At 26.5% G+C, this 47,331-nt stretch carries 40 protein-coding genes and 2 pseudogenes; 7 read left to right on the top strand and 35 right to left on the bottom strand.

What is annotated here, in order from left to right; all coding sequences use genetic code 11:
• Window positions 1-2: 2 nt before the first annotated feature.
• Both AVBRAN12640_RS06610 and AVBRAN12640_RS06605 read right to left on the bottom strand, forming a co-directional pair.
• A complete protein-coding gene (locus AVBRAN12640_RS06610) occupies window positions 3-938 on the bottom strand; it encodes a hypothetical protein (RefSeq protein ID WP_336612977.1) in 936 nt (311 codons plus the stop codon).
• Window positions 939-1,097: 159 nt separating this feature from the next.
• Window positions 1,098-1,835 carry a hypothetical protein gene (locus AVBRAN12640_RS06605; RefSeq protein ID WP_336608753.1) on the bottom strand — a complete coding sequence of 246 codons (738 nt, stop codon included), beginning with the start codon at window positions 1,833-1,835 and terminating at the stop codon, window positions 1,098-1,100.
• 157 nt (window positions 1,836-1,992) lie between these two features.
• On the opposite strand from AVBRAN12640_RS06605, the gene tatB reads away from it, so the two are divergent.
• Genes tatB through AVBRAN12640_RS06585 form a run of 4 tightly spaced genes read left to right on the top strand, consistent with a single transcriptional unit; the run spans window position 1,993 to window position 5,351 of the window.
• Window positions 1,993-2,436, top strand: coding sequence for a Sec-independent protein translocase protein TatB (tatB, locus tag AVBRAN12640_RS06600; RefSeq protein ID WP_214118044.1), 444 nt, complete (start codon window positions 1,993-1,995; stop codon window positions 2,434-2,436).
• The gene (gene tatC, locus AVBRAN12640_RS06595) at window positions 2,429-3,193 is read left to right on the top strand and encodes a twin-arginine translocase subunit TatC (RefSeq protein WP_214118042.1); all 765 of its coding nucleotides are present in this window, start codon (window positions 2,429-2,431) and stop codon (window positions 3,191-3,193) included. The genes tatB and tatC overlap by 8 nt, the downstream gene beginning before the upstream one ends.
• Window positions 3,186-4,199 (top strand): tRNA preQ1(34) S-adenosylmethionine ribosyltransferase-isomerase QueA, encoded by a 1,014-nt coding sequence (queA, locus tag AVBRAN12640_RS06590; protein ID WP_336608754.1) that lies wholly within the window; start codon window positions 3,186-3,188, stop codon window positions 4,197-4,199. Before tatC ends, queA begins: the two co-directional genes overlap by 8 nt.
• Before the next feature lie 9 nt (window positions 4,200-4,208).
• Window positions 4,209-5,351, top strand: coding sequence for a hypothetical protein (locus tag AVBRAN12640_RS06585; protein ID WP_336608755.1), 1,143 nt, complete (start codon window positions 4,209-4,211; stop codon window positions 5,349-5,351).
• Between the two features lie 8 nt (window positions 5,352-5,359).
• On the opposite strand, the gene AVBRAN12640_RS06580 is transcribed toward AVBRAN12640_RS06585, so the two are convergent.
• Genes AVBRAN12640_RS06580 through AVBRAN12640_RS06570 form a run of 3 tightly spaced genes read right to left on the bottom strand, consistent with a single transcriptional unit; the run spans window position 5,360 to window position 7,477 of the window.
• Window positions 5,360-5,899 (bottom strand): DapH/DapD/GlmU-related protein, encoded by a 540-nt coding sequence (locus AVBRAN12640_RS06580; protein ID WP_336608756.1) that lies wholly within the window; start codon window positions 5,897-5,899, stop codon window positions 5,360-5,362.
• 2 nt (window positions 5,900-5,901) lie between these two features.
• On the bottom strand, window positions 5,902-6,348 hold the full coding sequence (locus AVBRAN12640_RS06575; RefSeq protein ID WP_214118032.1) for a cyclophilin-like fold protein: 447 nt from the start codon (window positions 6,346-6,348) through the stop codon (window positions 5,902-5,904).
• Window positions 6,314-7,477: an iron-containing alcohol dehydrogenase gene (locus AVBRAN12640_RS06570; RefSeq protein ID WP_336608757.1), complete on the bottom strand. Its 1,164-nt coding sequence runs from the start codon at window positions 7,475-7,477 to the stop codon at window positions 6,314-6,316. The genes AVBRAN12640_RS06575 and AVBRAN12640_RS06570 overlap by 35 nt, the downstream gene beginning before the upstream one ends.
• A 111-nt stretch (window positions 7,478-7,588) precedes the next feature.
• On the opposite strand from AVBRAN12640_RS06570, the gene AVBRAN12640_RS06565 reads away from it, so the two are divergent.
• The gene (locus AVBRAN12640_RS06565) at window positions 7,589-8,452 is read left to right on the top strand and encodes a LysR family transcriptional regulator (protein ID WP_336608758.1); all 864 of its coding nucleotides are present in this window, start codon (window positions 7,589-7,591) and stop codon (window positions 8,450-8,452) included.
• 30 nt (window positions 8,453-8,482) lie between these two features.
• On the opposite strand, the pseudogene cetZ reads toward AVBRAN12640_RS06565, so the two are convergent.
• The 23 genes and pseudogenes from cetZ to AVBRAN12640_RS06455 all read right to left on the bottom strand — a co-directional run.
• Window positions 8,483-8,911, bottom strand: a pseudogene (gene cetZ / locus AVBRAN12640_RS10035) (energy taxis response protein CetZ); the annotation flags it as partial.
• A gap of 105 nt (window positions 8,912-9,016) precedes the next feature.
• Window positions 9,017-9,775: pseudogene (locus AVBRAN12640_RS10030) on the bottom strand (PAS domain-containing protein); the annotation flags it as partial.
• 142 nt (window positions 9,776-9,917) lie between these two features.
• Window positions 9,918-11,864 carry an HD domain-containing phosphohydrolase gene (locus tag AVBRAN12640_RS06555; protein ID WP_214118019.1) on the bottom strand — a complete coding sequence of 649 codons (1,947 nt, stop codon included), beginning with the start codon at window positions 11,862-11,864 and terminating at the stop codon, window positions 9,918-9,920.
• Between the two features lies 1 nt (window position 11,865).
• On the bottom strand, window positions 11,866-12,597 hold the full coding sequence (locus AVBRAN12640_RS06550; protein ID WP_336607457.1) for a 3'(2'),5'-bisphosphate nucleotidase CysQ: 732 nt from the start codon (window positions 12,595-12,597) through the stop codon (window positions 11,866-11,868).
• Window positions 12,597-13,031 (bottom strand): DUF2147 domain-containing protein, encoded by a 435-nt coding sequence (locus tag AVBRAN12640_RS06545; protein ID WP_214118015.1) that lies wholly within the window; start codon window positions 13,029-13,031, stop codon window positions 12,597-12,599. Before AVBRAN12640_RS06545 ends, AVBRAN12640_RS06550 begins: the two co-directional genes overlap by 1 nt.
• A 4-nt stretch (window positions 13,032-13,035) precedes the next feature.
• On the bottom strand, window positions 13,036-14,046 hold the full coding sequence (gene tsaD / locus AVBRAN12640_RS06540; RefSeq protein ID WP_214119851.1) for a tRNA (adenosine(37)-N6)-threonylcarbamoyltransferase complex transferase subunit TsaD: 1,011 nt from the start codon (window positions 14,044-14,046) through the stop codon (window positions 13,036-13,038).
• Window positions 14,043-15,431: a class II fumarate hydratase gene (gene fumC / locus AVBRAN12640_RS06535; RefSeq protein WP_214118005.1), complete on the bottom strand. Its 1,389-nt coding sequence runs from the start codon at window positions 15,429-15,431 to the stop codon at window positions 14,043-14,045. Before fumC ends, tsaD begins: the two co-directional genes overlap by 4 nt.
• An 11-nt stretch (window positions 15,432-15,442) precedes the next feature.
• Complete coding sequence (locus tag AVBRAN12640_RS06530; RefSeq protein ID WP_336608760.1) at window positions 15,443-16,702, bottom strand: aminoacyl-histidine dipeptidase; 1,260 nt, start codon at window positions 16,700-16,702, stop codon at window positions 15,443-15,445.
• Between the two features lie 152 nt (window positions 16,703-16,854).
• Window positions 16,855-17,967, bottom strand: coding sequence for an NAD(P)/FAD-dependent oxidoreductase (locus AVBRAN12640_RS06525; RefSeq protein WP_336608761.1), 1,113 nt, complete (start codon window positions 17,965-17,967; stop codon window positions 16,855-16,857).
• A gap of 11 nt (window positions 17,968-17,978) precedes the next feature.
• Window positions 17,979-18,737, bottom strand: a complete 759-nt coding sequence (locus AVBRAN12640_RS06520; RefSeq protein WP_336608762.1) for an AMIN domain-containing protein — start codon at window positions 18,735-18,737, stop codon at window positions 17,979-17,981.
• Window positions 18,737-19,987 carry a coproporphyrinogen III oxidase family protein gene (locus AVBRAN12640_RS06515; RefSeq protein WP_239802643.1) on the bottom strand — a complete coding sequence of 417 codons (1,251 nt, stop codon included), beginning with the start codon at window positions 19,985-19,987 and terminating at the stop codon, window positions 18,737-18,739. The genes AVBRAN12640_RS06520 and AVBRAN12640_RS06515 overlap by 1 nt, the downstream gene beginning before the upstream one ends.
• A gap of 71 nt (window positions 19,988-20,058) precedes the next feature.
• Window positions 20,059-21,033, bottom strand: coding sequence for a putative transporter (locus tag AVBRAN12640_RS06510; protein WP_214117998.1), 975 nt, complete (start codon window positions 21,031-21,033; stop codon window positions 20,059-20,061).
• A gap of 67 nt (window positions 21,034-21,100) precedes the next feature.
• On the bottom strand, window positions 21,101-22,912 hold the full coding sequence (gene mrdA, locus AVBRAN12640_RS06505; protein ID WP_336608763.1) for a penicillin-binding protein 2: 1,812 nt from the start codon (window positions 22,910-22,912) through the stop codon (window positions 21,101-21,103).
• Between the two features lie 451 nt (window positions 22,913-23,363).
• Window positions 23,364-23,942, bottom strand: coding sequence for a ribosome biogenesis GTP-binding protein YihA/YsxC (yihA, locus tag AVBRAN12640_RS06500; protein WP_214117994.1), 579 nt, complete (start codon window positions 23,940-23,942; stop codon window positions 23,364-23,366).
• Window positions 23,939-24,391, bottom strand: a complete 453-nt coding sequence (gene lptA / locus AVBRAN12640_RS06495; protein WP_214119845.1) for a lipopolysaccharide transport periplasmic protein LptA — start codon at window positions 24,389-24,391, stop codon at window positions 23,939-23,941. Before lptA ends, yihA begins: the two co-directional genes overlap by 4 nt.
• On the bottom strand, window positions 24,376-24,873 hold the full coding sequence (gene lptC, locus AVBRAN12640_RS06490) for an LPS export ABC transporter periplasmic protein LptC (RefSeq protein ID WP_336607462.1): 498 nt from the start codon (window positions 24,871-24,873) through the stop codon (window positions 24,376-24,378). Before lptC ends, lptA begins: the two co-directional genes overlap by 16 nt.
• A complete protein-coding gene (locus AVBRAN12640_RS06485; protein ID WP_214117989.1) occupies window positions 24,867-25,343 on the bottom strand; it encodes a KdsC family phosphatase in 477 nt (158 codons plus the stop codon). Before AVBRAN12640_RS06485 ends, lptC begins: the two co-directional genes overlap by 7 nt.
• A 2-nt stretch (window positions 25,344-25,345) precedes the next feature.
• Window positions 25,346-26,101 (bottom strand): septal ring lytic transglycosylase RlpA family protein, encoded by a 756-nt coding sequence (locus AVBRAN12640_RS06480; protein ID WP_284444073.1) that lies wholly within the window; start codon window positions 26,099-26,101, stop codon window positions 25,346-25,348.
• Window positions 26,098-27,180: a lytic transglycosylase domain-containing protein gene (locus tag AVBRAN12640_RS06475; protein WP_214117987.1), complete on the bottom strand. Its 1,083-nt coding sequence runs from the start codon at window positions 27,178-27,180 to the stop codon at window positions 26,098-26,100. The genes AVBRAN12640_RS06480 and AVBRAN12640_RS06475 overlap by 4 nt, the downstream gene beginning before the upstream one ends.
• A complete protein-coding gene (locus AVBRAN12640_RS06470; protein WP_214119844.1) occupies window positions 27,177-27,932 on the bottom strand; it encodes a TatD family hydrolase in 756 nt (251 codons plus the stop codon). The genes AVBRAN12640_RS06475 and AVBRAN12640_RS06470 overlap by 4 nt, the downstream gene beginning before the upstream one ends.
• A 2-nt stretch (window positions 27,933-27,934) precedes the next feature.
• A complete protein-coding gene (locus tag AVBRAN12640_RS06465; protein ID WP_214117982.1) occupies window positions 27,935-29,182 on the bottom strand; it encodes a GGDEF domain-containing response regulator in 1,248 nt (415 codons plus the stop codon).
• Entirely contained in the window at window positions 29,179-30,699 is a 1,521-nt protein-coding gene (locus tag AVBRAN12640_RS06460; protein ID WP_336608764.1) for an AAA family ATPase, read from the bottom strand. The genes AVBRAN12640_RS06465 and AVBRAN12640_RS06460 overlap by 4 nt, the downstream gene beginning before the upstream one ends.
• On the bottom strand, window positions 30,696-31,532 hold the full coding sequence (locus tag AVBRAN12640_RS06455; RefSeq protein ID WP_336608765.1) for an NAD(+)/NADH kinase: 837 nt from the start codon (window positions 31,530-31,532) through the stop codon (window positions 30,696-30,698). The genes AVBRAN12640_RS06460 and AVBRAN12640_RS06455 overlap by 4 nt, the downstream gene beginning before the upstream one ends.
• A gap of 87 nt (window positions 31,533-31,619) precedes the next feature.
• On the opposite strand from AVBRAN12640_RS06455, the gene aspS reads away from it, so the two are divergent.
• A complete protein-coding gene (gene aspS / locus AVBRAN12640_RS06450; protein ID WP_336608766.1) occupies window positions 31,620-33,377 on the top strand; it encodes an aspartate--tRNA ligase in 1,758 nt (585 codons plus the stop codon).
• Between the two features lie 13 nt (window positions 33,378-33,390).
• On the opposite strand, the gene AVBRAN12640_RS06445 is transcribed toward aspS, so the two are convergent.
• Window positions 33,391-34,125 carry a hypothetical protein gene (locus AVBRAN12640_RS06445; protein WP_336608767.1) on the bottom strand — a complete coding sequence of 245 codons (735 nt, stop codon included), beginning with the start codon at window positions 34,123-34,125 and terminating at the stop codon, window positions 33,391-33,393.
• A gap of 111 nt (window positions 34,126-34,236) precedes the next feature.
• On the opposite strand from AVBRAN12640_RS06445, the gene AVBRAN12640_RS06440 reads away from it, so the two are divergent.
• Complete coding sequence (locus AVBRAN12640_RS06440; protein ID WP_336608768.1) at window positions 34,237-36,159, top strand: capsular polysaccharide biosynthesis protein; 1,923 nt, start codon at window positions 34,237-34,239, stop codon at window positions 36,157-36,159.
• A 269-nt stretch (window positions 36,160-36,428) separates the two neighbouring features.
• On the opposite strand, the gene AVBRAN12640_RS06435 is transcribed toward AVBRAN12640_RS06440, so the two are convergent.
• From AVBRAN12640_RS06435 to AVBRAN12640_RS06410, 6 genes are all read right to left on the bottom strand, one after another.
• Window positions 36,429-37,640 (bottom strand): aromatic amino acid transport family protein, encoded by a 1,212-nt coding sequence (locus AVBRAN12640_RS06435; protein WP_336608769.1) that lies wholly within the window; start codon window positions 37,638-37,640, stop codon window positions 36,429-36,431.
• 421 nt (window positions 37,641-38,061) lie between these two features.
• Entirely contained in the window at window positions 38,062-38,508 is a 447-nt protein-coding gene (locus AVBRAN12640_RS06430) for a hypothetical protein (protein WP_336608770.1), read from the bottom strand.
• Between the two features lie 14 nt (window positions 38,509-38,522).
• Entirely contained in the window at window positions 38,523-43,493 is a 4,971-nt protein-coding gene (locus tag AVBRAN12640_RS06425; RefSeq protein ID WP_336608771.1) for a glycosyltransferase, read from the bottom strand.
• Window positions 43,490-44,629: a UDP-galactopyranose mutase gene (glf, locus tag AVBRAN12640_RS06420; protein WP_336608772.1), complete on the bottom strand. Its 1,140-nt coding sequence runs from the start codon at window positions 44,627-44,629 to the stop codon at window positions 43,490-43,492. The genes AVBRAN12640_RS06425 and glf overlap by 4 nt, the downstream gene beginning before the upstream one ends.
• Window positions 44,630-46,021 carry a glycosyltransferase family 2 protein gene (locus AVBRAN12640_RS06415; RefSeq protein WP_336608773.1) on the bottom strand — a complete coding sequence of 464 codons (1,392 nt, stop codon included), beginning with the start codon at window positions 46,019-46,021 and terminating at the stop codon, window positions 44,630-44,632.
• The coding region (locus AVBRAN12640_RS06410; RefSeq protein ID WP_336608774.1) for a UDP-glucose dehydrogenase family protein at window positions 46,018-47,331 on the bottom strand (1,314 nt) is incomplete at its 5' end. The genes AVBRAN12640_RS06410 and AVBRAN12640_RS06415, both read right to left, overlap by 4 nt.

The raw sequence follows: 47,331 nt of genomic DNA, 5'->3' as shown, positions 1-47,331 counted from the left end.
TTTTAAATTCTTTTATCATATAAATTCTTGCTATCTTTATATGCCATTAAAATAGCTAATAAATCTCTTTCATCTTTTACTTTGCGTGGGTCAATCTTACTTAAAATCTCTTCCATACTTTCACGAGTGCTAGAGCCTTTTACTTCTATGGGTTTTCTTTTTATATTCTCATCTTTTTCGGAATTTTCTTGTGAATATTTCTCTCCAAAATGTTTTTCATAACCATTTTGCTCTTTGTATAAATCAACTTCTATTTTTAAAGCCAAATAACCGATTTTAAATTCATCTAAATCATCAAGAGCAAATAAATCCATAAGCCTATCCATAAAGCCACCACTCCCACAAAAGACATCTCCTAGCTTTATATTGCCTTGAGAAAATCTGCTTAGATAAAACTCAGGCACGCTAGTATCTCCAAAATTTGTATCATTAGTAGCAAATCTAACGCCCACAATCTCGTTTTGCTTTAAAAACTCTAAAAGTTTTAAATCGTTTTTAATAAATGCTTGATTATAAATATTATTAGCTTTTGTATTTATTTGTAAAGCGTCTAGCTTAGAAAGAGCCTTTTTGTCATCGTTTTCGTTGAAAAATGCAGGGTGTAAAGAATTAATCACTTTTACCATTTCTTCAGCTCCGACACTCTTGCCCGTTTCTATCCAGTATTCTCGCTCTTTTTTACTCATTCCATAAAAAAGCATACCTTCCATAAACTCGCTTTCAAGCATAGCGTGAAGCTCTGGATACTTAGATTTATTTACACTCAAAAGTATTCTTTGCGTATTATTTGGCTCATAAGTTCCACATTCATCTTGTGGAACATCTTTTAATAAATTCATAACTTGTTCTTTTAGATTATCTTTAGGAGTTTGAGTGGTTGGAATTTGATTTTTAATATTTGTTTGATAATTTATATAATTGTTATTTGTTATTTGCATTTTAAACCCCCGTTATTTTTCTATATCGGTAGGTTTAAAAAAATATTAATAGATATTTATTTATATCTAAACTCTTTTATAAAATTTTTAGCTTTAATTCTTATCTATATAAAATATTAATCTTTATTCATTTTAACAATTTTATAAATTTCCTTTACTCTAAACTCTTTTATCATATAAATTCTCGCTATCTTTATACGCCATTAAAATAGCTAATAAATCTCTTTCATCTTTGATATTTTGAATATCAAGTTTGCTTAAAATATCTTCCATACTCTCACGAGTGCTAGAGCCTTTTATTTCTATGGCTTCGTAAGGTTTTTTATCTTCAGTTTTGTCTTTTTTATCTTCAGCTTTTTCATCATTTTTATTTATTGTTGATATTTCATCACTTGGTTTTGTATTTTCACTATTTTGGATACTTTCATGCTCTTTGCCTTGCTTTATCTCATCAATTCTTGCTAGATACCTTTGTTTGAACTCATCTTCGCTAATATTTCTTGCATTAAATAGCTTTGCTATTATTACATCTTGATTCCATTTATAATCTCCTAAGCTATCAGAATGCTCCTTTAAAAAATCTTTTAAATCTTTTTGCACATCTTGATTTGCTTCAGAACTAAAGGCTCTTTCATAAATTGTATTCGTATACATATCGCCATATAAAGCATCTTGATGTTCAAGTAACATATAAATAACCATACTTTGGATTTTTGCTTCATTGCTATTAGTTGGGTAATTAAAATCCAAGCTATCGTGAGTATCGGGGTAAAACATTTTAATAAAATCATCATATCTTTTTGCATTTTCTTTATTTTCAAGTCTTCCTTGAACTAATGCTTGATTATTATTTGGCTTTTGTAATGGTAAGTTATAATTATTTGAACTAATTTTCATATTTTACCCCTTTAAAATAATTTAATAATTAGTAAATATATTAATTAAATATAACTAAATATAACTTTAAAAAGATTAAGTAGCAAAACTTAATTTAAACTAACGATTAAAAAAAATTAGATAAATTCAGCAAAAAATTATCTAAAAGAGTTTTATTATGAGTTTTATGGAAATTGTTATTATTTTAATAGTTGCTGTTTTGGTTTTAGGACCTGAAAAACTACCTGGCACTATAGTTGAAATCGCAAAATTATTAAAGGCTGTTAAAAAACAAATTAACGAAGCTAAATCAAGTATAGAAAACGAAATCAATATTAGCGAATTAAAAGATGAAGCTAGAAAATATAAAGAAGAAATCACAAAAGCAAATGATAGTATCAGAAAAAAACTAAGCTTTGAAGAATTTGATGAGATTAAAAATACTTTAAGTGATTTTGAAAAAGACGCACAAAATGCTTTAAATAGCACTATTGATAGTGTAAAAAATACAGAAAACTCAAATCAAAATTCAAATTCTACAGAAGAAAAAAATATAAATACAGAAGAAAAGCAACTTAGCAAAAGAGAACAATTTTTAAAAGAAAAGAGCGAAAATGTTTGAAGAATTAAAACCACATTTAGTTGAACTTAGAAAAAGATTATTTATTAGTGTAGTTGCTTTGATTTTAGCTTTTTTTGTATGTTTTGTATTTTGGAAACCAATACTACATTTTATTTGTGTTCCACTTATGAATGTATTGCCTGAAGGCTCTGAAATTATATTTTATAAACCACAAGAGAATTTCTTCACTGCTATGCAAGTTTCTTTATTTGCAGCATTTCTTGTAGCATTGCCTATAATTTTGTGGCAAGCTTGGAAATTTGTTGAACCAGGTTTATATGAGAATGAAAAAAGATTTGTAGTGCCTTTTGTATTTAGCGCTACTATTATGTTTTTGATTGGTGCGGCGTTTTGCTATTATTTAGTAGTTCCTATTGCTTTTGATTTTTTAATCAATTTTAGCGGTGGAGAATATAAGGCTATGCCTTCAATTTCTGAATATGTGAGCTTTTTTACAAAATTAGTAATTGCATTTGGATTAGGATATGAATTACCTGTTGCTATATTTTTCTTAGCAAAAATTGGTCTTGTAACTGAAAAAACTCTTATTAGAAATTTTAGAGTTGCTATATTAGTTATTTTTATATTCGCAGCAATTATGACCCCGCCTGATGTATTTTCGCAATTTTTAATGGCAATTCCTTTAATTGGGCTTTATGCTATTTCAATTTATATTGCTAAAGTAGTAAATCCAGCTGACCCTGATATAGATAGCGAAGATGATGAAAAAGAATTATTAGAAGATAAAAATGCTTGATAATTTACTAAGTTCTTATGATTATGATTTGCCAGAAGAATTAATAGCAAAATACCCTGCAAATCCTGCTGATAGTGCAAAACTATTAGTATATGAAAAAAATAGTGGAAAAATTACTCATAGTGTATTTTATGAATTAGCTAATTTTTTGCCTGAATGTGCTTTGATTTTTAATGATACTAAAGTATTTAAAGCTAGATTTTATGGCAATAAAATTAGTGGTGCAAAATGTGAATTATTTATAAATAAAATTCTAGCAAATGATGAGTTTTTAGTGCAAGTTAGGGGTAAAGTTAAAGAAGATGATATTTTAATTTTTCAAGATAATTTAAACGCAAAAATATTAAAGCTAAACGCAGATGGTACTAGAATTGTGAAATTTTATAAAAACAATGAAGTTTTAAAAACCGATAAGGTTTTAAAAATTAGCGAAAAAATCGGACATATTCCACTACCACCATATCTTAAAAGAATGGATAATTTAGATGATGAGATAAATTATCAAAGCGTATTTGCTAAAAATATTGGAGCTGTTGCAGCACCTACTGCGTCATTGCATTTTACGAATAGAGTTTTAGATAGTCTAAAAGATAAAAAAAGTGCTTATATTACTTTACATGTTGGTGCAGGAACTTTTGCTAGTGTAGAATGTGAAAACATACAAGAACATAAAATGCATAGCGAATACTTTAATCTAAGCGATGAAGCAATAAAATTAATTAATAGCGATATACCTATTTTAGGGGTTGGCACAACTGCTACAAGAACAATAGAGTATTATGCAAGGACAAAAAAAAGTAGTGGTGAATGTGATTTGTTTTTAAACCCATCTAATAGGCCAATTAGACAAAATTATTTATTAACAAATTTTCATTTGCCAAAATCAACTTTAATTATGTTAGTAGCTAGTTTTATAGGTAGGCAAAATACTTTAAAACTTTACGAAGAAGCTATTAAAAATAAATATAAATTTTACTCATACGGCGATGCAATGCTTATTATTTGAAAGGAAAATATGAAAAAATTATTATTAATTTTAATCTCAACCTATCTATTTGCAGATTCTAAAATAGATTTTTCTGATAAAGATACAATACTTTTATTTGTAGTTTTAGGTGGCTTAATAGTTTTATTATTAGCTTATATTTACAAGCTAAAAATGAAATTAAAAACTAAAAAAGTAAAAATGTTTAGTGTTAGCGATGAAGCAGAATTTGAAAGTGAAAGTTTTGAAAAATCATCTTTATATTTTGATTTACAAGAAGTGTTTTTATATTTTTTCAAAACGCTAAATTACGAAGCTAGTGTTAAAAATAACATATTTTTAGTTAGACAAGATATGCTATATCTAAACGATAACAATGAAAAATGTATGCCAAATAGGTATTTTTATGGAGATTATACAAATATTATCAATGCTATTTGGGCTGCTGCTGATTTGATTAATCAAAATGTAGAAAATGAAACCATATTTATTGATATTGGAATTATTAATAATATGCAAAATAGAACTCTTTTATGCGTTGATATTGGAGTTTGTGGTGTTGTTGATGATAAAAAAACTGAATTATTTAAAAGCTTTACTAATCCTAAAAAACTATCTATTTCAGAACAATTACATAAATTTAGTGGATATATGAAAAAAATTGATGGTTCTAGTTATGCCTTTAAGGATACAAATGAAAGAATTAATCACGCAATCTGTCTTAGTATCCCAATACTAATCAATGATAAAGAAAATAATTTACCAGATGTAACTCCAAAAGATAGATTAAGTGTTTTAATAGTTCATAACAATATTGATATATCAAAAACAATCACTGCAAATCTTGAAAGCTATGAAATTAACTGCGTTCAAAACCAATCAAGTAATGGTCTTTTAGAGAAAATTGAAGATGGGGTAAATTGCGCTTATAGAGCTGTTTTATTAGACGCAAATCTAATCAATACTTTTAATGAATATGATTTAAATCGTTTAGTAAAAGCACAAGATGAGTATTGCTTTAAATTAATTCTCATATTAAACAACCACAAAATAACACCTAATATTGAAAAGATTATTCAAGAAGTAGATTTCCTACCATTACCATATACAATTGATAATATTCGCTCAATTGTAAATATCATAAAAACTCAACAAGAAAAATTATTAAGCTAATTTATTAATTAGCTTAATTTTATAGTTTTAATTAATTTAGCTGGAACTCCTGCTACTATTTGAAATTCCTCAACATCTTTAGTAACCACCGCACCAGCTGCTATTATTGAGCCTTTTTTAATTTTTACTCCGCTAAGTATTGTGGCATTTGACCCAATCCAAACATTATCTTCTATTGTTATTGGCTTTAATACCATATCAGAGCGTTTAAATGGATTTATATCATGATTTATAGTAGCTAATACTACATTATGCCCTATTAAAACATTATTTCCTATATAAATTCCTCCTTGGTCTTGAAATTTACAACCGCTATTTATAAATACATTTTTGCCTACTGAAATATTTTTACCACAATCCGTATTAAAAGGCGGAAATAAAGTAAAACTTTTATCTACTTCTTTACCAATTAATTGAGAAAATAATTTATTTAATTCTTCTGGCTCATTATAAGTATTGTTAATTTTAAAAGTTATTTTCATAGCTTCCTTAGCTTGTTTAAGCATAAGTTTATACTCAATAGAATTTGCTTTTACATACTTAATCATAATTAATCCTTATTTTTAACATAAAACCTAGCATTAATTTTGCCATTACCTAAAAGCTTTTTTAACTCATCTTTACTAATGCCATAAATTGTTCCTAATTTAGTAAAACTCCAAGAATTATTATCATAATAAATTACTATATTATTAGCATTATATAAAATCAAATCAAGTGCTTTAGCTTGAAAATATTTATCATTAGTAGGAAGATTTTTATCAATTCTTCCTACCTTTTCAAACCCACCATAATCATTCATTAAAACATTCAAATCAGACTTTTGTAATACTTCATAAAGAGCAGTTGATGATGAATTACTTTCTAATTTTATTCTTAATTCTTGATTATTTATTTCAACATATATTTCATCATTGCTAAATCCATTTAACATACAAAAAGCTCCTAAACCAATAAAAATGCTAAAAACTTTTCTTAAGTATATGAATAATTTCATCTTTATTAAGCTCCTTATAACCACCATTTAAAATGAATACATTATTAGCAATATCTTCAATCAAGCTTTCATCTACTGATAAATCTTTTATATTCATACAAAGACCTAGCTCACTCATCCAATCTCTCATAGCAAATAGTCCTAATTTAGCTATTTCTTCATCGCTTTTATTATCTTTTATACCCCAGACATTAATAGCAAACCTTTTAAATTTCTCAATATTATAAGGCATTATATATTCATAATACGCCAAACTAATAGCACTTAAAGTAGCTCCGTGCGTTGCATTGGTAAAGCCACCAATTGCCTGACCTATCATATGAACCATCCAATCTCCATTTTTACCACAATGAAGCATAGTATTTAATGCTAGAGTACTTGCCCACATAATATCACTTCTAGCCTTATAATCATTAGGATTTTTGTTTGCAATTTTGCTTGATGAGATTATTGAACGCATAAGCCCTTCTGCTAAATAATCGCTCACATTATCATCTTCTTTTGAAAAATATTGCTCTAAAATATGATTAAACGCATCATAAATTCCATTTATCATTTGATATTTGCTAAGACTTAAAGTGTATTTAGGATTTAATATAGAAAACTTAGGAAATACTCTTTTATCATTAAACACTTTTCCTATTTTTTGATGAGTTTTTTCATTTGTAATTACACTACCACCATTCATTTCAGAGCCTGTCCCACACATTGTCAAAATACAACCTAGCGAAACTACATCACAATTTGGCTCAAGTTGATTTATAAAATACCTATCCCAATAATCATCGCTTGAGTTTATACTAACTGCTAAAGCTTTTGTATAATCACAAACAGAACCGCCACCTAAAGCTAATAAAAAATCAGCTTTATGCTCTCTTGCTATCTTTACACCTGAGTTTAATTTTTCTAAAGTAGGATTTGGCATAACACCATCAATATATGCTACATTTTTGCCTAATTTATCTAGTATTTTTACAATTTGGTTAAAAATACCATTTTTATGCACCGAGCCGCAACCATAAACCAAAACAATATTTTTACCATATTTACTTAATTCAAATTCTAAAGATTGCTCTACTTCATCAGTAAAATAAATCTTAGTTGGATTGTGAAAAATAAAATTATTCATAAAAAATCTCCTTGTTTTAAAAGTAAAATAATTTTATTTATTTTTAGTAGAAATATCAAATACTTATAATATATAATTAATTATAAAAATTAATTATTTCTAAGGAATATTATGGAAATTAGAGTTTTAAAATATTTTATAGAATCTGCAAAATTACAAAATATAACTAAAGCAGCTAATAAATTAAATCTTTCTCAACCAAATCTATCAAGACAATTAAAAGATTTAGAAGTAAAATTAGGGCAAAAACTTTTTATTAGGACAAATTATAAAATCATTCTCACAAAAGAAGGAGAAATGCTTTATAAAAGAGCTTGTGATATTTTAGATTTAGTTGATAAAACCAAGCAAGAATTTAAAAATTTAAAAGATTTTAATGGTGGAGATGTTTATATAGGCTGTGCTGAATCAATTGGAATAGTCAAAATAGCAAGAACTGCTAAAAAGCTACAAAATAAAAATATTAAGTTTCATATATTTAGTGGAAACTATGAAAATGTGGTAAATAAATTACAAAATTCTTTAATAGACTTTGCCGTTGTGGTTCAAGAATTTGATATTAGCAATTTTAGTTATTTAGATTTAAATCATAGTGATACTTGGGGGATTATTATGAAAAATACTTCAAAATACGCTAAGCAAAAAGATATAAGCATAAATGATTTATTTCAAATGCCACTTATAGTATCAAGACAAGGTTTTACGCAAGAAATGCCAAATGTTTTAAGGCAAAATCAAGATAAGCTAAATATAGTAGCTACTTATGATTTATTATACAATGCTGCAATTTTTGTTAAAGAAGATATTGGATACGCATTATCTCTTGATAAATTAATTAACACTAATGATGATTTATGTTTTAAGCCTATAAACCCATTAATTACTTCTAATTTAAGGTTAATTTGGATTGATGATAAATTAAGTGATGTTGCGAGAATTTTTTTAAAAGAATTGCAAAAAGACTTAAAAAACTAATTTGAAATTCCTAAGAATTTCAAATTATATTTATTTATTTTCTTCCATAGCTCTTGCTACTTCTTCTGAACTTTGTTTGATTTTATTCATACATTCATTTGCAGTATTTGCTAACACAACACTATCATTTACTTGAGCTATGCTTTTATTTATACTCTCAACAACATTAGCACTAACATTTCTAATAGAATTAATTGTTAAAGTAATTTCATTAATTGATGTTGCAGTCCTTTCAGCAAGTTTTCTAACCTCATCAGCAACCACAGCAAAACCACGACCATGCTCGCCAGCACGAGCGGCTTCAATAGCAGCATTTAATGCTAATAAATTAGTTTGCTCTGCAATATCTTTAATAGTTTGAATAACAGATACAATCTCATCTGATTGAGTATTTAATGAATTAACCAATTCACTACTTTCATTCATAATTTCTGCTATTTCTTGGACATTTTGCACGGTTTTAGCAATAACTTTACTACCTTCATTTGTGCTTTCATCATTTTTTTGTGCTAACTCGCTTACGATTTTATTTTTATTCAAATCTCTTATTACTTGCTCGCTAACATCGCTTGCGAATTTAATTACCTTATAAACCTTACCTTCAACATTATAAACAGGATTGTAACTTGCTTCTAAATATACAGGATTATTATCTTTTGTATATCTTATAAATTGACCTGATTGAAAATGTCCGCTTCTTAAATCTTCCCAAAATTTTCTATAATCACTGCTTTTTACATATTCACTATCACAAAACATAGAATGATGTTTGCCTATAATTTCGCTTTTTCTGTAATTTAATGTATTTAAAAAATTATCATTTGCATCAAGTATTTCCCCGTTTGGAGTGAATTCAATTAAAGCCATAGACTTACTTGCCGCATTAATTGTATTTTTTAAATCCAACAATTCATTTTCGTGTTCTGTAACATCAGCAGCAAACTTAATTACTTTATAAACTTGATTTTGTTCATCTACTATTGGTAAATAATTTGCTTCTAAATAAACTACTTGACCATCTTTTGCAAATCTTTTAAACTGACCACTTTGCGGAATATTTCTTGATAATTCTTGCCAAAAGATTGAATAATCACTTGAATTAACATAATGTTTATCACAAAATATTCTATGATGCTTACCTTTTATCTCTGATAGTGTATATTTTGTAGCTTTTAAAAAATGCTCATTTGCATCAACAATATTTCCTTTAGTATCAAATTCTATAATCGCCATTTCTTTATAAATAGCTTTTAAAATAGCTTCTTTATCTTTTAACTCGTTAATAATCTTGTCTTGTATTTCTTTATTATTTTTAAAAAACATTAAACTACTCCTAATTTTAAAAAAGGAGCGATTATAGATAATTTTATTTAAAAAAGTATTAATAGTTTAAATTAAAGCAAATAATTAATCCAAATCAATGAAAAATTAATTTGGATTAATCTAAAAAATCAACAAATTACAATCACATTAAATTATCATCAATATATTTATCAACATATTTTTCTTTTATTGCAAATATTTCTTCTTTGCAAGCAAAAAATGCTTCAACCACTTTAGGGTCAAATTGAAAACCTGAATTATCACTAATATATTTGCAAACTTCATCAAGTGGCCAAGCTTTTTTATAGCATCTATCACTTGCAAGCGCATCAAAAACATCAGCTAAAGAAACAATTCTTGCATAAATATGAATATCATCACCTTTTTTACCCATTGGATAGCCACCACCCGCATATTTTTCGTGGTGTTCGTGAGCGATGATTGCTGCTGCTTCCATAATTTTACCTTTAAATCTATGCAACATTTCATAGCCTATTTGTGCGTGTTTTTGCATGGTTTTAAATTCTTTTTCATCAAGTCTTCCAGGTTTATTTAAAATAGCATCAGGAATTCCAATCTTACCAATATCGTGAGTTGGAGCACCATAACTAATTAGCGTTACTTCTTCTTCACTTAATCCCATTTGTCTTGCTATGGCTTCGCTTATTTTACCTACTCTTTTTACATGATTTCCTGTTTCTTCACTCTTACTCTCAACCATTTCAGCTATTGAATAAATTAAATCTTTTTGAGCGTTTAAAATATCTTCTTGGAATTTCATTCCTTCATAAATCTTACCTGAATAATCAGCTGCAATTCTTAGATAATCTAAATCATCTTTATCAAAATTATTATTAATATCTGTAAGTTTATTTAAAGCTTGGAATACCCCAATAACTTCGTGCTCACTATTTAAAATAGGCATAGCTAAAATTGATTTAGTGCTATATTTTGTTCTCTCATCATTTGAGCTATCAAAATACGGATTGCTTTTTGGATTATTTTCTAAAATAGCTTCTTTTGTCTCAATTGCACGACCTACTATTCCTTTACCAAAAGGAACTCTAATCTCACCTACTCCATCAGCGTGTAAGGTATAATATTCTTTTCTTTCATTATCAATAAACCACACACTACATCTATCAGCTTGAATGTTTTGTTTAACCATTTCGCCTAAGGTATTTAGGTTGGCTTTAGAATCAGAGTTTTTAGAAATTTGAGAAAAGCATTCAAGTATGGTTTCTAGTTTTTGTTCTTGGTCTAAATTATGTCTTTTCAATACATTTATCATATCACTTTGATAATTTGTATTAAATTGCATAAATGAACCATTTTTAATAATCATTCCATAATCTTTTAAGATATTAAATTCTCTTAATTCTTCTTCTATTTTATCTTTAAAGCAATATTTAATGTGATATACATGGAAAATCACATCATCTCTTACTTGCTCTTGTATTTTTTTTAATAATTTTGGAGTTAAGTGTTTTGAATCTTGTGCTAGTTTTTCTAAACTTGAATCAAAACTAACATCAGCAATTACTTGTCTTATATCAGTTCTTTTATTGATTAATTCCACTATATCATCGTGATAATAAGTATCTGAAGTAAAATATATACTATCTTTATCATAGCTTAAAATAAAGCCAAAACTACCTTCAGTGTGATAGCTCTTAACTGGCTCTATTGTTATATCATCTATTAATAATTTATCTCCTACATTAATTTCTTTATAAACTATAGCAGGACTTCCATTTGGCAATTTTATCTTTGCAAAATCAGGCCAAATTTTATTGTTAAAAAAATGCTCTTTGAGATTATCTATACTTTCTTTACTAGCATATATACAAATACTATCTTGAAGTTTTAAAAAATAATTATCAACATATAAAGCAATAGCACAAATATGGTCTAAATGAGTGTGAGAAATAAAAACATGCTTTATAAAATTATCATCAGTTGGTTTTGGTAAAAATCCAGCATCAATTACACCATTTAAACTAAATTGAATGCAAGTTAAATTATCACTTAAATATTTGCTAACCGAAGAACCTTCAAAAACTATTCTATGTGTGTTAAAAATATTCATATTAATCCTTATTAAATACACTTGAAAACGCTATAAAAGGTTTGCAAGAAAAATTGGGCGTATTATAATTCAATTTTTGTTTATCAAGCCCTAACATTAATCCACCACTTTGATTTATTAAAAAATCCCCAGCAGCTAAATCCCAAGAATTGAGCCTTTCGTATCTTAAATATACATCAGCATCACCTTCTAATAAAGCACAAAACTTTAATGCAGAGCCTATATTTAATGCTGAATATCCGTAGCTAAATGGAATTTTACTATTATTTATATCTTGTTCTTTTCTTAAAGATACTAAAGCTTTATTTGATTCTTTTTTAACTTTATTTAGGATTTCTTGATTTTTATAAACTGGCATATTTTTAGCTGAATAATACAAATTCTTATTGCAAACATCATAAATTACACCTAAAATTGGTCTTGTATTTTCAATCAAACTAATACAAACGCAAAAATTTTTTCTATTTTTTAAATAGTTATTAGTGCCATCAAGTGGGTCAATTAGCCAAAATAAAGATTTTTTTCTTTTTTCATAATCTAAAATCTGTTCTTCAGAACATATATTAATTTTACTTTTTCCTAAAATATCAAATATGATTTCATTAGCTTTTAAATCAGCTGAACTAACTAAAGTTCCATCTGGTTTTGTATTAATTAAAGGGTGTTTTATATCAATTATTTCATCTCCAGCAATTCTTGCTGCTCTTTTAGCAAGAGTTAATAACTCTTGCATTATTTTTCCTTAATCCAAGTCTGACTTCTTCCTATTAAAGAAAATCCAACATATCCTCTTAAAATTAATTTATCATCTTTAAAAGTTGCATTTGCTCTATATAATTTACCACTTTCTGGGTCAATTATATAACCACTTTTATAAGAATTTTCACCATCTTTTTTTAATTTATAAAGCAATGGCGCACCTACTATTTTCATCTTTCTAGCATCTTCTGCATAAGTAAAATAATCATAAGTTTTTTCACAAGATTTACAAAGTTCATCATCGCCATATTCAAACAATTTAACAACTTTGCCAAATAATTCATTATTTTCTTCATAAATATGCCATCTAGCAGTTTTTTTACCATTTTCATCAATACTTATATAATTACCATAATCCTTAGCTAATAAACTACCTAATAATCCTAAACATAAAAATATTTTTTTCATTAAATTAAAGCCTTTTAAAATTTTTTGATTTTGGGTTTATTATATCATCACTTATATTTACAAAATCTTTATTTTTGTATGCAATAACCCCTGCTCTTGCTATCATTAAAGCATTATCAGAACAATATTTAAGTGGAGCTAACAATAATTGCATATTGTTTTTTTTACAAATTTCATCTAATTTAGACCTAAGCAATAAATTAGCACTTGCACCACCAACTACGCCTAATGCTTTATAATTTTTATTATGCAAAACTATGTTTAATTTATTAATTATATGCTTACAAGCAATTCTTTGAAATGCTGCTGCTATATTTGCTTTTTGAGTATCTAAAGTATTATTTGCTATACAATCATTAATAGCTAATCTAACTTGATTTTTAATACCCGAAAATGAATACTCAAGCCTACTTTTACTTGGGATTGGTAAAGAAAACTCATAAGTATTATTGCTTTCATTTTTTGCTAATTCTTCAATAAATACCCCACCAGGATAACCAAGTCCTAGCATTTTTGCAACTTTATCAAAACTTTCTCCAAAACTATCATCACTTGTAGTTGCTATTAAATTTATATCATATTCTTTAGTAATCTCAAGTATCATAGTATGACCGCCACTTACAAGCAAAACTAAAAAATCATTCATTATTTCTTTATCTAAAAATAAAGAACAAATATGACCTTTTAAATGATTTATCGCAATTAATGGTATATTTAAAGCCACACTTAAAGCCTTAGCCATTGCAACTCCGCTTTGAAGCGATACTGATAATCCTGGCTCATTAGTAACTGCAATTGCCTTTAATTCGTTTAAAAAAGGCTTGGTTTTAGCTAATATTTTAGGTAAAGCTTCAGTATGTAGCCTTGATGCAAGTTCTGGCACAACTCCACCAAATTCATTATGCTCATCTTGAGATATTTTTTCATAAAATAAACATTCATAAGTATTTACATTAATAACTGCGATGCTTGAATCATCGCAGCTACTTTCTATTGCTAAAAGTAATTCTCTCATTTTGGCTTAATCATATTTGCAGGAACTACAAATTTATCAAAATCTTCTTCACTAACTAAGCCTAATTCTAAGCAAGATTCTTTTAGACTAATTCCTTTTTTGTGAGCATTTTTTGCAACTTTTGCTGCATTTTCATAGCCAATATGTGGATTTAGTGCAGTTACTAGCATTAAAGAATTATTTAAATTATGAGTAATTTTATCAATATTTGGAGTAATTCCTATAGCACAATTATCATTAAAGCTAATCATACCATCAGCTAATAATCTTAAACTTTGTAAGAAATTATAAATAATCACAGGCTTAAATACATTTAGCTCAAAATTACCTTGAGAAGCTGCAAAACCAATTGCCGCATCATTTCCCATTACTTGAACGCTAAGCATTGTTAAAGCTTCACTTTGAGTAGGATTTACTTTACCTGGCATAATTGAGCTACCTGGCTCATTTTCAGGAATACTAAGCTCTCCTAAACCACATCTAGGACCACTTGCAAGCCATCTAATATCGTTTGCTATTTTCATTAAATTTGCTGCAAGAGCTTTAAATGCTCCGTGTAAAAATACTAAAGCATCGTGGCTTGTAAGTCCATGGAATTTGTTTGGGCTACTTATAAATTTAGTGCCTAAAAGTTCGCTTAATTTTGCTGATACTTTTTCACTAAGTTCTGGATGAGCATTAATTCCAGTTCCAACAGCTGTTCCGCCAATTGTTAGCTCTCTTACATCTTCAAGTGCTTTTAAAATATGTCTTTTTGAGCTTTGCAACATATATACATATCCACTGAATTCTTGACCTAAAGTAAGTGGGGTTGCATCTTGCAAGTGAGTTCTTCCGATTTTAATTATATTTTCAAATTCTTTTGCTTTTTTATCTAGTGTTTTTTCTAGAATTTCTAATGCAGGAATTAAAGTCCTTTCAGTTTCTAAAACTGCAACTATATGCATTGCAGTTGGGAATGTATCATTTGAACTTTGGCTCATATTTACATGGTCGTTTGGATGGACTATTTTTTCTTTAGTAAAATCCATTCCACTAAGTTTAGTAGCAAGATTTGCTATAACTTCATTTAGGTTCATATTTGTTTGTGTTCCTGAACCTGTTTGCCATATAGCAAGTGGAAATTCATCATTATGTTTATTAGCTAAAATCTCATCACAAGCTTTAATAATTGCATCTTTTTTTACATTGTCTAATTTACCTAAATCATTATTTACTAAAGCTAAAGACTTCTTAAGATGCGCAAAAGCGTGGATTAATTCTACAGGCATTTTTTCTGTGCCGATTTTGAAATTCTCTAAACTTCTTTGTGTTTGTGCTGCCCACAATTTATCTGCAGGAACTTTAACTTCACCCATTGTATCGTGTTCTATACGAAAACTCATTTTATCTCCTTTTATTTATAGTTTTTAATTAAATCAAATGTTGTGTTTTTAATAATATCTATTGTGCTAATCTCACATCTTTCATAAATACTATGTGGGCTTAAGATATTTGGACCTATTGAAGCACATAATAATTCATTTTGCTTAGTTTTTAACACTCCGCACTCAAGTCCTGCGTGAATACTACTCATACTAGCTTTTGGATTATATTTTTGTAAAGAATTAAGCACTGCATAAGTAAAATCATTTGGTATAGGCTCCCAAGGCTCATCTTTAGCAAGTAGTTTTGCTTCGTAATTATTAAAATGTGCTTTGGTTTTATAAAAGACTTCATCTAAATCTGCTGAATTATCGCTTCTTGCAAATAATTCAAGCTTTAATTCATCATTATTTTGACTAATAATTGCTAGATTTACGCTAGTTTTTACTATATTTAAATCCCTTGAATAAGACCAAACTCCGTGTTTATAACTAGCAATTAGACTTAAAATATCTTCTTGAATTACTTTTTCACCTTTACTCTCAAGCCTAATTATTTCAATATTTTCACTAGATTTAAGTTCAGTGTCACTATAAAAAATAGCCTTAGCATTTACACTTATACTATTAGTTCTTTCCCCACCACTAAAGCTTACTAATTCAGCATCGTTTTTATATAAAAATAAAGCTAAATCACTAATAGCACTAGGAATGTTTTTAATAATATCAATCCCACTATGACCGCCTTTATAGCCTTTAGTATGAGCTTCATATAAATATTTTTTACTAGGGTTTTTATAATTTAGCTTAATATTTACATTCATCATTAAACTCGCCGCACAACCAATTATTACTCTATCTACACACTCGCTATCAAGATTTAATAAGTGTTTTGAACTAATTTTTAGCTCTAAATTATTTGCACCTATAAGCCCTACTTCTTCATTAGCGGTAAATAAACATTCAAGGTCGCTAAACTCATTCATAGCTTCCATCATAATGGCAATTCCTATACCATTATCAGCACCTAAGGTTGAATTATTTGCCTTAATAAATCCATCACTTTCTATTATATTTATATTAGGTGCATCTCCAACACAAACCATATCATAATGACTTTGCAAGCATATATTAGGATTTCCCTTTTTACATAAAATATTTTCAGCCTTATCAACTAATACTTCAAAACCTTTTGATTTTGCATAATTAATTAAAAAATCTTTTAATTTAACTGCATCAAAACTACAATGCGGAATTGCTGCAATTTGTTTAAAGTTTTCTAAAACTCCCATTCTTTCTCCTTATTTTTAAGCAAACATTAGATTTTAAAGTTTAATAAAGAGTAAGATTTGTGTGTAATTTTGTAATTTATTTTAAAGTGTGTAAATTCGTAATGTTTTTGTAGAATTTAATTCAAATTCTAAAAAGAATTTGAATTAAAAATTTATAGACCTTTAAATCCAAATAATTTATATTGCCATTTTAATTCTGTGATTTTTTTAAGAACTTTTGCTAAAAATCCACTAAAATCTTTGCCTTGAATACTTGCAACGGCATATTTTTCACTAAGAGAACAAACACTTCCTTGGTCTTTATAAATAAATGTTTCTTTAAATTCTTCATTATTTAACCTAGCACTTAAACTTCTTGCTAAATAATTACCTTGCTTGCAAGCTATTTGAGCTGTTGGAGCAAATGGTCTATCATTATTCATAATTAAAGAACAATCTCCTAAAATATAGCAATTTGAATAATTTGGCGCTTGTAAAAACTCATTAACTAATATTCTATTATTTTTGTTTTCAAATACACTATTTTTAATAACTTCATTTCCCTTAACACCAGCTGTAAAGATTATATTTTTTGAATCTATATAAGTATCTTCATTGTTTAAATACAATCTATCCCCAACTTTTTTAATAATTTTATGAGATGTTAAAACTTTTACGCCTAATTTTTCAAGATAATTTCTTGCTACTTTTGCTAAATCTTTGTTATACATAGGCAAAATCTCATCCATAGCTTCAACTATGCTAATTTTTGCATCAATTCCTTTGCTTTTGCAAACTTGAGCTATAGAAGCACATAATTCAACACCACTAAATCCAGCTCCACAAATTACAATATTTTTATAAATACTTTCAGATTTTTCTAAATTAGAATAAATAATTTCTTTGGTTTTTAAAGCGTCTTCATAAGTTCCGATTTCATAAGCTTCATCAAGCCCTTCTATACCAAAAGTATTTTTATTAGCACCTAAACCTACATAAATCTCATCAAAATCATAATCAGTATTTTTGCAATATAATTTATTTCCTTCAATTTTAATAGCACTATCTTGAATAATTACAATTTCACTAGGAATTATATCTTTTAAAGGAATTTTGATATTTTTTTCACTCTCATTTGCTGCAATTTTATGTAATTCTGTAGTTTTATAATGATATGAATTATTATTAATTAGTAAAAATTCAGCCTTTGTTAAATCTTCCTTGCTTAGACTTTTAATTAAAGATAAGTTTGCATATCCAGCACCTAAAAAAATTATTTTTTTCATAACACCCCTTTTTATTGTAATTTAATTAAATATTCTTTAGATTTTTTTTCAATATTATAATTATATATACCATCAAGTTTTATTACAAGACGATAAAAATTTCTATGAACTCCAGTATAAATTTCATCAAAATAATTAGCTTTTATTTCAAATGATTTATTTTTTAAACTTGGATTAATTTTAAAATCCATAACAATTCTATTTGGTTTTTTTAAACTAAATTCCCTAATTAATTCGCTATTTGTTTTAATTGAAATATTTTTTTTGTCTATAACTATTTTAAAATTATTTGATATGTCTAATGATAAAGGTGTATATTCTGTGGTTTTACTAATTTGATTTTCTTTGTTTTCTTCTTTCTTAACTTCAGTAATTTTAGTAGTATTTTGCTCTACATTAGAATTGTCATCATTAGCATTTTCTTGATTTTTTAATGCAAGTTTTATTTTATCAACTTCTTTTAATTCAGTTTTTGCTTCTTCTTTATCTTGGTTTGTAAGCTCTTGGGCGTCAAGTAGCATATAAACTTTATGCCAATCAAGAGCTTCATTAATATCTAATTCAAATTCTTTCAATGTCCCATCTACATTTGTATAAATAAGTTTCATTTTATTTAAAATTCTAGCATCGCTTGGAACACTAAAAGCTGTTTTTTTAAATTCCTTTATCTCTTCAATAGGACTTGGATTATTGATTTTTACAATAGGCACAAATGGATTTTCTCTAGCAAAAAGCATTGAGCTTATTAGTAAAAATAAATATTTTTTCATTATAAATCCTTTCTAAAATAAGCCCTTACTAAATCCATATTTATATAAAATTCTTTCATCAAGGTAAGTGCTAGATATTTACCAAAAAAAGTATTATTAATAATACCATTATTTATGTTAATTGCTCCAATAGTCTGCATTGCTTTTAGTTTTAGCCCTAAGTGTTTTTCTAAATCACAATTATAATTAGAATTAAAATTATTAATATTCAAATTATCCTTAAAAAACTCTGTTAGAAAAATATAATTAATTCTATCTTCAGGACTAAAATCTATGTGAGCTAATTTTTGATTTTTACCAGCTAAAACCTTAGCTTTATAATCATCTAATTTAAAAGCATTTACTAAAAGCTTATTATTTGTAAAAGAAAAAGCCCCACTACCAGCACCAATGTATTCGTGATGTGTGCTTACATATTCATCATTAAAACTAGTTCTATCCTTAGAAAAACTCCAAGAGTTATTTTGCTCATAATCACTAAAGTATTCGCAAATTATCTTATAAAATTCATATTCATTATCTTGTTTATCTATGCCTAATTTAGCTGCAATTATTTCTTTAGTAAGATTAGATTTCATCAGTGGATATAAAGTAATTTGTGATGGAGCAATATTTTTAGCTAATTCAATATCTTTTATTAACATTTGTTTTGTTTGTGATGGAAAATTAAAAATCAAATCAATACTAAAAGTTGGCAAAATACCATTAGCTAATTCTAATTTTTTTACTAATTCTTTTTGATTTCCAAACTTTTCTAAACGATTAACTTTTCTTAAAATTTCATCATCAAAACTCTGCACCCCACAACTAAGCCTATCAATAAGCCCTTTAAAGTCTTTTAAAGCTTCAGGCTTTATATGATTTGGGTCACTCTCACAAGAAATCTCTTCAATACTAAATAAATCCTTACATAAACTAAGTGTTTTTATAAGTTCTGCTTCATTGATTAAAGTAGTTCCGCCACCAACATAAAGTGTATTAAAATCGTATCCTAAATCCTTAAATTGCTGTAATTCAATTCTTAAAGTTTTAAAATATTCTTTACATAATTCTTCATCATAAGCAAATTTGTGAAAGCTACAATAAGGACAAAAAGTATGGCAAAACGGAACATGAATATATAACATTACCTTTTTACCATCTTTAGATTTTTCTAAATTAACTTCATTTTTAAAATTAAACTTAGACTTAAGCTCTTTGTTAAGAAAATTGCAAGTATATTTTAAAGCTTGATTTTGTAAAAAATTCATTAATAACCTTTATTAAAAATTAAAAAATGCCATTAGTTTATACAAATAAAATTAATTCAAAATAACATAAATTAAGAATTAATTTTAAAATTAATATGCTCTTCAAATTCTTTTAAACGCTTGTGAATACTTCTTAATTCTGTAATAGTTGTCCAGTTTTTAGTAAGAACACTAAAACTTGAGCGAACACTACTAAAAGCATTATTGATTTGAACTAAAACACCTAGGGCAATTATTCCTAAGAATAAATTTTGCCCTACTATCAAATAAGCAAAAATCACCATAAATTGCTCGTATAAATATAGCCAAACATCAAAATATCCATAGTGCAAAAACAATCTTTTGTAATTAAACTTAAGCCCTGTAAAAAGCTCAAACATTTGCTCTGGTAATGCGTGATTGGTTCTATCATTTTCTGCATAAACTAGTTCTTTTCTAAAAGCAGCTTCGGCTTTTTGATTGTTATATTCAAGATTAGGAAGTTTAATTCCAACAAACCAAGATATAATAAGACCACCAACGCTTGTTAATAAAGCCCACATAATTAAACCTGATTGAAAATTAAAAATAGGTAAAACCAAATTAGCCCCTAAAGTATATAAAATAGGCAAAAAAGCAATCAAGGTCATAAAAGCCTTTATAATATCAACACCCAAGCTCTCAACGATTTTTGCAAATCTATATATATCTTCTTGGATACGCTGTGATGAGCCTTCTATATAATCATTATTCTTACGCCAAGCCTTAAGATAAGCAAATGTAATAGCTTCTCTCCAAGCAAAAGCAAAATGCCTAGAAAAAAACGCTGTTAATGTAGCTATTAAAATATAAGGTAAAGCTATAAATAAAAAATCACTCAAGCCACTTAAAAACTGCTCGTAGGTGCTATTTTGTGGTGCTGCTTGTAAGAGATTATAAAAATCTTTATACCAATTATTGATTTGTACATTAAGTAAGGTTTGAGAAAAAATTGCAAGTAAAATAAGCAAACTCCCGCCCCAAGACCATAAAAACCATTTTTTAGATAAATAAAATGCTCTAAACATATAAATCCTTGCAAAAAAATAGGCTAATCATAATAATTTATCTTTAATACATTTAGAATTTGAAATATCATTTATGTTTTTTAAATCCCTTTTGATATTGCTCATCAATATAGCCTAATTCTAATAATTTATTAAATATTTTTGCAACAATTGGCCCAGAAGTAGCACCTCCATGCATTCCATGCTCAACTAGAACAACCACGGCATATTTTGGCTCTTCATAAGGTCCATAAGCATTCATCCAAGCGTGACTTCTTGTATAATATTCCATATTTTCTTCTTTCATACGCTTTTTTTCACTTTGAGAAATCCCTACAACTTGCGCTGTGCCTGTTTTGGCTGCTAATGTGATTTTACTCTCTAATAAAGGTTTATATCCTGTGCCTTTAGGTGTATTTGCTACATCATACATAGCTGCTCTAATATATTTTAAATCTTGTTGTTCGCTTTGAGTAAAAATATCTTTTTTAACAATTTCAACTTTTTCTTTATTTATTTCATCTACAAAATGTGGCTTTATTTCATATCCACTAGCTAATTTTGCTGTATAGACTGCTACTTGCATTGGAGTTGCTAGGAAATTACCTTGCCCTATGCTAGTAATTAAAGTTTCACCTTGATACCAAGGCTGGTTATATCTTGAACTTTTCCATACTTTATTTGGTAATATACCAACACTCTCAAGTGGTAAATCAATATCTGTTTTTCTACCAAATCCAAGCTTATATAAACTTGCACTTATATCAGCTATTCCAACTTTTAAGCTGCCTTTATAAAAATAATCATCACAACTTGACCTAATAGCAGTTCTTAAATCCATAACCCCATGCCCATATACATTATGACATCTAAATTTTCTACCACCAAAATCAAAAGAACCAGAACAAGTAAAAGTAGTATTAGTATCTATTTTACCACTTTGTAAAAACGATAAGCCTACGCCCATTTTTACAACCGAACCTGGTGGATAACGACCATTTATAATCTTATTTGTAAATGGGTGGTCTAAATCTTGTATCATCATATCCCATTCATTTTGTGAAATTCCAGTAACAAAAGGATTTAAATCATACTCTGGATAAGAACCTGCTGCAATAATTGAGCCATCTTCAATATTTAAAACAACTGCTGAACCACTAATATTTTTAAACAATTCATCTAAGTATTGCTGCATTCTTATATCAATAGTGAGTTTTATGTCATTTTCCATAATTGGTTTTTGAAACTCAATTTCTTCTACTTCTTGATTGATGGAATTTACTTTTGTAACTTTTTTACCAGGCGTGCCTTGTAATATATCATCATAATATTTTTCTATGCCTGTTTTTCCAATTTTTTTTGTAACTTTTACAACATCATTATTTACCATATCTTCAGCATTTGCCCTTGCCACATAGCCTATTATATGACTTGCTAAAGAATTAAATGGATATAGTCTTTTAACACTTGGTTTTATTAATATATTATCATCTAAATTCAGCTCAAAATAACAAGGATTTATCTTCTCATACTCTATAAAATCTATAATTTCTATTTCATCTTGATTGTAATAGCTATTTTCTCTTTTATATATTTTAATAATTTTATCAATATCTAAATCACTAAAGCATTTTAGAATTTTATTAGTTGTTACATCTAATAAATTACTACTTAAATGTGGTTTTAAAGATATTGAAAATCCGAGCTGATTAACAGCTAATGGGGTATTATTTCTATCTAATATTATCCCTCTAATAGGCGGAATTAATTCTTCTTTGGTTGAATTCTTTTGTGCTAGTTCTTCATAATAATCATTGCTATAAATACTAAGCCAATATACCCTAGAAAGTAGCATTATAAAAAATGACAATATTACAAAAATTACAAATTTTAATCTCACACAATACCTCTAAACAAAATAATTGATAATAAAGATTCAAGGCATATATAATAAATAAAAATATTGCTTAATTTAAGCACTTCTAGTTCAAATAAATAAGAAAATAATAAATTTAAAAATATATCTATAAAATATACAAATATTATAAAAATAATTATCAAAATATCTCTATTTTTAAGTTTGTAAATCAACTTATCATAAAAATAATAAAAAAATATTAAAAACGCTATTGTAGTGCTAAACAGCACTAATCCGTGGGTTATTTCAATAAGACATAGATATAAAATAATAAGCAAGCTAGTTTTATCAAAACCACTTTTTTTAAAATGTATAATCAAAAATACAAAAAAAACCCCGAGTAAAGGTGGTAAAAAAAATGTAATAGAGCATAGTAATTGGTAAAAAAATAAAACAAATATTGTTATATAATAGCTTAACCCAACTCGTTCTTTCATTTAATAAACTCATATATTTTTTCCTGCAATTTATCTATACCTTTTTTACTAGCACTTGATACATAAATTGCATCTTTATATTTTGATTTTAGTTTTGAAAATTCACTCTGATTTAATTTATCAATTTTTGTAAAAACCTTTATATAAATTTGATTTTCATTCATAAAATCTTGTAAATATTCATAAACACCTTCATCTATATCTAAATCATCGTGTCTTGAGTCTATTAAATGAATAAAGCATTTTATTTCTTTTCTTTTTTGTAAAAATTCATTTAAATTCTTGTTCCAAGCAGCTTTTTTATCCTTAGAAACCCTTGCATATCCAAAACCTGGTAAATCTATTAAAATCAATTTGTTCTTATCCGCAAATGTAACTTCAAAAAAATTAATTAATTGAGTTTTGCCTGGAGTTGAAGATGATTTTGCAAGACCTTTGTGATTTGCTAAAGCATTTATTAAAGAGCTTTTACCTACATTAGAACGACCTAAAAAAGCAATTTCACCTAAATTATATTCTTGTGTTTGAAAATATTTTTCACAAGATATTAAAAATTTTGCACTTACTATATTCATTTTGCTATCTCAAAAATTAATTTAACTGGCTTATTAGCTTTATCACTTTTTACTTTATATGTTCCATCATTTTGGTTTATATAAATATAATCTGCTGATAATTCTTTGTTATTTTCTGTAATTTTAACATTCCCTATAAGCTCATAAGTATTTTTATTTACATCATAAACAATCTTATCTGCTTTACCTTTGAAATTATCTTTATTTAAACTTATAGAAAAACTTGTTACATATTGTGCTTCATAGCTAGCAATTTTATTATCCTTATTTGTTCTTATTGTCAATACTTGACAATTTAAATAATCTTTACCTTGCCTTATACTAACATCTTTGCTAAATACCCCAGTTTGATTATCTTTATTACCTTCAAAAATTTTTGCATTAATCTCAATTTTTTCAGCATATAAACTACATAAAGATAATAATAAAATAACTATTTTTCTATACATAAATCAACCTCTTTTAATAATAAATCTGAAGAATTTAAATTATAACTAAAAGAATTAGCATTAATTAAACTATTATTATAAGTTACTTTAGTTTTACTCAAAGAGCTTAAGATTTTTTCATTTATTGAATAATTTAATACATCGCTTTCAAGCTTAATTAGATTATCTTTATATTTGACATCGCCATTTAATACTATAATATTATTTTCTTTAGTTGCTTTATTACTACTTAAATGCTTTTCTAAATCATTTATACTTAAATTAATCAAATTATCTTGATTATTTATTTTGTAATATTGCTTAGCATAAGCTATTTTTTCAAGCTTATTACTAAGCTCATAACCGATAATATCATTAGCTTCAAGGCTTTTAAAATCAAGTTGATAATTCATCTTATCAATATCATAAGGCTTTTGTATTATTATAAAAAAAAGCATAGATAGCATAGAAACTAAAATAATATTAAAAGTTTTTATTAACACTTAATCCACTGCTTTAATTGATTATTTTCTTTTACAATAATTTCAAGCATTTCATGCACACAACCATATCCACCTTTTGTATTTAAAATTCTTCCAAAAATTTTTGCCCCATCTTTAGGAATAAAAGGTAGTTTAACAGATTTTAAAAGGTCTAAATCGTTATAATAGTCCCCTATTGCAGCAACTTCATCAAAAGTAATATTTAAATCTTTCAGTAGTGTTTTAGCACAACTTAGCTTATCTTTAATACCACAATATACATATTCAATGCCTAAATCTCTTGCCCTATTTAAAACAACTTCAGAACTTCTTCCTGTAATAATTGCAAATTTTATACCCAATTCTTTAGCTTTTAAAATAGCAGCTCCATCTTTTACATTAAATTCTTTAATCAAATCAGCATTAGGAGAATAAATAATTTTACCATCACTTAAACATCCATCAATATCTAAAATAACTAATTTAATCATTCTTACTCCCTAAATATAAATGAACCTAGAAAATTAGCTAAGTTTATAAAATCCTTTGCTTCTTCTTCACTTCTAAAGCCTTTTAAAAACACTCTATAAAATCCATCGCTAGAATTTAATACTTTACTTGTATAACCTTTATAATTTGCATATCTTTTTGCTAAATTATAAGCATTTGCAGAGCTTTTAAACGCTCCTATTTGTATCATAAAATCTCCACCCATAATACTATTTACACTATTTTGAATGTTGGAATTTGTATTAGATATTTGAGGTTTAATATTGTCTTGATTAAAACCTAATATAGTTAATTTTACCCTTGCAGTGCCTTTTTTAGTCATATCTATTTCATGCGCTGCACGATTTGATAAATCAATAATTCTTCCAGCAACAAATGGCCCTCTATCATTAACTCTTACTACAACACTTTTTCCATTTTCTAAATTATCAACTCTAACCATTGTATTCATAGGTAAAGTTTTATGAGCTGCTGTCATAGAATTTGTATTAAAAGTTTCTCCATTTGAAGTCTTTTTACCATGAAAACCTGGACCATACCAACTAGCAATGCCAGTTTCAGTATCTCCAATATCAACCTTGCTTGGATAATAAGTCTTACCATTTATTGTATAAGGTCTCATTGTAGCTGGAGTATTTGGTTTAGCTACTCCATAATTATAATTTTGGTTTAAGCTACTTGTAGTTGAACAAGCAGCAAATAAAAATAAAAAACTAGCGAAAACTAAATATTTTTTCAATTTTTAGCCTCCTTACTATCATCATATACTAATACAGGAATTAATAAGGTTTGATTAATTCCAATTCTATCATCTTTTAAATTATTATAAGCTCTTAAAGCATTTGTAGAAACACCATTTTTCTTAGCTATTGCATATATTGTATCACCTTGTTTTACCCTATAGCTTATTACATTTTTTACATTATTTTTAGCATACTTAATAGGATTTGAGTTATCTTTATAAGCTGCTATCTTTTCTATTGGTAAATAAGCATAATAATTATAAGGTGGTGCAAAATCGCCTTTAAATTGTGGGTTTAAATCTTTAAATTCACTTAAGCTAATCCCAGCTTTTCTAGCAATTGATGATAAACTCTCTTTTGGTTTTACATCAACTTTACCTATATTAAGTGCCATAACTTGATTTAACAAATAAATATCACCATACTTAGCAATATCATTTTCTGCTATTAAACTAGTACTTAAAATCTTTTTGAAAAATCTTCTTGTTTCTTTAGGTAAATATTTTTGGTCTTCATCTAATAATACACTTAATTCATCACTACCTGCATTTTTAATAGCTTTTCTAACACAGCCATTTCCACAATTGTAAGCAAAAATAGCTAAATACCATTTACCAAATTCATCTTTTAGCCTATGCAAATATTTTGCAGCAGCAACGCTAGCAGCTACAACATCTTTTCTTTCATCAATAAATTTGTCAATTTTTAGACCAAAATTCTTAGCAGTAGGTTCCATAAATTGCCAAACACCTGTAGCTTTTACTCCAGATTTAGCATCTGTTTTAAAATTACTCTCAACCATAGCAAGATATAAAAAAACATCAGGAACACCTTCTTTTTTTAAAATTGCTTTAATAATTGGAATATTCATATTAGCTTCATTCAATACTTTTGTAAAATAAAGCACTTCTCTTTCACTCATATCGTAAAAAATTTCCATAAAAGATTGGTCTTGTAAATATCTTAAATCTACATCAATACTTTTTAAGATTTTTTCTTGTTTATCGTATTTATCTACTGAAAAATTCGCATATAAACAAATACTTGTAACTATTAATAATATAAATTTTTTCAAATTAATCCTTTAAATAATTTTTTTGCGTTATTTGTTGTAAGTTCTTCTATCTCCTCAATTGATTTATTTAGTATTTCTGCCATTTTTTGTGCAACTAATTTGCAATATTTTGGCTCATTTAAAGTCCCCCTGTGTGGATGCGGGGTAAGATAAGGTGAATCAGTTTCTATAAGTAATCTATCTGTTTTGATTTTAGGTAAGATTTCAACTAAGTTTTTTGCATTTTTAAATGTAAGTACTCCTCCAATTCCATAATAAAATCTATCGCTTAATTCCAATAGAATTGGACTTGCATTAAAACAATGCAGTACTCCAAAAGCTTCTTTATAAGCCTTTAATATTTCTAAAGAATCAGCATTTGCGTCTCTTATATGTATTATTAATGGTAGTTTTCTTTCAATTGATAGTTCAATCTGTTTTTTGAATACTTCTTTTTGTAGCTTTTTTTCTTCTTCGCTAGGATTTTTATAATAATCTAAACCACATTCTCCTATTGCAACACATTTACTATCTTCTAAAAAACTCTTTAAGTAGTCTAAATCAAAATCTTGTATATCATAAGGATGAACTCCAGCAGCAAAATATACATTATCATATTTATGTGAAATATCACGAGCTTTTTGTAATGTTTTTATATCAGCACCTGGAATAATATGAAGTTTTACTTCTTCATTGCTAGCATTAAGCAAAACTTCATCTAAGATATCATCATATCTTTCATCATCTAAATGCGTATGAGTATCAATTATCACTATTATTCGCCTTCATAAACTTCAACTCTATCACGACCATTTCTTTTAGCGTCGTATAAAGCTTCATCAGCTTTTTTAATCATTTCTTCTATTTCTGATTTTTTAGAGCCTACTGCAACTCCTATTGAAGCTGTGAAATTAATTGGTTTATCAAGATACATAGCAGGAGTTGATTTAATTGCACTTCTAATTTTCACTGCCATTTTAATAGCGTCTTCTTTCTTAATATTTTTAATTAATAAACAAAATTCTTCGCCACCAAATCTAGCAACCATATCCCCACCCTTAACTTGTTCAAGTAGAGTTTGACCACATTGAACAATAACGCTATCTCCTGCAGCATGACCTAGTGTATCGTTAATGTTTTTAAATTTATCTATATCTATCATTAATACAGCAAAATCAACATCATCATTGATTTTTGAATAATATTCTTTGCTAGCCTCAAAAAAGCTTTTTCTATTATTTAATTTTGTTAAAAAGTCCTTTTCAGCACTTTCTTTTAGTTGTTCTGAATAATAAATTAAATCTATACTATTATTAATCCTACAAATAATATTTTCTCTTGAAAATGGCTTTTGAATAAAATCATTTGCTCCGGTTTTTAGCATTCTAGCACCAACATCATCACTTCCGTGAGCTGTTAAAACTATTATTCCTAATTGATTTTTATTATAAGATTTTCTAACTTCTTTTATAAGTTCTTCACCAGAAACTGCTGGCATTTCTTTGTCTGTTAAAATAAGTTTTACATCAGGGTGTTGTTCTAAATATCCTAATGCTTCAGCTCCATGAGCTGCTGGGAAAACTTGGAATTTGTAAGCTTGCAAAATATTTTTAATAATATTTCTCATAGCCATTGAATCTTCAGCCACTATAATTTTCGTATTTTCGTTTCTTTGTAAGCGTTCAATAATATCTATTATATAATCAACACATTCGCTACCTTCTTTTAATACATAATCAACAATGTCTTTATCCATAAAACTTTTTCTTGTAGCGTCATCATCAAGTCCAGTTAGAATAATACTTGGAATTTTCTTAGATAGAGCATAATCAACAACTTGACCATGCATAGCATCAGGCAAACATAAATCAAGTAATGCAGCAAAATACTGATTATTATCTAGCAACTCTTTAGCCTCTGCAAAATCATAAGCTACATCAAATTCGCAATTTAATGCGCCACTAACTTTTTTTGCTATTGCTTTAGCTAACATCTTATTGTCATCTACTAATAGTAATTTCATTCTTTTCCTTCTAATATGGTTTTTGCAAAATCTAAGGCTGATTGGCTGATATTCTCATCACTAATCATTCTTGCAAGTTCATTTGCTACTTCATCTTTTCTAAGCTCTCTTGCAAAGCTTTTATTGTTTTCTTTACTTACTAAAAAATGCTGATTTGCTTTTGCACAAATCCAAGGCATATGAGTTATTACAAATATTTGATAATGCTTACTTAATTTACTAATTACATTTGCAATACTAATAGCCTCTTTTCCGCTTAAATTAGCATCTATCTCATCTAAAAATATATAACCATTCGCATAATCAATAAAATCAGCAAAACTAGCCAAAAATGCAAGTCTTAATCTATTTAACTCGCCCGAGCTAATCTCTTTAAAACCTGCTTTATTTAGACTGATTTCAAATCTATCTATGCCGTTAATTCCTAGTTCAAATTCCACTAACCTAAGAGCAATTTTGTCTAAGTATAACAAATTTAGATAATCATTAATTTTACACTCAAGTTCATTAAGGTAAATTAATCTTATTTTTGATATAGCTTTCGCATCACTTAAAAGCTTATTTTTTAGAGTTTTAAGCTCTTTTTCAATATTGTCTTTTTCGTAATCAATATTTTCATAAATATTTAATTCTTTTTCTTTATCTTTGAGTATATTTAACGCATCTTCAACGCTTCCATAACGCTTTACTAGATAATGCAGCTTTTCTAGTCTATTTAAAATCTCTTCAATATCTAACTCACTACTATCATTATTTAAATCATTATAAATATCATTTAATTCATTCATAGCACTTACAAAAAATTCACTATCAATATTAGCTAACCTTAAAAGCTCTAAAACACTGCTCTCATAGGCAAAAATGCCTTCTGATTTTCTTAAAGCTTGTTCTATTTTATCTCTTTTTGAAAGCTTGGTTTTAATATCTAATAATTTTTCATATTCGCCTATTTTTGGATTTATATCTTTAATTTTTTTAATTTCTAAGCTTAATAATTCTTTTAAATCATTGATTTTATTTTCATCTTCACATAATTTTTTGTATTCTTTTTCTAATTCATCTAATTTTTTAAAATTATTTTTATATTCATTTAAAGTATTTTCATAATTTTGTTCTTTTTTAACTATGATTAAATCTAACATTTTTAATAAATAATTTGGCTCAAAATCATCATAATTTTTAGCCGATAAATAGCGAATATTACTAGCATTTAGCTCACTCATAATCTTTTTTGAAACTGCTTGATTGTTTATAAAATATCTAGTAACTTTATCCTTTTTAACCCTAAAAACATTTGGATTAGAATTTTCTATACTTTCATCATTTATCTTATCATCTATGCTAATTTCTAAAAGACTTGCACTGCTTTCAAAAATTCCAAAAGCTGCTAATATGCTTTTAAAAATCACTGATTTTCCAGCTCCACTAGAACCTGTAAAAACTATAAGACCATTTTTAAATTCTAAGTTAAGTTCATCAAAAGTTATATTATTTGTAAAATATAATCTTTCTATCATCTTACTTCTCCCCAATTAAGCTTTTCATTTAAAACCCTAAAATAAGAGCTATTTTTACGCCTAATGATATTTGCTCTTACATTACTAAGCCCTATTCTAACGCTTTTAAATTCATCTTTATTAAATACTTCTTGCCCATCTATACTTAAAGTGCAATTTGCACTCATAACATCAATAAAAAAACTTTTAGGTAATACTATTGGTCTTTGAGTAAGCGAATGAGAACAAATTGGAGTTAGCATAAAAACACGGCTTAATGGATAAATAATTGAGCCGCCTGCACTAAGATTATAAGCAGTTGAGCCTGAAGGAGTGGAGATTATAAGTCCATCGGCATTATAGTTATTAAAAATATCTCCTTTAAAACTCGTTTTTATATCCGCTAATAATAAATGATTTGCTCTATTAAATACTGCGTCATTAAAAGCATATTTTTGTAAGATTTTGCCATTATTTAGCTTTATTTGAACACTTAGTAAAAATGGTCGCTCAAGTTTATATGAACCACTTAAAAACTCATTCATACCGGTTTCAAATTCTGTAATTTTAAACTCCGTTAAAAAGCCTAAATTACCGGCATTTACTCCAAACACAGGAATATTAGAATTTGCTAAATATCTACAAGCTGAAATTATATTTCCATCTCCACCTAAGGATATTAATAATCCCACATTTTCTAAATCAAATTCTATTTCATTTTTTCTATCATTTATATATATTAAATATTCAATATTTTTACTATTAAGATAATTTTTTATATTATTTAATTCCAAACTATCTTCTAAACCTAATTTGCAAAATATAATTATTTTTTTAATTTCTTTATTTTTCATAATCTTTTCTTATTCTTTTTATTATAAATTTACAATTTTTGAGTAAAAATCAATTAATTTAATAAAAATTCATGTTAAGGAAAGAAATTGAGAACACATTATAGCACTGAGCTTAGCATTAAAAACATTGATGAAGAAGTAGTTGTAGCTGGATTTGTAAATAGCTACCGCGACCATGGTGGAGTTGTATTTTTAGATTTAAGAGATAAAGAAGGTATTATTCAATTAGTATGTGACCCTGAAATAAACAAAAATGCTCACGAAATAGCAAGCAGCTTAAGAGATGAGTATGTAATAAGTGCTAAAGGTAAGATTAGAGCTAGAGGCGAAGGTTTAGTAAATCCAAGACTAAAAACCGGAGAAATTGAAATAGTATGTAGCGAAATTGAACTAATTAATAGTGCAAAAGCGCTACCTTTTGATATAAATGATTTAAATGTTAATGAAGAATTAAGACTAAAATATAGATTTTTAAGTCTTAGAAATCCTAAATTATTAGATAATTTTAAAAAGCGTTCAATCATTACAACAGCAGCTAGAAATGCTTTAACAAAATTAGGCTTTATGGAAGTAGAAACTCCGATTTTAACAAAAGCTACACCTGAAGGTGCAAGAGATTATTTAGTTCCATCTCGTGTGCATGAAGGCGAATTTTATGCGTTACCACAAAGTCCACAATTATTCAAACAACTTTTAATGGTTGCTGGGTTTGACAAATACTTTCAAATTGCAAAATGCTTTAGAGATGAAGATTTAAGAGCTGATAGACAACCTGAATTTACTCAAATAGATGTTGAGATGAGTTTTTGTGACCAAGAAATGGTTATGCAAAATGCTGAAACTTTCTTAAGAGAAACATTTGCAAGTGTTGGCATTACAATGCCTCTTAAAGTAAAAAGAATGACCTATAATGAAGCAATGGAAAACTATGGAAGTGATAAGCCTGATTTAAGATTTGATATGCCGATGATTGATGTTGCGCACATTTTTGCAAAGTCAAATAACGCTATTTTTAGCGAACCTGCAAAAGATACTAAGAAAAATCGTGTAAAAGCAATTGTTGTTAAAAATGGAGATAATATTTTTTCAAAACGCCAAATGCAAGGATTTGAAGAATATGTTAGAAAATTTGGTGCTAAAGGTCTAGCGTTTATTCAAATGAAAGAAGATGGACCAAAAGGACCATTAACTAAATTTTTTGATGATGAAGGTGCTGAACTTATAAATTTCTTAAAAGAAAAAGCAGATTTTAGTGTAGGAGATGTAGTATTCTTCGGCGTTGGTGCTAAAAAAACCGTTTTAGATTATATGGGAAGATTTAGATTATTCTTAGCGAATGAATTAAAGATTATTGATGAAAATAAATTTGAGTTTTTATGGGTTGTTGATTTTCCTATGTTTGAGCAAAATGACGATGGAAGCTATTCGGCAATGCACCATCCATTCACAATGCCAAAAAATATTGATGCACCAATTGATGAAATAAGTTCTGTTGCTTATGATATAGTATTAAACGGAGTTGAGCTTGGTGGTGGAAGTATAAGAATTCATAGAAGTGATATTCAACAAAAAGTATTTAAATTACTTGGAATTAGCGAAGATGAACAAAAAGAAAAATTTGGCTTTTTACTAGACGCATTAAGCTACGGAGCACCTAGTCATGGTGGATTTGCAATAGGGCTTGATAGATTATTAATGTTAGTTACAAAATCTAGCTCAATTAGAGATGTAATAGCATTCCCTAAAACTCAAAGAGCGCAATGCCTAATGACTGACGCACCAAGCAAAGTTGCTTATGCTCAGCTAAATGAATTACACATTGCACTAAAAGAAAGTAAAAAATAATTTTTACCCCTTTTTAAGGGGTATATTTATATTGCAAACTAATGCCATCTGCTATATTGCCAATGTTTATAGCATCTTTTAAATTAAAATCCATTCTAAGCATTAATATTTCTAAATCTTTTTGAAATTTAATCTTTGTGGGTTTATTATGAAATATTTCATTTCTCACTTTTCTAATCTGCCCTATTTTTGTATATAAGTGATTTTTATCGTATGGTGGCAATTCTTGATTTTTATATTCTTTATATTCTGCAAAAATTTGCGAGTAAAAGTCCCAATTCTCATCAATTATCTCTTGTAAATCCATCATCCTAAAGCAATCAAAAATCTCAAATGTATTAGTATTGTTTAAATCTAATTCTTTACATTGCCTATTTATTCTCTTTGCCATATTAACATCAGCTATATTACAAAACCAATTATCTTCGTTTTTATTATAATGGTTTGCATAATTTATTGCTACAGTGCTTCTTAGAGTATTTTCAAAGCAATGCAATAATAGTGATTTGGTCTGATGATTTCTCCTGCGTTTATTATAAATTACCATAATGAGGTCAAATAAATTATAGCTTTTATTATATTTATCTAGTAGATTTTTAGCTTCTTTGCATGAGCCTAATAGATATTCAAAATGCAAAGTTTTTATGGCTTTTATCATTCTATCTTTAAAATCATCTACTAAAAGGAATTGATAATTTACAAATAAATCTTCAATTTTTTTATAAAATTCTTCTTCTATCTTATACATTTAACCGCCTTTTATGTTTACATAATTATATTAGAATAATTTTAACTTAGAGATGTTCCAACGAGAGATTGGGTCTTAACTACTCTAAGTTCTTTTTATTTTAGGTAAAGAATGCTGATTAGATATTTTAGACAATATAAACTTCGTAAAAATGTTAAAAACTTTTTAAATCTTTCTTGGCGTGATGCAAGTTGCAATGGTGTTTATTATGGCTGGGGAAGAAAGGAAAGTGGCAAAATAGCCAAGGATTTAGCTAAAAAAAATAATGCTAAATTTTGCTTACTTGAAGATGGGCTTATTCGCTCTTTAGGGCTTGGCATTAATGATAAAAATAGCTTTTCACTAGTATTTGATGATATTGGGATTTATTATGATGCAACCACTCCAAGTAGATTAGAAAATATTTTGAATACTTACGAGTTTAGCGAAGATGAATTACAAAAAGCAAGAAAAGCTATCAAATATCTAGTAGATAATAATATAAGCAAATATAACAATGCTTACAAAGAATTTAAATTAGGGAATAAAGATAATGTTTTAGTGATTTTACAGAGTGCAAATGATCTATCACTTAAATATGGTTTAGCTAATAATATTAATTCACTTGATATGATTAAAGACGCAATTAAGGAAAACCCTAGTTCTAAAATTTATGTAAAAATTCATCCAGATACACTAAATAGCAAAAAACAAAGTGATATAAACATAAATGAAATTCCACAAGAATGTGAGATTATAAGCGATAGTTATAATCCAATAACTTTACTTAAAAACTTTAAAAAGGTTTATACAAAAACTTCAACAATGGGGTTTGAAGCTTTGCTTTGTGGGTGTGAATGCGTGTGCTATGGAATGCCTTTTTATGCAGGATGGGGAATTACAAAAGATAAACAAAAATGTGAGCGTAGAATAAAAATAAGAAATATTGAAGAAATATTTTATGCTATGTATTTTTTATATACGAAATATTATAATCCTTACTCTGAAAATATTTCAGATATTTTTGATACTATGAAAACCATAGTGCAATTTAGAGAAATTTATAAGGCTAATTCAGGGAGATTATTTTTCTTTGGGTTTTCCTTATGGAAAAGAGCTCATACAAAGCATTTTTTTAAATCATTTGATAATAAAATAATTTTCATGAACTCTTTAAGTACTTTAAAGCGGTATAAGGTTACAGAAAACGATAAAGCATTTATATGGGGTAAAAAATATAATAAAGATGAACTCGAAAAGTATTTTAAGAATGTTAGCACAGTAGAAGATGGTTTTATACGCTCAATTGGACTTGGTTCAAACCTTACTAAAGCATACTCATTAGTAGTTGATGATATGGGAATTTATTTTGACCCTCAACTTCCAAGTAGATTAGAATATATCCTAAAAAATACTGATTTTAATGATGAATTAATACAAGAAGCAAAAGAGATTAGAAAACTAATTTTAGATAATTCATTTTCTAAATATAATTGTTTAAAACATAAAGAACTACCAAAAAGAAAACAAAAAACAATACTAATTCCAGCACAAGTTGAAGATGATGCGTCTATCAAATGTGGTGGTTTAGGATATGACACTTTAAAACTTATAAAGCAAGTTAGAGCTGAAAATCCAGAGGCTTATATAATATATAAAGTTCATCCTGATGTAGTAGCTGGTAATCGTAAAGGACTTAAGGATGAGAAAATTATCTTAAAATATTGCGATGAAATTATAACTGATATTAGTATAGATAGCTGTATAAAAGCTTGTGATGAGGTTCATACTATCACATCAACAGCAGGATATGATGCACTTATCCGAGATAAAGTAGTAGTAACTTACGGGGCTCCATTTTATGCCGGCTGGGGTCTAACCATAGATAAAAACATAACTCCAGAAATTCTATCTCGCCGTGGAAAAAAACTAAGCATAAACGAACTAATATTAGGAGCTGTTGTTATATATCCTAGATACTTAAACCCTTTCTATAAAAATTTAGCAAATTGTAAAAACATAATAAAAGCTTTAATCAACAAAAAACTCAAATAGCTAAAAAAATATACACAATCCCAATTACTTATTCTGTATATTTATTTAAAATAACTTTTATATATTATATATACAATAAAATAATTATTATTTTTATATTTTAATACAATATAAGTATTAAATTATATTACTTAAAAAAATAAGTAAAATATTTTCTTTTTTATATTTCTTATTTAAATATCACATTTTTGTTCATTAAAATAAATACTTAAAAGTATTTATTTTAATAAGCTTTGTATCATAAATAATAATTATTTAATAAATATGCATTAATATGTATATATTATCAATAAAAATGAAACTAATAGCAACAAATCAAATATTAGAAATCTGTATTTAAAAAATTCCTGTTTTTTATATATAACATATAATGGCAAAATTATGGATACAAAAGCAATTAAAGGACCGCTAATCTTTCCTATAAAAGCCAAAATACTAGGGTTATATATAGCAAAACAAATTAATGAAATTATGAAAATTACATTTACTATAATTTTAGCATTTTTACTTTCTTCATTCAATTTTAACAGCTCAAAAACACCAAGTACGCTACCTATATAATAACTAAAAAACGATGTAACAATAGCGATTGATGTTACAATAGGTACAATCCAAGAAATTAAAAAATTATTATGTTTTTCAGCCAAATAACTAACTATAGATATATTAGCCTTTTTAATCTCATTCAAATCATTATAATCAACAGCTAAAATGCAAACCAATGCAAAAAACATAATAATACTTATTAAAATCAAATTTGAAATTAATGTAATTTTTTTTATTTTTATCTTAATGATTTCATAATCCATATATCTATTTTTAAGATCTTTAACAAAAATAAAAACTAAAGGTAAATAACTAAAACTATGAATAGCAATAGGTAAACTTTCTAGTATTGTCTTTGAAGTATCATTGATATTAGTAGTGGCCAACATTTCATTTGTATTCCAATCATATAAAACATATACAAATAAATATAAAGAAAATAATACTAAGCTAGAGCATAATATAATAACCAAGATATTATTAATAGATTTAATAAATGATAATTTTAAAATAGATAAAAAAACCAATATTAGAACTGTAAAAACAACTATAATATTTCTATCTAAAAGCATATTAAATCTATTATGTAATAAAAATTCAATAGCATTAATCAAACTTAAAGATAAAAATATCATTGTAAAAAATATTGGTAACACATAAATACACATCAAAACATAAGATATAGGGTTTTTAAATAACCTTAAAAACCAAGATTTATCATTAATTTGAGCTTTTTCATCAATACATAATAAAGAAAGTAAAAAATGTGTTCTTGTATTTACAAAAACCATAATTATCCATACTATAAAAACACTTATTATACCATTTTCACCTAATTTTATAGGCAAAAACAATACTCCTGCACCTATTGCAGATCCTAAAACCATAAATATCCAAGTTAAATCATAGAAATAATCTTTTTGTTGTTTACTCATTACATGCCTTTTTTGTTATTTTAATATTTTTATAAATATTGAATAAAATCATATCTATTAGATACAATAATTGTCTGCTATTTAATTCCACTACGTGTAAATTTTGTATATTTAATATATTTATTGTTTAGTAAATTCTCAACTTTTGATATAGTATTTTTTCTCTCCTTGTCTTGAGCTATCATCTATTATAATAATAAAATCATCATCTAAATTATCATTTTCTATAACATCTAATATATTTATTTTAGGTAAATTTTTACCACCTCCAACTGAACCATCAAAGATTATTAAACTAAACTTTATATTACCTATAAATAGCGATAGATTGGAATACTTATCATTAATACCACCATCATATTAAAATTCTTCCAACCCTAATAAATTAATACTAGAATTTTCACTAAGTTCTAACTCTATTTTATAAATCTCTATCCAAAATATTATTTAAAGATACTTTATCCAAAATCCTAAAAAGTATATAAATAAAACTATAATTAGCCGCCCACCCATATAGAGAAATAGATTTATCTTTAAGCCAAAAACTATTTCTAAAACTATCTGCAAGCAATCTTGCAAAATACATTTCATTCATATAGTTTTGTAAATATTTAATTTTATTAATTTCTTCAGTTCGGTAAGAAATATTTTTTACATTATATTCTTCAAACCTTTTTGATAATACTTCAAGATTACTTTTTAATACTTTTTCTTGACTTTTTATTTCAGCACATATCATTTTAAATAGATCATCTATTTTCTCTAATCGTTTTAACATAACATCAAGCTTATTAATTACATTATTGTTGCTTGATATACAATCCTCAACTTTTTGTTCAAGCTTATAAATTCTTTCAGTCAAATTCATACTACTCTCCAATATCAACCTATTCTATTTTTTAAATGCTCTATCTCTTTTCTTAACTTTGTATTTTCTTCTTTAATAAGGTCTAAAATCTCTCGTCTTGTATTAAACTTTACATATTTTAAACCTAAGAAATAGTATCTTGTTTTATGCTTTTCTCTTGTGATTGAAAAAAGTTTATTTGTTTGTCTTACCCCCATTGATTTTTCATACTCAAGTCTATTTTTAATAATATTTTCAATAATATTATTTATATCATTAGGTTCTACCCCATTTGAAAGTTTGATTATCAAATCTTTTAATTCATTTTTAGTATAAGGATATGGAGATTTAACTACCTCTACATCTATCACCTCGCCATCCTTAACTTTCATTTCATAAGCAAATGCTTTATCATGCCAAGCTATAGTAGGTTCTTTTAAAATTTCTTTTCCGTTTATTTTAATTGACTGATAATTTACATATAAAGGTATTCTTTCGTCATTAAATCTTTTATCAATTCCCATAAATTTAAATAATAGATTACCATTACCAATTGCTTTTGCCTTAAAGCTATCTTTATAGTTTTGGCTAGTTAAGACGCTTCCAATGCCTTTGTCATTGCTAAACCAATCTGGGGTTGATATATTGATTTTCGAACTATTGTTTAATAACTCTATACTATTTTCAGATGTTCTAACATTTCTAATATTTACTTTAAAAGCCTTTTTGTTGCAATCAATTTCTAATTTAAATTTTTGATTATTAAATACATATTTTTTTATCTTATACGAATTATTTTTAGTAATAATTAAAGATTTTTTTAAAAGATTTTTACCATTTAATTTGATTTGATTATAAGTAATATTTCCACTATCGTTAAATAAATCTATCACAAGCTTTCCACTCTTTATAATTTTAAATTCAATAGTATTATCATTTCCAACGAAACCATAACCATTACTTTTTTCTGTTGATATAGCTTTTATTTCATTTTCATTTTGAATAATTTGCACTTTATTATCTTTAAAACCATAATTCTTAACATCAATACGATAAGTACTTAAAACATTATCACAATCTATATATTTTGATTGATTAAAATTTAATAGCTTTAAAACTTTTTTTAAGATATTTGTTTTTTTAGGCTTATAATATTCTCTCGTATAAATATTATATGCTAGTTTTGGAAGCTTTATCATTTTACCTAATTCTAAATCTATATTGCTTTTATTCCACTTAGCAAACCCTGACATTGGTGTAAAAGTCATTTCCCCAAAATAAATTTGCCCATTATCCATTAAATACAAATCCACTCTTACAAAATTAAAGTCTTTAGAGAGTTTCTCTGCAATTTCTTTCATCAAATCAAAATTATTTGGTTTTTGTATTTTTGTTTTTTCTAACTGATGTATGCTTAAACACCAATCTAGTTGTTTCCATTCCATATCATATGTAGCCATTACTGATTTTTCTGATTCTCTTCCATATACGGTATATACATATTTTAGCTTTCCATTAAAGCAGAAAAATTTATAATCAACTAAATCATTTTTAGAAACATTTTCAATATATTCTTCTATAATTATTTTTGGTTCTATATTTAAATAATGTAATTCGTATCCAGCCCTGAATGCATAATTTTCATTCATCCATTTATCTAGCTTATTTTTTATATCTTTTAAGTCTAATTCTGCTTTATTTTTTACTATTATATTGTAGCTACAACCATGATTGCATTTGATAACAAATTTGTTTGGTAATTTATCAAAATCTATCTCTTCAAATTTGTCATATACACCTAAAAGTGGTATCAGGTACTCTTCACCAATTTGCTCTTTTATCCATTCTCTTACAAGATACTTGTCAGCTAACCTTGTCTTAACAGGAGTTGAATCATATAATTTCATCCACTGAATCTTTTCATTTAAAGTTTTTGGATTTTCTAAATTTAAAGTTTTACCAGTTACTTTTCTATACCAACTATTTAAATCGTTTTTGTCTTTTTCAAATCTTTTTATGTGATAAATCTCATAATACTCTTTTGGATTTTTTACAATTTGCTTTACTGTATTGATTTCATTTTTACTAAAAAACTTATCGTTTACAAGATTTTGACTTAAATAGTATTTAAAATCTTTTGCAAAACGTTCTAAAAATATTAGTCTGAAACTATCATCTATCCTATCCAAGGTAAAAATATAGTTATGGAATCTAATTAACACCGATTGGTATACCAAGTAGTTATTATTAGAAAATTTCTCTTGTAAAATTCTATCTATAAAATCCATCTCTTCACACATGCAAAAAACTTTTTCTTTGTTTTTAACAGAAGAATTTGGATTATCTCTTCTTATCCTATAATATGAGTCTTCTACAAACATTATTCTTTTCGCATAACAAAAAGTCTGCACCCAAAATCCATTATCTTGAAATGACGCACCAGGAGTTTCATTTAATTTAATACTATTGTTAATTATCATAGTTCTTTTAAAAATACCGTTACAGTTAATATTATTTACTCTAAAAATATTTATATTACTATGAATGTTGTATATTTGGCTATAAGAGCATATGCTATTGTTACATAGTTTTCTATCAATGAATTGCCTATATTTACCACTTCCATAAAAAATTTTAAAATCTGATTTAATAATATCTAAGCAATTATTTTTAGCTATTTCATATAAGTTTAAATACATATCTTTTTCTATATAATCATCAGACTCTACAATACCAATATATTCACCCTTTGCATACTTTAATCCTAAATTAATTGTTGCCCCATAACCCGAATTTGGTTTGTGTATAACTTTTACTCTTTTATCTTGCATTGCATATTCGTCACACATTTTTGCAGAATTATCAGTCGAACCATCATCTAAAAGTATAATTTCAATGTCTCGTAAGGTTTGATTTATTACACTATCTATACATTCTTTTAAATATTTTTCATTGTTATATATAGGAATTAAAACAGATACTTTTGGTTGATTTTGTAATTCATAAAATTCTTCTAAATTACTAGAATTAATCAGTATACAATTCAATTGTTCTAAGCAATACTCGTTATATAAAAAATCTTTATTTAAATTTGTAAAAAATATCTTAGATTCATTATAAATTTTATTCCTTATATCTATATCTAACAAATAATCATTTAAATATAAATTAATTCTATATCTTATTGTCCATATTAAATGTAGTCTAATTTGTTTTTTAATATTTTCTTGTTGATCTTTAATAATATCTTCTATAATATAAAACTGCTCTAATTGATTATTAAAATTCTTACTTCTAATACCTATTAAAGACTTTGGATTATTTACTCTATAATATACAAGATATATAGGTAATACGAATACTTTATTAGCCTTTATTAAACAATTGATAAAAAAAGAAACATCGTTTCCACACTTTAAATTATCAAAATATATATGATTTTGTAACAAAAATTCACGCTTATAGATACCACTCCAAGGACTATCTGGAAGTTTTATTAATTCTTTATTATTAACAAAACTTAGCTGCTTATAAAAATACAAATAAAATTCGCTTAGATTGCCATATTTAGATTCTATAATTTCATCTTTTTGTTCATCATACTCATAATTTTTAAATTTGCAAAAATCCAAATCTTTATCTTTTATATAATCTAAAATATTTTCTAAATTCCTACTCTCAATCCAATCATCCGAATCCATAAAAAAAATAAATTTACCAGAAGCCACTGATAACCCATAATTCCTTGCTGTACCAGCACCTTTATTTTCTTGTTTTAATACAATTATATTTTGATATCTTTTTTTATATTCTTTTAAAATTTGTAACGAATCATCGGTTGAACCATCATCTACACAAACAAGCTCTAAATCATCTTTCTTGTATGCCAAAATAGAATCCAAACACTTGGCTAGATATGTCTCGGAATTATATATAGGGATAATCACAGAAATTAATTTTAATTCTTTATAAGAAAGATTTATATTATATATTTTATTTTTTAATTTTACATATTTTTTTAAAGAAATTAATTCACTAATAGTAAAGTTACTCTCAATATATAATATAAACTCATTGATTAAACCAATATATTCTCCTCTTAGATTTGCATTATTATTCCAATGATACAAGATCCCGCCACAATATTTATCAATGATAAATAATTTGTGTGAAGTTAACATATTTTTAAATTTATAAGTTTTAACATATTTATAAAAACCATCTAGGTCGTTTTGTATATGATGTGTATTTTTATTGGTTACAGAATTATTGTGAATTCTATAATTGTAAAAATATTCTTTCAAATAGTTACAACTTGGTTTGTTTATGTAACACTCTATCATAAATAATCCATCTTCTGCAGTTTTTATATCTTTTGTAAACTTTATATTATTTGCTTTAAGAAATTCACTTTTATATAATTTATCAGTTGAGTATATTAAAAAATTTCTAGCTTCAAAGAGCGATAATTTCTCGATATTGTTGTGAAATTTATTTACTATCCAATTATACTCTATAATGCTATCACGGTTATATTCTTTTCTACCATAAAATAACATATCTATATTTTGATTATAAGCTACATTATAAGACGTAATTAAAGTATTTAAATCTAGCCAATCATCAGAATCTAAAAATTGAATATATTTACCAGTAGCAATCTCTAATCCGCAGTTTCTAGCAACAGATACACCCATATTTTCTTGAGTAAGTACTGTAATACGATTATCTTTAGCTGCATATTCTTTTAAAATTTCTAGCGAATTATCAGTTGAGCCATCATCTATACATATTATTTCTATTTCTTTTAAGCTTTGGTTTATTACACTATCTAAACACTCTCTTAAATATTTTTCAGTGTTATATACTGGAATTATTACTGATACTTTTGGGATATAATCAATCTTATTTTTAATTAAAATAGTAGCTTTTGTATCAAGGTCACCTTCTGCGTTTTTAACTATAATTTGATTTTCTGACAAAGTCATTGATAAAAAATCACTCATTTATTACTTCCTTTTACATTAAAGATATTCTCAAATACTTCAAAAGCACCAAGGATAGTTCTATTCATATCATAATATTTATAAGCTCCTAGTCTTCCTAAAAAATAAATATTTTCTAATAATATAGCTTCTTGTAAGTATTTGTTATATAAAGCAGTATTTAAATTATTTAAAATTGGATAAATTCTTTCATTCTTTCCTATTTCAAATTCTTTAGGATATTCAAACGATAAAACTGTTTTATTAGATTGTTCTTTTAAAAAATATTTATACTCAGCTATTCTAGTAAAATCATAATTGTTAGGATAATTAACCACCGGAGCATTTTGAAATTTATCAATATCATAAGTTGTAATTTTAATATCTAGACTTCTATAAGGTAGTTTTCCAAATTTATATTCAAAAAATTCTTCAATAGCTCCAGTATAAAATATTCTATCAAAATGTTTTTCATTTATATCTTTATAGTCAGTGTTTAGTCTTATCTCTATATTTTTATGAGATAACATATTTTCAAACATCTTAGTATAACCATTAAGAGGTATACCTTGATATTTTTCTTGAAAATACCTATTATCTCTACCTATAAAAACCGGAACCGATCCAGTAACAGATGGGTCTAAATCTTCAGGCTTAAAGCCCCATTGTTTAATGGTATATTCCTTAAAAATTTTTTCATATATAAAATCTGCTAATAATTTTAAATCTTTATCATCTGTTTGTAGTAGCTCAAGTATCTTTATCTTTACGTTATATCCAAATTTTTCTATAAGTTTATTTTCTAATTTTTTTGCCAACTGCTCAGGAAATACAATATGCAACGAATTTAAGTTAAATGGAACTGGTACTTCATTGCCGTCTACTATGCCTAAAACATTATGCATAAAAGGCATCCATTCGGTATATTTTGATAAAAAATCCCAAACTTCTTTATTATTAGTTCTAAAAATATGAGGGCCGTACTTATGAACTGTAATGCCTGTATCTATATCTTTATAATCATAACAAGTACCTGCTATATGGTCTTTCCTATCTATAATAACAACATTTTCACCCAATTCGTTGGCTATTTTATTTGCCATTACAGCACCACTTAAACCACATCCTACTATTAAATTTAGTTTTTCTTTACTCATTTATATTCCTTTTATTTTTACCAATTCAACACTATTTTTTTTATTTTTTACATTTCTTATATTTACTTTAAAATCTTGTTTAACGTTTGTAATTCCTAATCTAAATTCCAATTTCAAAATATCACCATTTTTAACCTTTAATTTATATCTATAAGGAGAATTATCGGTTGTAATAACTGGAAGTATATTTATTATCTCATCGTTGATTTTTATTAAGTTATATCTTGTAGCTTTATAAAAGCCATTGTTCAAAATAGACCTAAAAGTTATATTAAATAACCCACTTTCTATAGCTTTTAGATATATCACACAATCACCACTACCTTCAATGCTTATGCCATTGCCTTTGTCATTAGAAAGTATCTTTGGATATGAATAATAAAAGTTATTAAATTTCGTTTGTTGTGGCTTGTAAGCTATTACAAAATCATTAAAATTTATCAAATCTCTATCATTAAAGCATCTATAAGATATAGTTTTTAGCTCATCAAAAACATCTTCACTTAGCTTATCTAAATTATTTATAAATTGTGATTTAATTTTCATAAAAATATATTTCAATATAATTTGTTTATGTTTTAAATCCACTTTTTCTATATTCTTAAACTGCCTTATTAAATCAACTAAATTATCAGCTCTAAGCTGCATTAAAGAATTAACATGATTTCTTCTATATACAATCAATTCTTTATTTGATATATAAAGACTATTGAGATTATTTATGCACTTTATGAAAAAACTAACATCATTAACACATTTAAGATTATCAAATTTTATATCAAATTTTTCTATAAAACTAGCTTTATATATACCACTCCAAGCACTATCAGGAAGATTTAAAAGTAAATCTATCTTAGGATTTTTTATGAGTTTATTAAAGTACTTTTTATCAAGTTTTGATATCAAAATATAATCATTTTGATAATATAAGTCATTATAATCATCATAAATTATATTTTTAAATTTAAACAATTCAACTTGATTTTTACAAGCTTCATTATAAAAATAATTAAGCTCACCACTCATACAATCATCACTATCTAAAAAATGATAATACTCTCCACTAGCTACCATCATACCAGCATTTCTTGCAACTCCAGCATATAGATTTTCTTGAGCTAAAACTGTAATACGGTTATCTTTAGCTGCATATTCTTTTAAGATTTCTAGCGAATTATCAGTTGAACCATCATCTACACATATTATTTCTATTTCTTTTAAGCTTTGGTTTATTACACTATCTAAACACTCTCTTAAATATTTTTCAGTGTTATATACTGGGATTATTACTGATACTTTTGGGATATAATCAATCTTATTTTTAATCAAAATAGTAGCTTTTGTATCAGGGTCACCTTCAGCGTTTTTAACTACGATAACTGTTTGGCTCAATTCTTAACCCCAATATTTATCACGTCAAAACCATATTTTTTAGCTTCATTGAAATTTATTATATTTCTAGTATCATAGATTTTTTTAACCTTTATACAATCTTTAAGCTTTAAAAAATCAATATCCTTAAATTCATCCCATTCTGTCAAAATTACCAATAAATCACATTCATTGGCACATTCATAAATTGAATTTGTATAATTAACGTTATCATTTAAAATACCTTTAGCATTATTTATAGCCCTCGGATCATAAACATTTATATTTTGATAATTTTTAATAAATTCTTTTATAATTTCAATCGCTGGACTTTGTCTACAATCATCAGTGCCATTTTTAAAAGCAAGTCCTAAAATACCTATTTTTGGATTATCAATATCTTTTAACATATCCTTAATGTTATTTGCAATTTTTTTAAATCTATCATTATTACCCTTAATGGTAGTTTCTATTAAAGATACTCCTACCCCAAGCTCCTTAGCCATTCCAAGCATTGCTAAAGTATCTTTAGGAAAACAACTCCCACCAAATCCAGGTCCAACGTTTAAAAATTTATTACCAATCCTACTATCAAGTCCAATTCCAAGTGCAACATCACCTATATTTGCCCCGCTTTTTTCACAAAAATCAGCTATTTCATTTATAAAATGTATTTTCATTGCTAAAAAAGAATTAGAAGCATATTTTATAAGTTCAGCCGATTTTCTAGTTGTAATTAAAATTTTATCACTATCAATATGCGAATACAATTCTTTTATTGCTTTACTTGCCTTATCAGAATTACTTCCTATTATAACCCTATCTGGATTATAAAAATCTTCTAAAGCATACCCTTCTCTCAAAAATTCAGGTAAAGATACTACGTCAATATTAGGATTTATTTTGTGCACTATTTTTTCTATTTTATCTCCAGTACCAACCGGAACCGTTGATTTGGTTGCTAAAATAAAATATTTATTTTTATCTCTTAAATTTTTACAAATTTCATTTATCGCTTCAAATATATATTTTAAATCAGCTTTCTCACTATTATTTGATTGTGGAGTTCCAACAGCTAATATAACAATATCAGCTTCATTTATACAAGAATAAGATGTGGTGAAAGTGAGATTTTCATTAACTACTTCTAAAAATAATTGCTCAATATTATTTTCATATATTGGCAAAATACCATTTTGTAAAGAATGAATTTTACTTTTATTAATATCTACACAAGTAACATTGTGGCCTAGTTTAGCAAACCCAATACCGCTAGGTAATCCTACATAACCAGTTCCTATAATAGCTATATTCAACAAACTCTCCAATTT

The sequence above is a fragment of the Campylobacter sp. RM12640 genome, from assembly GCF_020137595.1.
Classification (GTDB): Bacteria; Campylobacterota; Campylobacteria; order Campylobacterales; family Campylobacteraceae; genus Campylobacter_E.
This window is presented reverse-complemented; position numbering and strand designations above follow the sequence as displayed.

Bases quoted from the DNA above. Each gene is read 5' to 3' on its own strand.
- AVBRAN12640_RS06455 (WP_336608765.1), bottom strand. From the start codon at position 31,532: ATGAAAAATAAAGAAATTAAAAAAATAATTATATTTTGCAAATTAGGT.
- AVBRAN12640_RS06435 (WP_336608769.1), bottom strand. From the start codon at position 37,640: ATGAGTAAACAACAAAAAGATTATTTCTATGATTTAACTTGGATATTT.
- AVBRAN12640_RS06565 (WP_336608758.1), top strand. From the start codon at position 7,589: ATGGAAATTAGAGTTTTAAAATATTTTATAGAATCTGCAAAATTACAA.
- tatC (WP_214118042.1), top strand. From the start codon at position 2,429: ATGTTTGAAGAATTAAAACCACATTTAGTTGAACTTAGAAAAAGATTA.
- yihA (WP_214117994.1), bottom strand. From the start codon at position 23,942: ATGAATATAGTAAGTGCAAAATTTTTAATATCTTGTGAAAAATATTTT.
- lptA (WP_214119845.1), bottom strand. From the start codon at position 24,391: ATGTATAGAAAAATAGTTATTTTATTATTATCTTTATGTAGTTTATAT.
- AVBRAN12640_RS06430 (WP_336608770.1), bottom strand. From the start codon at position 38,508: ATGAATTTGACTGAAAGAATTTATAAGCTTGAACAAAAAGTTGAGGAT.
- AVBRAN12640_RS06485 (WP_214117989.1), bottom strand. From the start codon at position 25,343: ATGATTAAATTAGTTATTTTAGATATTGATGGATGTTTAAGTGATGGT.
- queA (WP_336608754.1), top strand. From the start codon at position 3,186: ATGCTTGATAATTTACTAAGTTCTTATGATTATGATTTGCCAGAAGAA.
- AVBRAN12640_RS06580 (WP_336608756.1), bottom strand. From the start codon at position 5,899: ATGATTAAGTATGTAAAAGCAAATTCTATTGAGTATAAACTTATGCTT.
- AVBRAN12640_RS06520 (WP_336608762.1), bottom strand. From the start codon at position 18,737: ATGAAAAAATATTTATTTTTACTAATAAGCTCAATGCTTTTTGCTAGA.
- AVBRAN12640_RS06610 (WP_336612977.1), bottom strand. From the start codon at position 938: ATGCAAATAACAAATAACAATTATATAAATTATCAAACAAATATTAAA.
- AVBRAN12640_RS06585 (WP_336608755.1), top strand. From the start codon at position 4,209: ATGAAAAAATTATTATTAATTTTAATCTCAACCTATCTATTTGCAGAT.
- AVBRAN12640_RS06465 (WP_214117982.1), bottom strand. From the start codon at position 29,182: ATGAAATTACTATTAGTAGATGACAATAAGATGTTAGCTAAAGCAATA.
- fumC (WP_214118005.1), bottom strand. From the start codon at position 15,431: ATGAGTTTTCGTATAGAACACGATACAATGGGTGAAGTTAAAGTTCCT.
- AVBRAN12640_RS06460 (WP_336608764.1), bottom strand. From the start codon at position 30,699: ATGATAGAAAGATTATATTTTACAAATAATATAACTTTTGATGAACTT.
- AVBRAN12640_RS06530 (WP_336608760.1), bottom strand. From the start codon at position 16,702: ATGGGAGTTTTAGAAAACTTTAAACAAATTGCAGCAATTCCGCATTGT.
- AVBRAN12640_RS06570 (WP_336608757.1), bottom strand. From the start codon at position 7,477: ATGAATAATTTTATTTTTCACAATCCAACTAAGATTTATTTTACTGAT.
- AVBRAN12640_RS06445 (WP_336608767.1), bottom strand. From the start codon at position 34,125: ATGTATAAGATAGAAGAAGAATTTTATAAAAAAATTGAAGATTTATTT.
- AVBRAN12640_RS06605 (WP_336608753.1), bottom strand. From the start codon at position 1,835: ATGAAAATTAGTTCAAATAATTATAACTTACCATTACAAAAGCCAAAT.
- AVBRAN12640_RS06575 (WP_214118032.1), bottom strand. From the start codon at position 6,348: ATGAAATTATTCATATACTTAAGAAAAGTTTTTAGCATTTTTATTGGT.
- AVBRAN12640_RS06545 (WP_214118015.1), bottom strand. From the start codon at position 13,031: ATGAAAAAAATATTTTTATGTTTAGGATTATTAGGTAGTTTATTAGCT.
- AVBRAN12640_RS06425 (WP_336608771.1), bottom strand. From the start codon at position 43,493: ATGAGTGATTTTTTATCAATGACTTTGTCAGAAAATCAAATTATAGTT.
- glf (WP_336608772.1), bottom strand. From the start codon at position 44,629: ATGAGTAAAGAAAAACTAAATTTAATAGTAGGATGTGGTTTAAGTGGT.
- AVBRAN12640_RS06515 (WP_239802643.1), bottom strand. From the start codon at position 19,987: ATGAATTTTTTACAAAATCAAGCTTTAAAATATACTTGCAATTTTCTT.
- AVBRAN12640_RS06510 (WP_214117998.1), bottom strand. From the start codon at position 21,033: ATGTTTAGAGCATTTTATTTATCTAAAAAATGGTTTTTATGGTCTTGG.
- tsaD (WP_214119851.1), bottom strand. From the start codon at position 14,046: ATGAGAGAATTACTTTTAGCAATAGAAAGTAGCTGCGATGATTCAAGC.
- AVBRAN12640_RS06550 (WP_336607457.1), bottom strand. From the start codon at position 12,597: ATGCAAGAGTTATTAACTCTTGCTAAAAGAGCAGCAAGAATTGCTGGA.
- AVBRAN12640_RS06440 (WP_336608768.1), top strand. From the start codon at position 34,237: ATGCTGATTAGATATTTTAGACAATATAAACTTCGTAAAAATGTTAAA.
- tatB (WP_214118044.1), top strand. From the start codon at position 1,993: ATGAGTTTTATGGAAATTGTTATTATTTTAATAGTTGCTGTTTTGGTT.
- AVBRAN12640_RS06525 (WP_336608761.1), bottom strand. From the start codon at position 17,967: ATGAAAAAAATAATTTTTTTAGGTGCTGGATATGCAAACTTATCTTTA.
- AVBRAN12640_RS06555 (WP_214118019.1), bottom strand. From the start codon at position 11,864: ATGAATATTTTTAACACACATAGAATAGTTTTTGAAGGTTCTTCGGTT.